The sequence below is a fragment of the Pedobacter nutrimenti genome, from assembly GCF_032678445.1.
Taxonomy (GTDB): domain Bacteria; phylum Bacteroidota; class Bacteroidia; order Sphingobacteriales; family Sphingobacteriaceae; genus Pedobacter; species Pedobacter nutrimenti_A.
Map to the genome: position 1 here is coordinate 173,015 of NZ_JAVTSQ010000013.1, position 44,815 is coordinate 217,829.

At 40.0% G+C, this 44,815-nt stretch carries 36 protein-coding genes (1 of these 36 only partly in view); 25 read left to right on the forward strand and 11 right to left on the reverse strand.

What is annotated here, in order from left to right; genetic code table 11:
* The 16 genes from R2S08_RS23145 to R2S08_RS23220 form a co-directional block, all read left to right on the forward strand.
* A protein-coding gene (locus R2S08_RS23145; RefSeq protein WP_316837379.1) for an efflux RND transporter periplasmic adaptor subunit crosses the window boundary here: on the forward strand, positions 1–1,154 show its 3' portion. Its footprint begins 94 nt before the window's first position; the window shows 1,154 of its 1,248 coding nt (coding positions 95–1,248); its start codon lies off the left edge, out of view; the stop codon is at positions 1,152–1,154.
* 23 nt (positions 1,155–1,177) lie between these two features.
* Entirely contained in the window at positions 1,178–2,638 is a 1,461-nt protein-coding gene (locus R2S08_RS23150; RefSeq protein ID WP_316837380.1) for a TolC family protein, read from the forward strand.
* 23 nt (positions 2,639–2,661) lie between these two features.
* Positions 2,662–3,327, forward strand: coding sequence for an ABC transporter ATP-binding protein (locus R2S08_RS23155; RefSeq protein ID WP_316837381.1), 666 nt, complete (start codon positions 2,662–2,664; stop codon positions 3,325–3,327).
* A gap of 8 nt (positions 3,328–3,335) precedes the next feature.
* Entirely contained in the window at positions 3,336–4,574 is a 1,239-nt protein-coding gene (locus R2S08_RS23160; protein ID WP_316837382.1) for an ABC transporter permease, read from the forward strand.
* An 18-nt stretch (positions 4,575–4,592) separates the two neighbouring features.
* Positions 4,593–5,777 carry an ABC transporter permease gene (locus R2S08_RS23165; RefSeq protein ID WP_316837383.1) on the forward strand — a complete coding sequence of 395 codons (1,185 nt, stop codon included), beginning with the start codon at positions 4,593–4,595 and terminating at the stop codon, positions 5,775–5,777.
* 55 nt (positions 5,778–5,832) lie between these two features.
* The gene (locus R2S08_RS23170) at positions 5,833–7,206 is read left to right on the forward strand and encodes a sigma-54 dependent transcriptional regulator (RefSeq protein ID WP_316837384.1); all 1,374 of its coding nucleotides are present in this window, start codon (positions 5,833–5,835) and stop codon (positions 7,204–7,206) included.
* On the forward strand, positions 7,190–8,449 hold the full coding sequence (locus R2S08_RS23175) for a sensor histidine kinase (protein ID WP_316837385.1): 1,260 nt from the start codon (positions 7,190–7,192) through the stop codon (positions 8,447–8,449). Before R2S08_RS23170 ends, R2S08_RS23175 begins: the two co-directional genes overlap by 17 nt.
* Before the next feature lie 117 nt (positions 8,450–8,566).
* The gene (locus R2S08_RS23180; protein ID WP_316837386.1) at positions 8,567–9,886 is read left to right on the forward strand and encodes a TolC family protein; all 1,320 of its coding nucleotides are present in this window, start codon (positions 8,567–8,569) and stop codon (positions 9,884–9,886) included.
* Between the two features lie 11 nt (positions 9,887–9,897).
* Positions 9,898–11,097, forward strand: coding sequence for an efflux RND transporter periplasmic adaptor subunit (locus R2S08_RS23185; protein ID WP_316837387.1), 1,200 nt, complete (start codon positions 9,898–9,900; stop codon positions 11,095–11,097).
* Positions 11,097–11,843 carry an ABC transporter ATP-binding protein gene (locus tag R2S08_RS23190; RefSeq protein ID WP_133778629.1) on the forward strand — a complete coding sequence of 249 codons (747 nt, stop codon included), beginning with the start codon at positions 11,097–11,099 and terminating at the stop codon, positions 11,841–11,843. The genes R2S08_RS23185 and R2S08_RS23190 overlap by 1 nt, the downstream gene beginning before the upstream one ends.
* Positions 11,844–11,852: 9 nt before the next feature.
* A complete protein-coding gene (locus tag R2S08_RS23195; RefSeq protein ID WP_316837388.1) occupies positions 11,853–13,076 on the forward strand; it encodes an ABC transporter permease in 1,224 nt (407 codons plus the stop codon).
* 33 nt (positions 13,077–13,109) lie between these two features.
* On the forward strand, positions 13,110–14,177 hold the full coding sequence (locus R2S08_RS23200; protein ID WP_316837406.1) for a sensor histidine kinase: 1,068 nt from the start codon (positions 13,110–13,112) through the stop codon (positions 14,175–14,177).
* A complete protein-coding gene (locus tag R2S08_RS23205; protein ID WP_316837389.1) occupies positions 14,174–14,884 on the forward strand; it encodes a LytTR family DNA-binding domain-containing protein in 711 nt (236 codons plus the stop codon). Before R2S08_RS23200 ends, R2S08_RS23205 begins: the two co-directional genes overlap by 4 nt.
* A 64-nt stretch (positions 14,885–14,948) precedes the next feature.
* Positions 14,949–15,896 carry a TIGR01212 family radical SAM protein gene (locus R2S08_RS23210; RefSeq protein ID WP_316837390.1) on the forward strand — a complete coding sequence of 316 codons (948 nt, stop codon included), beginning with the start codon at positions 14,949–14,951 and terminating at the stop codon, positions 15,894–15,896.
* A gap of 622 nt (positions 15,897–16,518) precedes the next feature.
* Positions 16,519–17,901, forward strand: coding sequence for an ammonium transporter (locus tag R2S08_RS23215; RefSeq protein ID WP_316837391.1), 1,383 nt, complete (start codon positions 16,519–16,521; stop codon positions 17,899–17,901).
* A 42-nt stretch (positions 17,902–17,943) separates the two neighbouring features.
* A complete protein-coding gene (locus R2S08_RS23220; RefSeq protein ID WP_316837392.1) occupies positions 17,944–18,984 on the forward strand; it encodes a porin in 1,041 nt (346 codons plus the stop codon).
* A gap of 63 nt (positions 18,985–19,047) precedes the next feature.
* On the opposite strand, the gene R2S08_RS23225 is transcribed toward R2S08_RS23220, so the two are convergent.
* Positions 19,048–19,521: a ribonuclease H-like YkuK family protein gene (locus tag R2S08_RS23225; protein ID WP_108554927.1), complete on the reverse strand. Its 474-nt coding sequence runs from the start codon at positions 19,519–19,521 to the stop codon at positions 19,048–19,050.
* 290 nt (positions 19,522–19,811) lie between these two features.
* Here R2S08_RS23225 and R2S08_RS23230 point away from each other — a divergent pair, with 290 nt between their 5' ends.
* The 8 genes from R2S08_RS23230 to R2S08_RS23265 all read left to right on the forward strand — a co-directional run bounded on the left by R2S08_RS23230 (position 19,812) and on the right by R2S08_RS23265 (position 29,854).
* Positions 19,812–20,030: a hypothetical protein gene (locus R2S08_RS23230; RefSeq protein ID WP_133778623.1), complete on the forward strand. Its 219-nt coding sequence runs from the start codon at positions 19,812–19,814 to the stop codon at positions 20,028–20,030.
* A gap of 49 nt (positions 20,031–20,079) precedes the next feature.
* The gene (locus R2S08_RS23235; protein ID WP_316837393.1) at positions 20,080–21,387 is read left to right on the forward strand and encodes a DEAD/DEAH box helicase; all 1,308 of its coding nucleotides are present in this window, start codon (positions 20,080–20,082) and stop codon (positions 21,385–21,387) included.
* Between the two features lies 1 nt (position 21,388).
* The gene (locus R2S08_RS23240) at positions 21,389–21,631 is read left to right on the forward strand and encodes a DUF1456 family protein (RefSeq protein WP_108555094.1); all 243 of its coding nucleotides are present in this window, start codon (positions 21,389–21,391) and stop codon (positions 21,629–21,631) included.
* Between the two features lie 83 nt (positions 21,632–21,714).
* Positions 21,715–22,320: an RNA polymerase sigma-70 factor gene (locus R2S08_RS23245; RefSeq protein WP_316837394.1), complete on the forward strand. Its 606-nt coding sequence runs from the start codon at positions 21,715–21,717 to the stop codon at positions 22,318–22,320.
* A gap of 69 nt (positions 22,321–22,389) precedes the next feature.
* On the forward strand, positions 22,390–23,382 hold the full coding sequence (locus R2S08_RS23250) for a FecR family protein (RefSeq protein WP_316837395.1): 993 nt from the start codon (positions 22,390–22,392) through the stop codon (positions 23,380–23,382).
* 104 nt (positions 23,383–23,486) lie between these two features.
* The gene (locus R2S08_RS23255; protein ID WP_316837396.1) at positions 23,487–26,123 is read left to right on the forward strand and encodes a TonB-dependent receptor; all 2,637 of its coding nucleotides are present in this window, start codon (positions 23,487–23,489) and stop codon (positions 26,121–26,123) included.
* Positions 26,124–26,149: 26 nt separating this feature from the next.
* Positions 26,150–26,953, forward strand: a complete 804-nt coding sequence (locus R2S08_RS23260) for a DUF4249 domain-containing protein (protein ID WP_316837397.1) — start codon at positions 26,150–26,152, stop codon at positions 26,951–26,953.
* A 225-nt stretch (positions 26,954–27,178) separates the two neighbouring features.
* Positions 27,179–29,854, forward strand: a complete 2,676-nt coding sequence (locus R2S08_RS23265) for an outer membrane beta-barrel protein (protein ID WP_316837398.1) — start codon at positions 27,179–27,181, stop codon at positions 29,852–29,854.
* Positions 29,855–29,868: 14 nt separating this feature from the next.
* Here the strand turns inward: R2S08_RS23265 and ettA are convergent, their stop codons facing one another.
* Entirely contained in the window at positions 29,869–31,545 is a 1,677-nt protein-coding gene (gene ettA / locus R2S08_RS23270; RefSeq protein WP_316837399.1) for an energy-dependent translational throttle protein EttA, read from the reverse strand.
* A 697-nt stretch (positions 31,546–32,242) separates the two neighbouring features.
* On the opposite strand from ettA, the gene R2S08_RS23275 reads away from it, so the two are divergent.
* Positions 32,243–34,777: an ATP-dependent Clp protease ATP-binding subunit gene (locus R2S08_RS23275; protein WP_133778615.1), complete on the forward strand. Its 2,535-nt coding sequence runs from the start codon at positions 32,243–32,245 to the stop codon at positions 34,775–34,777.
* 55 nt (positions 34,778–34,832) lie between these two features.
* Here R2S08_RS23275 and R2S08_RS23280 read toward each other — a convergent pair whose 3' ends face one another.
* The 9 genes from R2S08_RS23280 to R2S08_RS23320 form a co-directional block, all read right to left on the reverse strand.
* On the reverse strand, positions 34,833–35,906 hold the full coding sequence (locus R2S08_RS23280; protein ID WP_316837400.1) for a PA0069 family radical SAM protein: 1,074 nt from the start codon (positions 35,904–35,906) through the stop codon (positions 34,833–34,835).
* A gap of 35 nt (positions 35,907–35,941) precedes the next feature.
* Positions 35,942–37,168, reverse strand: coding sequence for a carboxypeptidase-like regulatory domain-containing protein (locus R2S08_RS23285; protein WP_316837401.1), 1,227 nt, complete (start codon positions 37,166–37,168; stop codon positions 35,942–35,944).
* Between the two features lie 40 nt (positions 37,169–37,208).
* Positions 37,209–38,873 (reverse strand): DNA repair protein RecN, encoded by a 1,665-nt coding sequence (gene recN, locus R2S08_RS23290; RefSeq protein ID WP_316837402.1) that lies wholly within the window; start codon positions 38,871–38,873, stop codon positions 37,209–37,211.
* A gap of 106 nt (positions 38,874–38,979) precedes the next feature.
* A complete protein-coding gene (locus R2S08_RS23295; protein ID WP_316837403.1) occupies positions 38,980–40,686 on the reverse strand; it encodes a M56 family metallopeptidase in 1,707 nt (568 codons plus the stop codon).
* 4 nt (positions 40,687–40,690) lie between these two features.
* Entirely contained in the window at positions 40,691–41,074 is a 384-nt protein-coding gene (locus R2S08_RS23300; RefSeq protein WP_166643990.1) for a BlaI/MecI/CopY family transcriptional regulator, read from the reverse strand.
* Positions 41,075–41,172: 98 nt separating this feature from the next.
* Positions 41,173–42,072, reverse strand: coding sequence for a DUF4835 family protein (locus R2S08_RS23305; RefSeq protein ID WP_133778609.1), 900 nt, complete (start codon positions 42,070–42,072; stop codon positions 41,173–41,175).
* A complete protein-coding gene (coaBC, locus tag R2S08_RS23310) occupies positions 42,069–43,268 on the reverse strand; it encodes a bifunctional phosphopantothenoylcysteine decarboxylase/phosphopantothenate--cysteine ligase CoaBC (protein ID WP_316837404.1) in 1,200 nt (399 codons plus the stop codon). Before coaBC ends, R2S08_RS23305 begins: the two co-directional genes overlap by 4 nt.
* A 47-nt stretch (positions 43,269–43,315) precedes the next feature.
* Complete coding sequence (locus R2S08_RS23315; RefSeq protein WP_133778607.1) at positions 43,316–43,642, reverse strand: DNA-directed RNA polymerase subunit omega; 327 nt, start codon at positions 43,640–43,642, stop codon at positions 43,316–43,318.
* Positions 43,642–44,568 carry an outer membrane protein assembly factor BamD gene (locus tag R2S08_RS23320; protein ID WP_316837405.1) on the reverse strand — a complete coding sequence of 309 codons (927 nt, stop codon included), beginning with the start codon at positions 44,566–44,568 and terminating at the stop codon, positions 43,642–43,644. Before R2S08_RS23320 ends, R2S08_RS23315 begins: the two co-directional genes overlap by 1 nt.
* Positions 44,569–44,815 lie beyond the last annotated feature (247 nt).

Sequence of the window (44,815 nt, forward strand, 5' to 3'; positions counted from 1 at the left end):
TCTGGCTGCTTCGTTTTTATTTTAAACCAGCTTTGTCGGCTTCTGATATAACAACTTCTGTTGCTGCAATTGGAAATATTGAAAATACGATCAATGCGACGGGTGAAGTGCTGCCGGAGTTTGAGGAAAGTTTGACGAGTCCAATCAATGCTTCGGTCATGAAAGTATTGCTGGATGCCGGAAACAAAGTTAAGGCAGGAGAATCTATTCTCATCCTGGATAAATCTGCCGCACAGTCTGAATATGATAAACTTAAATTTCAGATAGAATCTAAAGAGAATGAGATTCGAAAACTAAAACTGGATCTGGAGAAGAGTTTTTATGATATCAAATCGAACAACAGTATCAAACAATTGCGGATCGGGAACTTGGTGGATGCGGTATCCAGTGCCAAAAGATTATACAAGGCGGGTGGGGGAACAAAGGAAGGAATTGAGCAGGCTGAACTGAACCTGAAAGTTGCCGAGCTGGAGAAACAGCAGCTCGAAAATGAAATACGGAGTAAACAGCAAACCATGAAAATAGAGATCAGAGAAGCAGAAATTGCCCTGGAGATACAACGTAATGATCAGAATGCATTGAAGCGTAAACTTGATCTGGCGAACGTAGTGGCCACCAGAGCGGGAGTGATCACCTGGGTAAATAAAAACATCGGAGCGAGTATAAAGGAGGGTGAATCGCTGGCCAAGATTGCAGATCTGAGCAGTTTTAAAATTGCCGGTAGTGTGTCCGATAATCAGCTGGACCAGCTGCACAATCATATGCCGGTTATTGTCCGGATAAATGATGTGCAGTTAAGGGCGCATATTGTGAATATTTCTCCGGCAGTAAATAACGGTATTGTTTCCTTTGCTGCACAATTGGAGGAACGGAATAATAAATTATTGCGACCCAATATGAAGGTCGATATTTTCCTGGTCACGGCTACCCGGAACGGTGCGTTGAGGGTAGCCAACGGGCCAGCATTTAAGGGGTCAACCCTCCAGGAGATTTTTGTGCTGAATAAAGGGAAAGCGGAAAGACGAACCGTGAAAACCGGGCTGAGTAATTTTGACTATGTAGAAATCCTGACTGGTATCAAGCCTGGAGAAGTCGTCATTACATCTGATATGAAGGCTTATGAGAATACCGCAGAGGTGGCTGTAAACAATTGATCTGTTTTGAATTTTCAATCAACATGATGAAAACGATATTGTCTTTCTTTTTTTTGCTATCCGGTATGCGTGTAACTGCTGTTCCGGTTAACGATACGCTTAAGTTGAGTTTACCGGCACTGGTTGAAATGGCCAAATCTAACTCAATTGCGGCTAAACAGGCCATTACTGTTAGAGAAACCAAGTATTGGGAATGGAGAACATATAAGTCGAATTATCAGCCTCAGTTGGAATTAACTGGGGTATTGCCTGGTTATAATAAAACATATTCTCAGGTTTTGCAGCCCAATGGGGCTATTCTTTTCCAGCCTGTGCACAATGATAACTCTTCACTGACCATGAATTTTAGCCAAAGTATTGCGGCTACCGGAGGTACCATTTATGGAACCACGCAGTTGCAGCGCTTTGATGATTTTGATCGTAAAAATGTTCTTTATAATGCCATTCCTTATGGAATTGGCTACACACAGCCTTTATTGCAGTTCAATAGTTTAAAATGGGACAAGAAGATTGAACCTTTAAAATACACTGAAAGTAAACAGGCTTATATTGAATCACAAGAACAAATTGCAGTAACGGTAACGGGTTATTTCTTTGATCTGTTGCTTGGCCAGGTCAACTTAAATATTGCAACCACCAATTTAACCAATACGCTGAAGATCCTGGACATCGCCAATACTAAATTTGAGTTGGGAAAAATTTCCAAGAATGAAATTCTGCAGTTGCAGCTGGAGGAGCTCAATGCACAAAAGGCTGTGGGGACAGCGAAACGGGATATGGAAATAGCGACTTTAAACCTGCGGAGTTATGCGGGGATGGAAGGTGATGATAAGATTGTACTGGATATGCCTGCACAGGTAAATCAAATGAGTATTTCGGCAGATAGGGTATTGAAGGAAGCTTTTGAGAACCGTTCAGATGCCATTGCTTTTGTGCGTAAACTGGCTGAGGCGAAAAGGGATGTAGCAAAGGCAAAAGGTCAAAATGGTTTAACGGCAACACTGAATGCTAATCTTGGGTTTTCCAATGCAGCAGGTAATATTGCTGATGTATATCGTTCTCCAAAGAGCCAGCAGTCTATACAATTGCAGCTCAGTATTCCAGTGCTGGATTGGGGACGGTCAAAGTCGAGGACCAAGACAGCTGAAGCCAACGAGCAGTTCATTGCTTATGCTGTGGAACAGGATAAGCAGACCTTTAAACAGCAGATCGTTACCCAGGTAACCTTGTTTAATATGATGAAGGAACAGGTAGAGCTAACAGGCAAAGCGGATCGTATTGCTTCTGAAAAATATCAGATTGCCCGGGAAAGATATGTGCTGGGTGATTTGAGTATTACGGATCTGAGCATTGCTTTCCAGGAAAATGACAGGGCAAAGAGAGATTATATTGCTTCACTTAGAGATTTCTGGAGTGCCTATTATCAGCTGAGGTATCTGTCTTTGTATGATTTCGAAAAAAATGAAAAAATAATTTATAAATAAATCTTAATCTGTAACTATACGATATGATACGTTTACAAAACATTGAAAAAGTGTACCGTACCGATACGGTTGAAACCCTTGCCGTAAATGGAATTAGCCTGGATATTGCAAAAGGAGAATTTCTTTCCATTATGGGGCCCTCAGGTTGTGGCAAAAGCACTTTGCTGAACATCATGGGCTTGCTGGATGAGCCATCCAAAGGTAGTATCAGGATTGCCGGGCAGGATGTTTCCAATTTCTCTGACCAGCGGCTGGCAAAGTTTAGGAATGAACAGCTGGGTTTTATATTTCAAAGTTATCACTTGATCAATGATCTGCAGGTGCTGGACAATGTGGAATTGCCCTTATTGTATCGTTCTTCATCGGCCAGGGAAAGACGGGATCTGGCTGCGGAAGCCTTGGAGAAAGTAGGCCTGAGTAACCGATTGAAACACTTTCCTTCACAGTTGTCTGGCGGACAGCGGCAGCGGGTAGCGATAGCCCGGGCAATTGTTGGTAAACCTCAGATTATACTGGCAGATGAACCTACAGGGAACCTGGACAGTGCAATGGGCAACGAGATCATGGATATTCTGATCAATTTAAACCGAAATGATGGTACAACGGTAGTGATGGTAACACACGATGAAAATATGGCAAATAAAACGCATCGCCTGGTTCGTTTATTTGATGGTTCTCAGGTTCAATAATTAAGGTTATGCTTAAAAATTATTTTAAAATAGCCATTGCGGTACTCAAGAGAAGAAAGTTCTTCACTTTTGTTAGTTTGTTTGGGATCAGCTTTACACTGACCATATTGATGGTTGGCACTGCATTTTTGGATAAAGTGATCAGTCCTGATTATCCTGATTATAAAAGGGACAGGTCTTTATACGTGAGTTCTATGGAATTGCAGAATTCTAAAGAGGGTTGGATGAATAGGAGTGATGTTTCTTTTTATTTCTTTGATCACTATGTGTCCCGGCTTAAAAATGTGGAAAAGATAGGGATTTCTTCTTATTCTAAAGCTTCTAATGCCTATATTAACAATAAGAAGATCGTTATCAATTATAAGTATACGAATGCAGATTACTGGAGGATACTGGAATATCAGTTCCTGGAAGGAAAGCCTTATGCTGAGCAGCAGATCCTCCATGCAGAACATGTGGCAGTGATCTCTAAAGCTATAAAAAAAGCCTATTTTGGGGATGTGCCAAGTGTGGTTGGTCAATACATCTCTGCTGATGAGGTGAATTACAGGGTCATCGGTGTAGTAGATAATGTAGCTAAAACAAAGCGGAATTTTGCAGGAGATATGTTTTTGCCTTATACCGTATCTAAAGAAAATTATAAAAAACCAGATTTAATGGGGCCCTACAGCGCGGTACTGTTGGCCAGGTCAAAAGCTGATGTTCCAAAGATGAAACTGGAATTTGATCAGATGATGAAGAAAGTTCCCATAGGGAATAAGGAGTTCGACCGTCTTTACTGCAATGCAGATTATTTTTTTGCGAGCATAACCAGACGGATTGCCGGAGATGGAAAGGATTCGGGGATTACCACGGCGGTATCTGTTTTGGTTGCATTTGTTATTTTGTTTTTGCTGCTCCCTACCATTAATCTGGTGAATATTAATATTACGCGGATTATGGAAAGGTCGTCGGAAATTGGGGTGAGGAAAGCTTTTGGTGCATCTTCCAGGACCTTGGTCTATCAGTTCATCGTAGAAAATATGATCCTCACTTTTTTGGGTGGGTTATTGGGCTTGCTTTTTTCTGCACTGACGATCTATTTTTTCAATTCCTGGAACCTGATGGATGGTGTCAGGCTGTCTTTGAATTTTTCTGTCCTGATGTATAGTTTTTTAGCTTGTGTATTTTTCGGTTTGATTTCCGGAGTTTATCCGGCCTGGCGTATGTCCCGGCTAAATGTTGTAACGGCGTTAAAAGCGCAGTAAATTTTAAAAGGTATTATTATGGTTAAGCATTTATTTAAATTAATATGGAATAAAAGGAAGCATAACTTTCTGTTCCTTTCTGAAATACTGGTTTCTTTCCTGGTTATTTTTGCTGTTTTTTCTTTCCTGGTGTATTATTATCTGAATTATAGAAAACCGCTGGGCTTAGCGTACGACCGGGTATGGTCTATTAATTATAATCGGGATCAGCAAACAAAGAATATGGATTCACTGGTGATTTTTTATGAAGATCTGAAGAAGTCTTTAAAATCAATGCCAATGGTGGAGGCCGTGAGTTATACGAGTAATAATTTTCCATATTCCAGCGGTATCATGACTACAGGATTATCTCCGGCTGGTAAAAAGGTTTATAATGTCAATAATTATATGGTTGGAGATGATTATAATAAGGTATGGAAAATGACATTGCTGGAAGGCCGATGGTTTAATCCGGAAGATAAAGTGGCGAGGAATAAACCCATCATTATTAATGAATCTTTGAGGAAGGAGATTTTTGGAAACGGCCCGGCAATAGGCAAATCTGTTGGCGATTATGAAGATAAAGGTAAGTTGAAAATCATTGGGGTGGTGCAGGATTTTAAAGCTAATGGAGATTTCTGGCCTGCGGGCTATGCGCTGTTCAGTCCTTTGGATTCTGGTTATTTAAAGCATACCAATGTCCTTCTTGTTAAAGTGAGACCAGAGGCTGATGCGGGCTTCGAGAGTTCTTTGTATAAGTTTATGGCCAACAGACTGAAGAATTCCAGTATAGAAATTCAGCATCTTTCGGAAATGAGAGATGCTAAAAATGAGCAAACGATCATTCCTATGCTTATTTTCATAATTATCGCCAGTTTCCTGATCATTAATGTGGCGCTGGGACTATTTGGTGTGCTCTGGTACAATATCAATCAGCGAAGGGGTGAAATTGGTTTACGAAGGGCATTGGGGGCTTCCGGGAATTCGGTGTCCGGTCAGTTGATCAGTGAATCGTTGATCCTGGCCACCATGTCTTTAGCCGTGGGGTGTTTCTTTGCTTTACAGTTTCCGATCATGAATGTGTTTAACGTACCTTCAATAGTTTATGTCTTGGCTATCCTCCTGTCCATCGCATTTATTTATGTGTTGGTTTTTGTATGTGCACTTTACCCCGGAAAACAGGCGGCGGCAATACATCCTGCAGTTGCGTTGCACGAGGAATAGATTAGAGATAAACGAATTTACTTTATAAATTTATACCTCAATAGGTGATTTACCCATGATATTAATTGTTGATGATGATATAGCCGTAAGAACTTCTTTGCTGCTGCTGCTTAAAAGCGCTGGCTACGAGGTGGTGGCGGTTGATGAGGTTGATGAAGCACTCCATGTGATACACAAGCGCCCGCCCGAACTGGTTTTGCTGGATCTTAATTTTTCTATCGGTACTTCCGGTGAAGAAGGGATGGACTTACTCAGGCAGATCAGAAAAATCAGCAATAGTTTGCCGGTTATTTTAATTACAGGCTGGGGGAGTATAGAGCTTGCAGTGCAGGGAATGAAACTGGGAGCGAACGATTTTATCAATAAGCCCTGGAACAATGATCATCTTTTACAATCGGTGAAAACGCTAATGGAACTTCATGCCCAGGAACCTGTACATCGGGATCGCAGGCAGCTGGATAAGCAGTATGCCTTTCAGCAGATCATTGGGGAAGACCCAAAAATGCTGGAGATCATGGATACCATTGGAAGGGTAGCCCGTACGGATGCATCTATACTGATTACCGGAGAGAGTGGTACTGGAAAAGAACTGATTGCTGAAGCGATCCATGAAAACAGTTTGAGACGGAACCGGGCATTTGTTAAAGTAAACCTGGGCGGAATTTCATCTTCTTTGTTTGAAAGTGAAATGTTTGGGCATATGCGGGGTGCTTTTACAGATGCGCGTTACGATAGGATTGGCCGCTTTGAAATGGCGAATAAGGGAACTATATTTCTGGATGAAATTGGTGATCTGGAGGCTAGCAGCCAGGTGAAATTACTTAGAGTACTTCAGGACAGAACCTATGAGGTTCTGGGCAGCAGTAAAACCAAAGTAGTGGATACCAGGGTGGTTTGTGCAACCAATAAAAACCTGAATGATATGGTTGGACCGGGACTTTTCAGAGAGGATTTGTTATATCGAATTAATCTGATTACGATACATTTGCCCGCTCTTCGCGAACGTCCTGGCGATATACCTCTGCTGGTGAGGTTCTTTATCCATAATCTGAAAGAAATTTACAACAGACCTGCACTGTCTGTGACACCGGAGGCAATGAAGTGGTTGCAGAAACTGGAGTTGCCTGGTAATATCCGCCAGTTGAAGAATTTGGTGGAACGCTCTATTCTGGTCAGTAAAAAGGATGTATTGGAAATTGATGATTTTAAAAAGCAAATGGACCAGTCTCCTTCGCGGAAAGAAGTGGCACCGCTCCCGGATGTGGGGGTAATGACGCTGGAGCAAATGGAAGTAGAAATGGTTAAACGTGCAATGAGTTTTCATAAAAATCGTATAACAAAAGCCGCGGCATCTTTAGGCATCACCAGAAATGCCTTGTACCGCAGACTGGAGAAATATCAAATTCCATTTGATGAAACTGAGCACTAAGTATATTCTCTTTATTGCTGTTTTGCACCTGGTTTGCCTGGTGCTGACGTATTTGGTATTTGAGCAAAATAAGGTCTTATTTATCTTGTCGGAGGTGTTTATCCTTGGATCAGGGGCTCTTTCCTGGAGTTTATACAGGCAATTGATCAGTCCGCTGAACCATTTAAAAGAAGGTATAAATGCAATTAAGGACAGGGATTTTAATGTAAAGTTTCTGCCTACAGGCAAACGTGAAATGGATGAGTTGATTGAAGTATACAATCAAATGATGGATGAATTAAGGACGGAGCGTATTAAACAGGAGGAGCAACATTTTTTCCTGGAGAAACTCATCCTGACTTCTCCAACGGGAATTATTATTCTGGATTATGATCATCGGGTGAAACAGGTTAATCCTAAAGCATTATCGATGCTGGGAACACAAATAGAGGAAGTGACTGCTTTGGCACATGAACTAAAAGCTGGTGGAACTAAATTGATACGGCCTAATGGATTAAGGGCTTATAAGCTTCAAAAATCTCATTTCATAGACCGTGGATTTGCCCGTTTTTTCCTGATGATTGAAGAGGTGACTTCGGAGATCTTTGAAGCAGAGAAGGGGGTGTATGGAAAAGTGATACGGATGATGGCCCATGAGGTAAACAATACGATTGGACCAGTCAACTCAATTTTGAACTTATCCCTGCAAACCAAAAAGCTTTGGGAAAGTGGAGATCAGGAGGCGCTAAGGAATGCATTGGAAGTGGCTGTGCAAAGGAATCAAAACCTTAATCTGTTCATGAGGAATTTTGCAGACCTAGTGAAGCTTTCTCCAGTTAACCGGAGAAAAATGGATCTTGTAGCGCTGATTTACGCCGTAGCTGCTTTGATGAAAATAAAAGCGACAGAGGCAAATGTAACTTTTGAATTTATCTTGCCAGGGGATCCTTTTTTTATCCTTGCAGATTTGCAGCAGATGGAACAGGTTATCATCAATATTGTGAAAAATTCCTTAGAGGCCATTGAAAGGGAGGGGGTAATTCGCTTTGTGCTAAAGGGAGGACGTCTTGTTATTTCCGACAATGGAAAGGGAATTTCTGAAGCGCATAATGAACAGCTCTTTAGCCCCTTTTTTAGCACAAAGAAAGATGGACAGGGGATTGGGCTTACATTGGTCAGAGAAATTCTGGTCAATCATGGGTTTGATTTTTTTCTGAAGACCATCAAACAAGGTCAGACGGATTTTGTTATCGTCCTTAAATAGAGGATTTGTATTTGTCGCATTTATCGGGGGGTTGATCCCAGGGGTATTTCATTTCGTCTCATTTTAAAATCTGATTGGTGATTTATAAATAAATTTGAGGTAAACAGAAAGACCCCTATGAGCGTTTTGTTAAAAAATATCGTCCTGATCCTCTTTTTCGCATCAGTTTTCCACGGCGGAGATTTGTATGCACAGGATTCTTTATATCATGATCTGCCCAAGACATGGAATCTAAAAGACTGTATTGATTATGCTAAAAAAAATAACATCAGCATCAACAGTTTAAAACTCAGTTCGAAAACGGCTGAGCAGAGCTTAATCGCTGCTAAAGCTGCAAAATATCCAAACTTATCGGCTAATGTAACCCAGGACGTGTCGCATTACAATTCGGGCACCCAAAGTTCCAGTGGTTATGGAGTGAGTTCTGGAATAACGTTGTTTAATGGAGGGTATCTGAACAACGATGTAAAGTCGAAAACATTGAGTGAACAGGTGGCTAATCTCTCTGTGAATGCAGCGGAGAACGATATTACGCTACAGATTACCCAGGCTTACCTGAATATTCTGCTGAGTAAGGAAAATATCACCTATTTGAATGATCTGTTAAGTACCAGTAATGCCTTGGTGAAGCAAGGTGCTCAGCGCTTAACTGCGGGAACAATTGCTAAGAAAGACTTGTTACAGTTGCGGGCAACGATGGCCAATGACAATTATACACTGATCACTGCGCAAAATCAACTCCAGCAAAATGTATTGACTTTAAAACAATTGCTGCAGCTGCCTACGCGAATCGGGTTTGATGTAGTTGCGGCCGATACCACCAAAATAAATGAACATTTGATTGATCTTGCTTCTGCGCAGGACCAGGCGCTTCGGACCAGGCCGGAAGTGAAAGGTGCAGAGTTAAATGTACAATTGCAAAATACGGAACTGGAAAAAGCCAGGGCGACCATCAGGCCTGTGCTGAGTTTAAATGGCTCTTTGGGTAGCGGCTACAACAGTACCTCGTTTGGGAATTATCCAAACCAGCTGAACAATACCTTTAATCAGGCTTTGGGATTGACCCTTTCTATTCCCATTTTTGATAGAAAAGTCACTAAAACGAATGTTGCCAAAGCCAATCTAGAGATACAGCAAGCCAGGCTGTCGCTTTTAGATACCAAAACAACATTAACACAATCGGTTGAAAAAGCCTATTTGAATGTTCAAAATGCAAATAGTCAATACCAGGCAGCCAAAGAACAGTTCAATTATACCAGTGAAGCGCTGAGGATTTCGGAGGCTGAGCTGAAGCTGGGTTCAAGCAGCATCGTAGATTACCTCCAGCAGAAAAATTTATACGTACAGGCTTTGCAGGCTTTTGTTCAGGCAAAATATACAGCCAATCTGTATACTAAGATTTATGATTTTTATACAGGAGTTCCAATAACAGAATAAAAAAGTAACTAATGAAAACGAAGAAAAGCATATTCATTATTTTAGGTATTGTTGTCCTTGCAATTGCTGTATGGTACTTCGCTATCAGAAAGACCGAAACAGTTATCAAATTGGAAACAGAGAAGCCAAAAATAGGCTATATCTCCGAGAATGTAACAGCAACTGGCAAAGTGCAGCCGGTAGATACTGTAGCAGTAGGTTCCCAGGTATCTGGAAATATTGCAAAACTGTATGCCGATTTTAACTCGACAGTTAAAAAGGGTCAGCTGCTTGCCGAACTGGATAAAACTTTATTCCAGGCTTCTGTAAATCAATTTGCAGCCAATCTGGCCAGTGCCCAAAGCCAGTTGGTCTTTCAGCAAGGCAATTATGGACGTCAGAGCGAACTATATAAAGTAGGTGCAATCAGTAAAGCTGATTATGACAATGCACTTTATACCTATAATTCGGCAAAAGCTTCTGTAAACAGTATCAATGCGCAATTGATGTCTGCCAGGAAAAACCTTTCGCTGGCCAGTATCTATTCTCCGATTGATGGAACAGTGCTTTCCAGAAGTGTAAGCGAAGGCCAGACAGTTGCAGCAAGCTTTAGTACGCCAACTTTATTTAGTATTGCAAAAGATTTGACTAAAATGCAGGTGCAGGCCTCTGTGGATGAGGCTGATGTAGGTGATATTAAAACGGGCGAACGGGCAACTTTTACAGTAGACGCCTTTTTAGACGATACCTTTAAAGGAAGTATTCAGGAAATCAGGCTAAGTCCGAAAGTTACCTCAAATGTGGTGACTTATACCACCATTATCAATACAGACAACGAAGATAAGAGATTAAAACCTGGTATGACGGCAAACATCACCATCTTTGCTAAAGAGGTGAACAATGCCATGTTGGTGCCGGCAAAGGCGCTTAAGTTCTCTCCTGATACTACGCTTAAAAAATACCAGTTGGTCTGGATAAACAGGGAAAGGAAACCAACCTCTCCGAAGGAAGGATATGTATGGGTGAAAACCGGAGATCTTAAGCTTGAGCAAAGGAAAATAAAGGTAGGTATTAACAACAATACGCAGGTTGAAGTTTTAGGTGGTATAACTGGAAATGATGAAGTTGTGATAGGTAGTCAGGTCTCAGGTGGACCAGGTATGGCTACAACCGGTGCAGCAGCTTCCAGTCCATTTATGCCAAAACGTCCAGGCGGTAACAGGAAAAGATAATGGCAAGCAAGATATTAGAACTGCACGACCTGAAAAGGGAGTTTGTAATGGGCGACATGACTGTCAGGGCTTTAAAAGGTTTATCCTTTGAAATCAATGCGGGTGAGTTCGTGACCATCATGGGCAGCAGTGGATCGGGTAAAACTACGCTGCTGAATATTTTGGGCTGTCTGGATAAACCTTCGGAAGGGAGTTATCTTCTCGATGGGATCGATGTAAAGGGGTTGAACCGGGATGAACTGGCCGGATTGAGAAATAAGAAGATTGGGTTTGTGTTTCAGGCCTACAACTTGTTGCCCAGAACAAATGCACTGGAGAATGTGGAACTCCCTCTTTTTTATAATAAAGAAGTAACGGCCGAAGAACGCAAAGAAAGAGCCATCAAAGCCCTGGAGGCAGTAAAACTGAGCGATCGGTTTGATCATACCCCAAGTCAGCTCTCTGGCGGACAGCAACAGCGCGTGGCCATTGCCAGAGCGCTGGTAAATGAACCTGTGATGATCCTTGCTGATGAGGCCACCGGTAACCTGGATACCAGGACCTCTTATGAGATCATGGCCCTGATGCAAGAGTTAAATTCGCAGGGTAAAACCATTGTTTTCGTAACCCATGAGCCTGATATTGCTGCTTTTAGCAGCAGAACCATTATGCTTCGCGATGGTAAACTCCAGAAGGACAGTAAAAATGAAAACCCGCGTTCGGCGAAAGAGGCGCTGGCTTCATTACCAGAATCTGACGATTATTAAACGGATAAGATGAGCATTTTAAATTTATTAAGGATCGCTTTTCGGGCGCTAAGAAGAAATAAACTTCGTGCCTTTCTGACCATGTTGGGGATCATTATTGGAGTGGCGGCAGTAATTGCAATGATGGCCATCGGACAGGGATCTAAGCAGAGTATTCAATCTTCTTTATCCAGTATGGGATCTAACATGATTACTGTTATGCCCCAAAGTAATACACCAGGAAGTGTAAGATTGGCTGGAAGCAGTATTCAAACCTTAAAACTGGAAGATATTGCAGCTATAAAAAGACTGCAGTCGGATAATATCAATGGTTTATCTCCTGTTGTTTCTTCTAGTGGCCAGGCTATAAAAGGAGGTAATAACTGGCCTACAAGTATTACTGGCATCAGTCCGGATTATTTAAATATCCGACAATTGAAACTCCTTGACGGCATTATGTTTTCTGATAATGATGTCCGAAAATCAGCAAAAGTTTGTTTATTGGGGAAAACAGTTATAGATAACCTTTTTCCTGATGGAAGTAACCCTATAGGTCAGATCATTCGTTTTAAAAGTATTCCTTTCCAGGTCATTGGTACCCTGGTGCCTAAAGGGCAGAGTAATTTCGGCCAGGATCAGGATGATATTATACTTGCGCCTTATACCACTGTACAGAATAGGATCACTGCAACAAATTATCTGCAGTCTATTTACGCTTCGGCGGTCTCTGAAGCAGCGAGTGATGCAGCTACACAGGAGATCACGAATGCGGTAAGGGAGAGCCACAAATTATTGCCATCCCAGGATAATGACTTTCAGGTACGTACGCAGGCAGAACTCATCACTACAATTACTTCTACGAGCAGTATGCTAACCGTGTTGCTAACGGCTATTGCTGGAATATCTTTACTGATTGGAGGTATTGGGATCATGAATATTATGTATGTCTCCGTAACGGAAAGAACAAGGGAAATTGGTTTAAGAATGTCCATCGGTGCACGTGGTAAGGACATTTTAATGCAGTTTTTGATAGAGGCCATTCTAATCAGTATTACCGGGGGGGTACTTGGCGTTTTGCTGGGTGTCAGTTCCGCTTATCTGATCTCTTATTTTCTAAGCTGGCCAATCCTGATCTCCCAGTCGTCTATTGTAATCTCGTTTATCGTTTGCGGGATTACCGGTATCTTCTTTGGTTACTACCCTGCCCAGAAAGCCAGCAGGCTGGATCCAATTGAAGCGTTACGGTACGAGTAAGTTTCAAAGCCCAATTTAAATAATAACTTAGTGATGTTAAAAACAGGCAAAAGAGAAATGGTATTGAACTTTTCCAATAAACGTGTTAAGGTGGCTTTGCATATTTTGGTTTGGCTGGTTCTGTTGGCTTTACCCTATATTATCAACTCCAACCGCGGTGCACCGCCACATCGGTTAAGTCCCGAGGAAATCAACCAGTTTTTAAAACTCAACTTCATCAGTTATTTTTATCTGATTGTCATCTTTTACCTCAACAGTTTCGTCCTGATCCAAAAGTTGTTCTATAAAGGGAAGTATCTGTCTTACGCAGGATGTATTGTGTTGTTATATTTGTCGGTATTGTTTGTCCACTTCATCCTGTTTCATTTTTTAATGCCAAAAGCTGATTTTAGCTGGACGAGGGTGGGCTGGTTTAATTTGCCTGCATTTTTACTGACCATTGCGGGGAGTACTACCTTTATTATGATCTCCGACAGGATCAAGATGGAAAAAAAGGACCTGGAAAGGGACAAGGAAACCATGAAAACCGAGTTGTCTTTTCTGCGGTCGCAGATCAGTCCGCATTTTATCTTTAATATCCTGAACAATATTGTTGCCCTTGTGCGGCTAAAAAGTGCTGATCTGGAGCCTACGGTAATGAAGCTTTCAGGATTGATGCAGTACATGCTGTATGAAACAGATGAGGAGAAAGTCGCCCTTAGAACGGAAAAAGAATATCTGAATTCCTATATTGATCTCCAGAAACAAAGATTTGGGCAGAAAGTTAAGGTGGAAACCGATATTGTATTGCTCAATGATTACCAGGAAATAGAACCCATGCTCCTGATCCCATTTGTGGAAAATGCATTTAAGCATGGTGTAGGGTTAATTAAAGATCCTCAGATCACCATTAAACTAACAACCGATGAGCAGAACTTGAATTTTTCGGTAGTGAATAAATACAGTGCTTCAGAAGGAGAGGCAAAAGACCGGTCTTCAGGTATCGGGCTGGCAAATGTGAGCAGGAGGCTGAACCTGTTGTATGGACGTGACCATCGGCTCGACATACAAAAAGAAGGCGACTGGTTTAAGGTGAATTTATGGCTAAAACTGAATGTATGATGAATTGTATTGCTGTTGATGATGAGCCGCTGGCCCTGAACCTCCTTGCTGATAATATCAGCAAAATACCATTTTTAAATCTTCTCGCCACATGTGATGATGCTTTTTCGGCCAATAAGGTCCTTCAGGAAAATCAGGTAGACCTGGTTTTTATTGATATCCAGATGCCAGGTATTACGGGTCTTCAGTTTATTGAAAGCCTGGTGAAAAAGCCCATGGTGATTTTGGTAACTGCCTATAAGCAATATGCCCTGGATGGTTTTGCGCTTGATGTGGTAGATTATTTAATGAAACCTGTTTCAATAGACAGGTTTATGAAAGCCTGTAATAAAGCTAAAGACCTTTTCGAATTGCGGCACCAGCAGCAGGTGCCCGGAGAGAAGCCTGTTGGATATATTTTTCTCAACGCAGGTTATAGTCTGCTGAAAATTATTTTTGATGATGTTCAGTATATCGAAGGATTGAAAGATTATGTTCAGATTCATTTGATGAGCACACCGAAACCGGCAGTGGTCCGAATCAGCTTTAAAAGCCTGGAGGACCAGTTGCCGGTTAATTTTATCCGGATACATAAATCATTTATCGTAAACAGTACCGAAATTACTTCCATTAAAAAGAATGCGGTGTTTATTGGCGACAAAGAGTTGCCCCTTGGGGATACGTATCGGCCGGCAATAGAAGCCCTCATTTCATCGAACCGTTTTTAGGCTTACAGCAGCTATTCATGAGGTTGTTGTTTTTTTGTGTATTTTTGCAGAAAAAAAGAAGCAATTGGGAACTCCACTGGATTTAGGGATAAAAGGATATAACAACTACGGCACGCATCTTAAAGAGAAGTATGCCGGTCAGCGTGTATTTAAAGTGATTGTTGACGGTGGTTTTACTTGCCCTAACCGTGATGGGAGCAAAGGGTATGGCGGCTGTACCTATTGCAATGTAGATTCCTTCACTCCTGAACTTTCTCGTAAACTTCCAACTGTGCGTGAGCAGCTGGAACAGGGAATGGTACGTGGAAAAAGCTTTTATAAAGCAGATAAGTTCATTGTTTATTTTCAACCCAATACCAATACCTATGCGCCCGTACATTATTTAAAAATGATGTATGATGAAGCGCTTTCTATTAATCCGGAAGATGTAGTGGGTTTTTCAGTTGGTACCCGGCCGGATTGTATTGATGCCGAGAAAGTGGCCCTACTGGAAAGTTATACAGATCGTTTTGATGTAGACCTGGAAATGGGGATGGAGTCTATTTACGATGAAACCCTGGAACAGATCAATAGGGGCTGTGGTCATGGTGAGTTTGTGGAGGCGGTTAAACTGCTGGAAGGCAGTAAGCTTGATCTTTGCGTGCACACGATCTTTGGTTTTCCTTGGGAGACAGAAGAAATGATGCTGGGTTATATCCACGAAATCAATCGTTTTCCTCAAATCAAATTCGTGAAATTTCATCATCTTCATATTGTTGAAGGCTCAATTATGGGTGTGAAATATAAAAAACAACCCTTTAAGCTTTTTTCTTTGGAGGAGTATACAGATCTGTTGTGTAAGCTTATTCCGCTTCTGCGGCCTGATATTGTGATTCAGCGTTTGTTTGGAATCTCAGACTGGGATCTTCTTATTGCGCCCAACTGGGGGCTAAACAAATCTGCGATTCAAACCTATATAGATAAGGAAATTGAGCGTAGGGGTGTGGTACAGGGATCGGCATATATTCTTTAGCGCTGTTTAGAGTGCACCGAATCATTCTTTTATTTTTCTCTTTTCTATAGCTGAAGATCTGCTGCTTTTGTTTGCAACAAATACGGAATTTGCCATTCGGCCTAAAATGCCGGATGGTAAGCTATATGGGTGATTTTGCCGATTTCTTTAACTGAAGAGGTTGCCTTAAACCTCATATCGGTGGGCGTAATCTTTTGCAAATTCAGGGGAGAGGAGAAAAACTCCCAGACTTCTTAAAGTTTACTGGTAAGTTTTAATAAAAATCAATGTGATACGATTTCATGGCACATAATATGCAAATTGTTGGTCAGTATTGCTTTTTTTGAGGTTTTTGTTCGTATTTTTTATTAAAACCTGTGTTTTTTGTCTTTTTTCATCTTGTTTTTGTGTTATTTTTATTTTTTTAATAAAAAATGGTCCATTTTTTTGTAATGAATACTGTGTTTGCTAAAAAATAGGTGTATTAATTAATAATATTGTATGAAAATGGCTGTTTAATTTTGTCTTTTTTACTTTTGTTGGTACTTTTATTTGGATAATGATTTATTTTATTGGCATTAATTGCTATTTTTATAAAAAATTTAAATCAAACAAATAATTATAACTATTAAATCTAAAATGTATGGCGAAAGTTTTGTTTAAACAGTGGGGACCATTTGCAGTTTTATTAATAATTGCAATTCTTGCCCTCTTTATTCCCCTTCTTCCCAATTTTGATGAGGGAAAATACAGTGCTCCTGATATTGCATTTGTATTAATTGCTGCCGCTTTGGTATTTTTAATGACTCCTGGTCTGGCTTTCTTCTACGGAGGAATGGTTCATCGCAAGAATGTGCTTTCTACCATGATTAAAAGTGTGGTTGCTGCCGGAGTAATTTCTGTACTTTGGGTGGTTGTGAGCTTTAGTCTTGCCTTTGGGGATACCATTGGAGGATTTATTGGAAATCCTAAAACATTCTTCTTCTTTCAGGGTGTTAATTCAGGACATCCGTGGAGTCTTGCTCCGACCATTCCGTTATCTTTGTTTGCAGTATTCCAGCTCATGTTTGCGATCATTACACCGGGTCTGGTTGTTGGTGCGGTTGCGGAACGCATTCGTTTCACTTCTTATATTTTATTTATCGTATTGTTTTCGTTGCTTGTGTATTCACCGCTGGCACATTGGACCTGGCATCCAGATGGTATTCTGTTTAAAATGGGTGTTCTTGACTTTGCGGGAGGAACTGTAGTGCATATTTCTGCGGGTATGGCAGCTCTTGCCGGTGCCTTGGTACTTAAAAGAAGAAGAAGTCATGCTGAACATCAGGAAGTACCACCTGCCAATATTCCATATGTATTAATCGGTACGGGCTTACTATGGTTTGGCTGGTTTGGTTTTAATGCTGGTTCTGCATTAGGCGCTAATAGTCTTGCTGTTTCTGCATTTTTAACTACAAATATTGCCGCTGGTGCTGCAGGATTGTCATGGATGTTTTTTGATGTGTCCAGAGGAAAAAAACCTTCTGTACTTGGTTTTTGTATCGGTGCTGTTGTTGGACTTGTAGCTATTACTCCGGGTGCTGGATTTGTAAGTATTCCATCTAGTATCTTTATCGGTGTTATTGCTGCAGTGGTTTCTAATCTTGCTGTATCCTGGAAATCAAAAACTTCACTAGATGATACTTTAGACGTGTTTCCATGTCATGGTGTAGGTGGTATCGTTGGAATGCTTCTGACTGGTGTGTTTGCTACCAAAACAGTAAACAGCGCAGGAGTTGACGGTTTATTGTATGGAAACCCGGCGTTCTTCTTTACTCAATTAAAAGGTGTAGTCATTGTTGCTGTTTTCAGCTTTGTAATGTCTTTTGTAATCTTCAAACTGGTGAACGTGATTCAACCTATCCGCGTAACTTCTGAAGAAGAAGAAGAAGGACTTGATGCCAGTCAGCATAATGAGAAATACTTTCAGGGTACGCTGATCGTAGCGGCCACCGGTATGGAAATGGACCACGAACCTACCACCTGAATGATTTAATTCGTCTAGATTATCAACCTCAAACCAACTAACATGAAATTAAAATCTACTCTGCTATCGTTATCAGCCCTTGCGTTTTCTTCGGTGAGTTATGCCCAGGAAACAGAGAAAAACCCTTTGCAGTTCTCCGGATCTGTGGATACGTATTTTAAGTATGACTTTCAAAAACAGCCAAATATCGGAACCAGCTTTGCCAATGATCAGAATTCGATTTCATTGGGAATGATCGATCTGGCTTTAAAGAAATCTACTGGAAAAGCATCTTTTGTTGGTGAGGTTTCTTTTGGCCCGAGGGGCCAGTATCAGTCTCTGTCAAACGGAGACGGTACAGAAGCTAATGAAAAGAATTCCTTTCATATTCAGAATCTGTATGTAAACTATGCTGTTGATGATAAGTTGTCTTTAACAGCAGGTTTTATGGGAACTTTTATCGGTTATGAAGTGATCTCTCCGGTGGGTAATTTCAATTACTCTACTTCTTATTTGTTTACCAATGGCCCTTTTCAAAATGCAGGGATCAAAGGAACTTATGCTTTTTCTCCCAAAGTAAGTTTGATGCTAGGCTTGTTTAATGACTGGAATACTTATAAAGACGTTAATGGAGTATCTCATTTTGGTGCACAATTGTCTCTTGCTCCTGTAGAGGGGTGGAATGCTTACCTGAATGTGCTGACCGGCCGAAATGCAGGTGCTCCAGGAGATGGTTCTTTATTTGATTTAACCACTTCTTATCAAGCTACTGAAAAAGTTAAACTGGGCTTGAACGCTGCTGATTATACCATTTCGGGTAATAACGGTGGTTATAGCGGTGCAGCTTTATACCTTCAGAATGCTTTTACAAAAGCCTTCTCCCTGGGTTTAAGGGGTGAATATTTTAAAACCAAAGATGTTCAGGAAGTGAAAGGAGAAAGTTTTAAATCAGTAACGCTGTCAGGTAATTTTAAAACGGGCGGGCTTACTTTTATTCCGGAGGTCAGGTTTGATAACCGTTCTGATAAATTGTTTGCCAAATCTGATTTAACACCAACTAAAAATGCTTCTCAGTTTTCTTTAGCTGCTGTATACGCATTCTAAACTCATTGTACTCGACTCAACCAAACCAAAGCGACCGTCGGATCTTCCTGATCCGGCGGTTTTTTAATGGACCATTTTATCTGCGCAGGTAGAACTGGCAAAGGCTTCAGGTTTTGCTTTAAAGATAAATCCCATACTTAGAATATAGCCCATGGCTTCATTAAGCGCTTTGTTGGATTTAAACATCGGATTGGTGTTGATGTCGGCATGTACCTCCAGGTCAACATCGTATACGTCCAGCAGATCGCAGATTGAATAGGCCGTTTCAATAGATTTTTGAACCTCAATCAGCATTCTTTCTTTAATGCTCATTCGCTGAGGCGTTTTTTCCTGGTGGATGTACATAAAACCGCCATGATGCTCGCGAAGCAAGACAATTACAGTGGCAAAATCGGTCAGTGCTCCTTTTACTTGTGAGTCTGTACCGATACAAACTTTAAGATGATAGCCATTTTCTGTTTCGCGGATGATGGCTTTTTCAACTTCTTCTAAAATGGACGAATGGATCACTTCGCCGCTGAACTTTTTCCAGATCATACTTATTGCGCTTTAAGATGAATAACCCACAATCAGGTTTCTTAAATTTAACTGGATAATATTAAAAACAGGTTAATTGTTTGTAGTTTATTTGCTAACAATCAGGTGTTTGTCAACAAATTGTCGCTTGATCTGAAATAAAATAGATTTTAAGGAGTTAATATAATAAGCTCCTTAAATTCATTTTTGGCTTTAAGGAGAGAAGAGGACTTGTTTTTGATTTAAATATTTGAAAATCAGGAGAAGTTTAGTAGATTAGATCAACTGTCGTAACAAAACAAAAAATGCAGATGAATACGGAATTATTAAATGAATTTTATTTGCTGCAGCAAAGCAGGTCTAACGCAAAATATCTTGAAGTGTTGGATGAAAAGGTATATATGCCTGTTAGAAAGGTTAATAAAAAGGTCTCTACGTGGATGAACAGGAGAGGGCTCATGCTGATGAACCTGGAAAGTACAGTGAACCGCTCTGTAAAAAGACTCAGAAAAAAATATTTTAGATTTTAGTCCTTTTTTTTCTGAAACTCAACTGGGTTAATAACCTTATCTTTGCTGCATGATGGTAGATAAGATATTGGGGAATCTGAAGATTTCTGCATTGAACAAAATGCAGGAAGCAACACTTGGTGATGCAAAAAAAGGGAATGATGTCTTGTTGCTTGCGCCTACAGGTTCAGGAAAAACATTAGCTTTTTTATTGCCCCTGTTTCTTAAACTCGATGCTTCAAAAAAAGGTGTACAGGCTTTAATCATGGTACCCTCGAGAGAGCTTTCTTTACAGATTGAGCAGGTTTTCAGGCAGATGGGTACTGGTTTTAAAGTGAACTGCTGTTATGGCGGGCACCCGGTAAAAACGGAGCGCAACAACTTTGAAGAACCTCCCGCCTTACTTATCGGTACTCCTGGAAGAATTGCTTACCACCTAAGACACGAGAATTTTGATGAATCAGGTATTGCTACCCTGGTTCTTGATGAATTTGATAAAGCACTGGAGTTTGGTTTTCAGGAAGATATGTCTTATATCATTGGGAAATTATTGTCGCTGAATCAAAGGTTTTTAACTTCTGCAACGGCAATGGAAGAGATTCCCGAGTTTACGGGGGTAAAAAATCCGATAGAGATCAATTATTTGAAAGATCAGAAGTCTGCTCCGGATCTGAAGTTGATGAAGGTCTATGCACAGGCAGAGGATAAGTTGAATACCTTGTTTGATTTGATCTGCAAGGTTGGGGATAAAACTACCCTGATATTCTGTAACCATAGAGAAACCGTAGACCGGATCAGCGATTTGCTGATTGACAAAGACCTTGCTCATGATATTTTTCATGGAGGGATGGAGCAGGATGAGCGCGAAAGAGCCTTACTGAAGTTCAGGAATGGCAGTATCAAAATTTTAATCACAACGGATCTTGCTTCCAGAGGCTTAGATATCCCGGAGGTGGAATGCATTATTCATTACCAGCTTCCTTATACCGCAGATGCATTTGTACATCGCAATGGACGTACGGCGAGAATGAATGCTAAAGGAACGGCCTACCTTATGCTGACCGATGAAGAGAAGTATCCCTTTTTAAGTGACGACCTTGAAACGGAAGAACTGGATGGCGACTACAAGCTTCCTTCCGACAGCCAATGGCAAACCTTATATATCGCTGCGGGGAAAAAAGATAAAGTAAATAAAATTGACATAGTAGGCTTACTGCTTAAAAAAGGTGGACTGCAAAAGGAAGATGTCGGACTGATTGAAGTAAAAGATCAGAGTTCTTATGTTGCAGTAAAACGCAGTATGGTAGGGAGGGTACTTTCTGCACTCGCCCAGGAAAGAATTAAAAATAAAAAAGTTAAAATAGAAGTAGCGCTGTAATATGAGTAATAACGATATTTTTAAGAAATTGCGCGTTGCGCTCCAGTTGACCAATGATGATATCATTAAAATCATGGAACTGGTTAATTTTAAGATTACAAAAAGTGAATTGGGATCTTTTTTCAGAAGTGATGATCATCCAAATTTTAAGCCATGTGGGGATCAGATCTTAAGAAATTTTCTGAACGGACTGGTCATATATAAAAGAGGGCCTAAGCCTGAACAGCAAGATAAAATCGTCTGATTTTAGTATTCTTGTAATGATAATTTTACTTTTTCTGTAATAATCCCGGAAGGCAGGTGTCTAAGACTTGTTTTCAAAAAGACATGAATACAGATCATTTGCATAATTCTGAATATCGACTGCTTGGTCTGCTCCGGGACGGAAATCAGCAGGCGTTCAGGGAGGTTTACAATCTTTATAGGAAGAAGGTAAATCGTTATGCACTTAAGATCGCTAAATCTGAAGATGTTGCAGAAGAGATTACTCAGGAGGTTTTTATCCGGATCTGGCAAAAGAGAGCGCAGATCAATCCGGATATGAATTTTGATGCTTATATGAAAAAGGTAACGCTTAATCATGTTCTGAATCATTTAAAAAAAGTTGCCAGGGAAAAATCTCTTCAAGAACAGATTTTTGCCTATATCGATCAGATCAGGAATCATACAGAAGAGGGCATTTACGAAAAAGAGTTGATGCAGGTTTATCATGATGCTATTGACCGGTTGCCTGCACAAAAGAAAATCATTTATAAAATGAGTCGTAATGAAGAACTCTCCCACGATGAAATTGCAGCCAAGCTCAATATTTCTAAGAATACTGTGAAAAACCATATGGTCGAAGCCACAAAATTTATACGAATAGCAGTCAACAAGCATGGGAGTATTGTATGTTTTTTTATCGCTTGTTCAAATTATTTTAATTCTAACTAGTCCTAAGGCACCCGGGTGTTGTATTATAGATAAGGATGCACCGAAAGGTTGCCTGTTTATGATAACATCATGGAAGAAAAAGAACAGTTTAAGTATTTATATCATCTGTACATTGGCAATCTGTGTACTGAAGAAGAGCTGAAAAGATTTTTCGAGTTGTTAAGGCAACAAAAAGAAGATAGTGAGGTACTTTCACTGCTCGCTTCTACCTGGGATAAAGTAGAACTGCAAGGAGAGCACGGTCTTAACCCTAGATTTCTAAACGATCATTTCGATACTACATCAATTCATACGCTCAAACCTGAAAGGAAGCGGGGATTTATACTTTGGAAAGCTGCTGCTGCAATTTTTCTTATTGTAGGTATAGGTTATTTGTACAGAGCAGAAGTAAGCAACTGGATAAACCCTGTTCATGAACAGCAATTGTTAAGCGCAGCCGGGGAGCGTAAACAGTTGCTGCTTCCTGACGGGACAAAAGTATGGTTAGGTCCGGGTTCTAAATTTAATTATCCCGATCGGTTTTTTGGTGTAAAAAGAACAGTTAAACTGGAAGGGGAAGCTTTTTTTGAGGTTAAACATGATTCCAGGCATCCTTTTGTTATACAAAGTGGTTCTGTAAGCACAACTGTTCTGGGAACCAGTTTTAACGTAAAAGCCTACAAATTGAAGCATGATGTGGAAGTGACCCTGGTTACCGGTAAAGTTGCTGTGGCTCTGAAAAATAATGATAGGGTAATCCAGAATACCATTGTTGCCAACCAGCAGATTCTGGTGGATAGAAAAGGTTTCAGGATGACCAAGAGAGATTTTCCTGCAGCAGCGTCATTTCTCAGTAAGCGATTGGGCTTGTTTGATTATAATGGAGAAACCCTGGGTGTGGTGATCTCTGATCTGCAGATACAGTACGGAATCGAAATAAAACTGGAAGGAAATCTGGAGGAAAGGGCTTTTTATGGCCATTTAAAGATGACAGACCCAGTAGACCGTACATTGAATAAACTATGCCTGGTTATGGATGCAATGTGGCAGAAAAAAGGAGGAATGTATGTAATTTCAAAATAAAATTGCCCGGTTATGTACAGGACATAAACGGGCATCATTAATTTCTAAACTGTCAAAGCCTGAAGAACTGATGACAGCTATTAATCAACATTAATTATAAAGTTATGAATAAATCTGGACCTAAATGGTTCTTTTGCTTAATTCTATTGATTGGTCTCGTTATTCAGATCAAGTCCTATGCTCAAAGTCCGCTTGAAAAGCGCATTAGTATCCACCTTGTTAACGAAAACCTGAAGGCTGCACTGGATAAAATTTCCAAGGTCAGCGATGTTAAATTTACCTATAATGAACAGATTGCGCAGAGCGATCTGAAAGTAAATCTGAAGGTGCAGAACAAAACGATAAAGGAGGTATTGAACGACATTTTTTCTGGAAAGCCCTATTCTTTTACGCTATTGGATAAGGAAATTTTTATACGTGCTGACGATTCGAAATCAAAAAAGCCAGAAGCCGGTTCAGCGGCTACTCAGGGTTTAGGTTCTGGGACCTTTACCTTAAGTGGATCTATTAAAGCTCAAAAAACGGGAGAAACACTGATTGCTGCAACCATAAAAGTGGCGGGCTCCCAAAAATCAACCTTGAGTAACGAATATGGATTCTATTCTTTGTCCTTACCATCGGGAAGCTATTATGTGGAAGTAAGGGCCGTGGGGTTTAAAAAATACAGTGCGCAGATTGACCTGACGGCCAATCGTATTTTTAATATAGATATGGAAGAGGATGTGAATGAACTATCTACCGTTGAAATTACCTCGTCCGGATCGAAAAGGGATTTGGACAATCCGCAAATGGGAATGGAGCGTTTAAGCATTGCCGAGACGAATAACATCCCTGTCTTGCTTGGTGAGCGCGATGTAATTAAAGCCATTCAGTTATTACCTGGTGTAAAATCATCCAGCGAAGGGGGCGGTGGCTTTTTTGTCCGTGGAGGATCAGCAGATCAGAATATGATCCTTTTGGACGAAGCTCCGGTATACAATGCGACACATTTGGTTGGTTTCTTTTCTACATTTAATTCTGATGCGATTAAGAATATTACCCTATATAAAAGTGGTATGCCTGCGCAGTACGGGGGTAGATTATCTTCTGTACTTGATATCAAAATGAATGATGGAAACAATCAAAAGTTTGGAGTAAGTGGGGGTGTTGGTATGATATCCGCAAGAGTGAATGTAGAGGGGCCGATTCAAAAGGACAAATCTTCTTTTCTTATTTCTGCCAGAAGAACCTATTTGGATATGTTTCTGAAATTGTCGGGTGATACCAATCTTAAAAATTCCTCGCTTTATTTTTATGATGTGAATATGAAGGCCAATTATTTCCTTGGTGAAAAAGACAGGCTCTTTGTTTCCGGATATCTTGGTAAAGATGTCCTGGAGTCTAAAGGGGTTAACGGAATAAGATGGGGAAACAGTACTGCAACATTGAGATGGAACCATATCTTTAATAGTAAATTGTTCTCGAATACTTCCCTAATCTATAGTAATTACGATTATACTATAAAATCTGACGGTAAAGGCAGTACCCTTTCTCTGTTTTCACAGATCAGGGACTTCAACATTAAAGAAGACCTGCAATGGTATGCGAATGAGAGAAATACCATTAGTATGGGTGTTAATGCTATATATCACACCATTAAACCTGGTGAGGTACGTGCGTCGGGAGATAATGGATATGTTTCCCAGGATCTTCAGAACCGCTATTCTATAGAAAGTGCAGCTTATATGAGTAATACCTGGAAGGCAAGTGACGCAATAAGTATAACCTATGGTTTACGTGCTTCGGCATTTAGTATTTTGGGAAAAGGAGATTACTATCAGATCAATAGTGATGGTCTTGTGACCGGGACCACCAGTTATAAAAGAGGTGAAGTGGTAAAAACTTATCTAAATCTGGAGCCAAGAGCTTCTGCAGCTTTACAATTGAACGAATCCTCTTCTTTGAAAGCTTCTTATGTAAGAAATGTTCAGAACCTGCACCTGATCTCTAACTCTACTTCAGCATCTCCAACAGATCGTTGGGTGGCCAGTACCAATATTATTAAACCGGAAACCAGTGATCAGTTTTCAATGGGCTATTATAAAAATATATTAGATAATGTTTTTGATTTTACAGCGGAGACTTATTACAAGAGTTTGAAAAACCAGGTAGATTATAAGAATGGTGCTGAGATTTTTACAAACCGACCAATTGAAACCCAACTTCTTTTTGGTATTGGAAGAGCTTATGGTATAGAATTTTCTCTAAAAAAGAAAACCGGTCGGTTAACGGGCTGGCTGGCTTATACCCTGTCGAAGTCTGAAAGAAAAATTGACGGAATTAACAACAACAACTGGTATAATGCCCGCCAGGATAGAACCCATGATATTTCAGTGGTTATGATGTACCAGTTGAATCCAAAGTGGTCACTTTCTGCTAACTGGGTATTTTCTACGGGAAGTGCGGTTACCTTTCCAATCGGAAAATATAAGGTTCTGGATCAGAATTATTTCTATTATTCAGATCGTAATGGAGATCGCATGCCCAATTACCACCGTTTGGACCTGGGCGCAACCCGCTTGTTAAAGCAGACCAAAAAGTTCTCTTCTGAGTTGAATTTTAGTTTATACAATGCCTATGGCAGGCAAAATGCCTATGAGATCAGGTTCAAAGACAATGAAAATGATCCTAGCCAGACCGTTGCTGAACAAACCTCTCTTTTTAGGTTTATACCATCAGTTTCTTACAATTTTAAATTTTAATGAGAAGAAAAGTAAATCTTACACAGATGAAACAAGTTATAAAATTTAGTCTTTTAGGTATGTTTTCGATATTAATCTGGTCTTGCCGGAAAATCATAGATATTGGTCCCAAAGAAAATAAGCCAACTTATGTTGTTGAGGGCAAGATTACAAACGAACCAGGTGTGTGCAAAGTGCTTGTTAGTAAAACAAAAAACTTAACCGACAACAATCAGTTTGAAGGGATTAGCGGAGCCGTTGTGAAAATAGAAAATAATGGAACCAGTACAGTACTTTCTGAAACAAGCAAGGGGGTTTATGAAGTAAGTACCATTCAGGGAACGCCAGGCCAAACCTATCATTTAAATGTGCAGGTGGATGGGCAGACTTTTACGGCCTCGAGTACAATGCCTGCACTGGTGCCTTTAATTGATGCTTATATTAAGTCAGGAGACTTCGACCCTCAAAATACGATTGTTACGGTCAGATATAAGGATATCCCTAATGTTAAGAACTATTATTGGTTCAGGAAATATGTTAATGACAAAAATCAGAAAGGATACGATTTGCTTAATGATGATTTTACGCCGGGTACAGAAGTAAGCGAAAGACTTTCATTTGGCAATGAAACAAATGACAAAATTAATGACTTAAAAAGTGGAGATCGTCTAAAAGTTGAAATGTCATGCATTGATGCATCAGTTTACACCTATTTGAACAGTCTCTATGGGGCATATGGTGGTGGCAATACTGGTGCAGCTCCGGCAAATCCGATTACTAATCTGAGTGGTGGGGCTCAGGGATTTTTCAGTGCGCATACCTTGCAGGCTAAAACGGTTACTATTCCATAAAATATTACTTCTAATTTCCTTTTAATTGAGCATGGTTTTGTTGGGATCAACATCATCATGCTTTTTTGTTTAACTTTATAGGAGTACAGAGGTAAGAAATAGTGTCGTTACGGGATGCTGAAAATTTTAAAGTTTTTTATTATGTTCGCATAGTATGAATTGCCTGAAACATCGTCAGACTCTAAAACTATTGTAACTTTATATTCATAAATTGTGCTGATGCCGATGAACAGGTTTTTAAACTCATATGTAAATCTATATCGTTACAAAGGCCTCATCTTTATAACTGCAATTCATCTGTTTTGCATTTCCAATCTAATTGCCCAGTCTAATTATAAGCTAACAGGAGTTGTAAGGGATTCGTTGAATCATCCTGTTCCGGCCGCAGGTATAGAAATTGTAACTGGTACTGATACACTTAAGGGGACTGCCGATTATAGAGGTAAATTTACAGTAATCGGGATTGTGACATCCGAAATATACTTAACCATAAATGCAATGGGGTATTTGCCTTTTAGCCGAAAATATACCTTTAGTCCGGAGCAAAGGAATATTGCCATACAGGCGGTAATGGAAAAGGATGTCAATACACTTAAAGAAGTAGTTATCAAAGCAAAGGTTATTCCTATACGGCTGATGAAAGATACTGTGGAATACAATACAGCAGCTTATATGGTTAGAGAGACTGACCGGGTAGAAGACCTGTTGCGTCAGCTTCCGGGCATTAACGTTGATAATGATGGTAAAGTGACAGCGATGGGTAGATCAATGACCAAGTTAAGAGTAAACGGAGAAGACTTTTTTACCAATAATGTAAAGGATTTTATTGCTCAGCTTCCGGCAGATATGGTAGCAAAGGTGCAGGTAATCAATGATTATGGGGATGAAGCGAATTTCACTGGCGTAAAGACAGGGGCTTCAGAGAAAATGCTGAACCTGGTCACTAAACCAGGACGTAATAAAGGGAATTTTGGGAATACTGCAGTCAACGGAGGAACGAATGACAGGTATGGTTTGCAAACTAATGCTAACCTGTGGCGGGAGAAAAAACAAATCGGCATAAAAGGAAATATCATCAGTACGAATAATTCTGCCGGCGTGAACAGAACGATCAGTACAGGGGCCAATTACAGGGATAAATTGAACCCGGATTTGACAGCGAGTATAAGTTATTCCTTTGATAATGTTAGAAACCAAACGCATCAGCTGGATTTCATACAGACCCTGAATTCTTTAGGTACCATATTTACAACTAATGATAACGAAAGAAATGTAAAAAGTAGCAAGCATAATTTAAACTGGAACATTCAATCTGTTAAAGAGAAAAGCTATCTGCAGGCCGGTATCATCGGCACTTTTTTGAATACAAATAATCAATATATGGGTGGTTCAAATCAAACGGGTATTATCCGGCAGGATCAGTTTAACAATACTTCAACCAAGGAATATACACCCGATTTTAACGCGAATATCGCCTGGGCTTACCGTTTTGATAAGCCTGGAAGAAACCTTTCTTTAGGAATAACAGCAAAAAACGGGACGAGCGATTTATCAGAGAATCTGGATAGCCGTACAGGTTACTATGAAGCGGGGCAGCAAACAGTAGCAAAAGATTCTGTTTTGAACCGACTGGTGGATACCAGGAACCTATCTCAGAATATAGGCGGCAGCTTTAGGTTTAGCGAGCCTATCGGAGGCAGTCAAAATGCTTCTTCCAGCCGTAACGTGGATATTTATTATAATTTTCAAATGGAAACAAATGATAATAATTTATTGACACGTATTAACAATCATACTGTAAATGGCAGGATCGTAGACTCTCTTAGTACAAAATACACTTCGAAATTTATCTCGCATCTGATTGGTGTGAGCTATAGATTTGGTTCAGATGATCTGACCTATAGTTTAGGGATGACAGCACAACCTAATCTTCTTATTGTTGATAACGAGCAGCCGGTCAGTCAGATCCATCATACAGGATTTAACCTTGCTCCAGTGGTCAATTTGAGTCTGATCCTTTCCCAGAAAACGAGTATCACATTTTTATACAATGGAAGTAGTGTCGCTCCGAATCTTGCTCAGCTGCAGCCAGTACCTAATACCAGAAATTTACAAAATATAGTGATTGGAAATCCAAATCTCCGTTCAACTTTCAATCACAATTCCAGCTTAACCTATCAGAACAGCAATCCGATTAATGGAAGGGCATTAATGTTAGGGATTAATTCTAATTTTGTACAGGATCAGGTGGTGAGTAATGTCATCCTGAAGCCAGACACACTAAACAGTCTGAAACAGGAAACCCATTTTGAGAACGCCAATGGAACTTATGGAATTGATGCCTTGTATTCCTGGTCAAAACCTTTTGTAGAGAATAAATTTAATGTAGAGTTTCGGGGAAGTGTGGGTTTTGCCAATAATGTGTCCTATACAGATAATATCCTGAACAACAACAGGGGCTTTAATTTATCGCAGACAGCTATGTTGAGGATGAACCAGAAAGGGATTACGCTAAGCACAGATGCAAATTACACGTATAGCAGCAATAGATATTCCCTGCCTACGGGTGTATTAAAGGACATCCAGATCTATGAATTTAATGTCAATTTAAAAATGTTTATTACACCTACCATATCTATTGGACTGGATGGTTCCAAGCGAATTAATATTGGTTATGCTGTAGATGCTAAAAATCCATTGATCATTAACACCAGCATTCAAAAAACCTTCTTTAAAAAACAACAGGCTACCTTAAAACTCCAGGCTTACGACCTATTTAATCAAGGAAATTCTTTGATCCGAAGTGTGGTGGATAATTCCATTACAGATAGTAGAAATACCCAGATCACCAGGTATTTGCAGTTGAGTTTTAGCATTAACCTCCAACAATTTGGAGGTTAATGCCAATAACTTAATTAAACGAGTTTTTTATATTTAATACGATGTGGAGTAATATCTCCCAATCGTTTTTTGCGGTTTTCTTCGTACTCGCTGTAGTTACCTTCAAAGAAGTAAACCTGCGAGTCGCCCTCGAAAGCTAAAATATGTGTACAAATGCGGTCAAGGAACCATCTGTCGTGACTGATCACTACTGCGCAACCACCAAAATTTTCCAAAGCTTCTTCCAGCGCTCGTAGCGTATTGACGTCTATATCATTGGTTGGCTCATCGAGTAAGAGCACATTAGCCCCTTTTTTCAGGGTAATGGCCAAGTGCACCCGGTTTCTTTCTCCTCCGGAAAGGATACCTACTTTCTTTTGCTGGTCTCCGCCATTGAAATTGAATTTAGAGACATAGGCACGTCCGTTCACTGCTTTGTTACCAAGTTGGATATTGTCTAAACCATCGGTGATGTTTTCGTATACTGTTTTGTTTGGGTCCAGGTCGTTGTGCATCTGGTCCACATAACCTAAAGCTACGGTTTCACCAACACGGAAGGTACCGGTATCCGGGGTTTCCTGTTCTGTAATTAAGCGAAATAAAGTTGTCTTTCCAGCTCCATTTGGTCCGATAATTCCAACAATTCCAGCGGGAGGAAGGGAGAAACTCAGGTTTTCGAAAAGTATTTTATCACCATATGCTTTGGTGACATTATTGGCTTCAATTACAACATTCCCCAATCTTGGACCAGCCGGGATAAACAGCTCCAATTTGTCTTCTCTTTCTTTTCCATCTTCCGAGGCCAGTTTATCATAGTTCGACAAACGTGCTTTAGATTTTGCATGTCTGGCTTTTGGTGCCATACGTACCCATTCCAGCTCACGTTCCAGGGTTTTCTGGCGTTTGCTTTCTGTTTTTTCTTCCTGTGCAAGGCGTTTGGCCTTCTGATCTAACCACGAAGAATAGTTCCCTTTCCATGGAATACCTTCACCACGGTCTAATTCCAGGATCCAGCCGGCAACATTGTCCAGAAAATACCTATCGTGGGTTACGGCAATTACAGTTCCTTTATAGTCTTTTAAGAATTGCTCCAGCCAATCAATACTTTCTGCATCCAGGTGATTGGTTGGCTCATCCAGTAATAAAACGTCTGGTTCCTGTAAAAGCAATCTGCACATGGCGACACGTCTGCGTTCACCTCCTGATAAAACGCCTATTTTTGTCTCAGGATCTGGGCAACGAAGCGCATCCATTGCACGTTCCAGTTTAGAATCTAATTCCCAGGCATTAACGGCATCAATTTTATCTTGAAGTTCGCCCTGGCGGGCCATCAATTTATCCATCTTATCCGCATCAGAATAATTCTCTTCTAAACCGAATGCTTCATTAACTTCTTCGTATTCTTTTAAAATGGCGGTAATTTCAGCTACGCCTTCCTCCACAACTTCCCGTACAGTTTTATTCTCATCCAGCTCAGGTTCCTGTGCAAGATAACCTACAGAATAACCGGGAGAGAATACGACCTCACCCTGGAAAGATTTATCAAGGCCGGCTATAATTTTTAATAAAGATGATTTCCCTGAACCGTTCAGACCAATAACGCCTATTTTTGCGCCATAGAAAAAGGAAAGGTATATGTTTTTTAGTACTTGCTTCTGAGGGGGATAAATCTTATTTACACCCGCCATTGAAAATATTATCTTTTCGTCCATGCTTGTTATTTCGTTGTATTAGATAAGTTTTAAAAAAAGGCGAAGTTTTCGCTTGTTAAAACGAACAACATGTCAAGCTTTCTGTTGACTGCGCCCTGTATTTATGGCAAAGATAAGAAAGGAAAGTCAGTAAAAATTTGTGTATTTGATATTCCATATCATTACCTGTGTTAATCAATTGGATGCAGGTGGACTTGTTTTACTCGTCAAAAATGTGGTTTGACTAATGATCAAGCTATATTTTGAATAAGGAAACTTTGGTTTCAGTCAGTAGTGAAGATCATTTAATCATGTTATTGCGCCATTATTGAAAATATATACGCAACTTTGTCTGGTAAATCTGTAAGGTTATGACAATTTTGCGTATGTACGCCAAGGCAAACTAAGAATAAAAAGCTACGGTTTTTGTTTTTCAAAAAACAAAAAAAACAAAAACCGTCTTTAATGTATAATCAAAGGCTAGCGTTTACAAATAAGACAGTACAAAAAAGAACATTTTTTCGTCTGACATAATTACTTCTAGTTCTTACAGCCAGACTGAATAAAGTCAGAACATAGTAAGTTTTGTGAAATAACGGCAGTTCAGAGATCTTTTTCCACGGATATGGCGTAATTGTTGATAAAATAATAAAACTGGTCGCGCTTATTTATAAAACATTTTTATAGTTTAGAGCATTCCGGTTTAGAAAGGTTATATATGGAAGCTAAATTTTCACCACAAGTTAAAGACGTGATTTCGTTTAGCAGGGAAGAAGCCCTGAGATTAGGTCACGATTATATCGGCGCAGAACATCTTTTATTAGGCTTGATTCGCGAAGGCGATGGTATGGCTATTAAGATATTAAAATCATTAGGGGTCGATACATCTAAATTGCGTCGTTCAATTGAAGACGCTGTTAGAGGCACTTCCAGTGTTACGGTTAACCTTGGGAACATCCCGTTAACTAAACAGGCTGAAAAAGTACTGAAGATTACTTATCTGGAAGCTAAAATATTCAAAAGCGACCTGATTGGTACAGAACATTTATTGTTGTCTATTTTACGCGATGACGATAATATTGCTTCACAGATCTTATTACAATACAGCATCAACTACGAAATTTTCAAACAGGAAGTTGAAGTGAATAAGAACGGTTTCAGAGATGATCCTCAAGGTAGTGCTTCTACTGGCGGTGATGATGATTACCGTGAAGAAGAAAGCTTCAGCAGCCCTAAGAAAGTTTCTGATATCAAATCTAAAACTCCGGTACTGGATAATTTCGGAAGAGATTTAACTAAAGCTGCTGAAGAGGGGCGCCTGGATCCGATTGTTGGCCGGGAGAAAGAAATTGAGCGTGTGTCGCAGATCTTGTCCCGTCGTAAAAAGAATAATCCTATACTGATTGGTGAACCCGGAGTTGGTAAATCTGCTATTGCAGAAGGATTGGCTTTGAGGATTGTACAACGTAAAGTATCCAGAGTGTTATTCAACAAACGTGTGGTTACTTTGGACCTTGCTTCTTTGGTTGCAGGAACAAAATATCGCGGACAGTTTGAGGAACGCATGAAAGCCGTGATGAATGAACTGGAAAAATCTACAGACGTGATTCTGTTTATCGACGAGATTCATACCATTGTTGGAGCGGGCGGTGCCTCCGGATCTTTAGATGCATCCAATATGTTTAAACCGGCATTGGCCAGGGGAGAAATACAATGCATCGGTGCAACAACATTAGATGAATATCGTCAGTATATTGAAAAGGATGGTGCTTTGGACCGTCGTTTCCAAAAAGTAATGATTGAACCGGCTACACCTGATGAGACCATTGAGATCCTGAACCGTATCAAAGAAAAATACGAAGATCACCATGGTGTTACCTATACAGATGAGGCTATTAATGCCTGTGTAGCCTTGACTTCACGTTATATTACAGACAGGTTCCTGCCGGATAAAGCTATTGATGCTTTAGATGAGGCAGGTTCAAGGGTGCACCTGACCAATATTCATGTTCCTGAAAATATTATTGATATCGAAACCAAGATCGAAGACATCAAGGTAGAGAAAAATAAAGTGGTTAAAAGCCAGAAATATGAAGAGGCAGCCAAGCTTAGAGATACAGAAAAAAATCTTTTGGAAGAGCTGGATCGTGCTAAGGCAGAGTGGGAAGCAGAAACAAAAACAAAACGTTATGTAGTTTCTGAAGAAAACGTTGCAGAAGTGGTTTCTATGATGACTGGTATTCCATTGCAAAGGGTAGGACAGACAGACAGTCAAAAGCTGTTGAATATGTACGATACTGTTGCGCAGAAGATCATTGGTCAGGACGATGCGATTAAGAAATTAACTAAAGCCATTCAGCGCACCAGGGCAGGATTGAAAGATCCTAAAAAGCCTATCGGGTCCTTTATTTTCCTGGGACCAACAGGAGTAGGTAAAACAGAGTTGGCCAAAGAACTGGCAAGGTTCATGTTTGACAGCGATGATGCCTTGATCCAAATCGACATGAGTGAGTATATGGAGAAATTTGCTGTATCCCGTTTAGTGGGTGCGCCTCCAGGATATGTAGGTTATGAAGAAGGTGGTCAGCTGACTGAAAAAGTTCGTCGTAAGCCATATGCCGTGATCTTATTGGATGAGATTGAAAAAGCCCATCCGGATGTATTCAATATTCTGTTGCAGGTGCTGGACGAAGGACAATTGACAGATAGCCTGGGCCGTAAGGTCGATTTCAGAAATACGATCATCATTATGACCTCTAACATTGGTGCACGTCAGTTGAAAGATTTCGGTCAGGGTGTTGGCTTCTCTACTTCGGCAAAAACCAATCAGGTGGATGCACATTCCAGAGGCGTTATTGAAAATGCGTTGAAACGTGCTTTTGCACCAGAATTCCTCAACAGGGTAGATGATGTAGTGGTATTTAATACCCTGGGTAAAGAAGAGATTTTCAAAATCATTGATATTGAATTAAAGTCATTATTTGGCAGGGTTCACAATCTGGGTTATGAGATCAAATTAACTGAAGGTGCTAAAGACTTCATCGCTGGTAAAGGATTTGATCCGAATTTTGGAGCAAGACCACTTAAACGTGCGATACAAAAGTACCTGGAAGATCCTATTGCAGAAGAAATTCTGAAAGGAGAAATTCATGATGGTGACGTGCTGGAAATTGATTACGATAAAGAGACTGATCAGATCGTAGTAGTCAACAAGAACTCAGGTAAGAAAAAAAGGAAAGAAGAAGGAGCCTAAATTAAAAAGGCAAATAAATGAAAAGTCCTGCAGGGTTATCCTGCAGGACTTTTTTTTAAAAGAAACTTAGCTGTGAGCCGGGTATCTGGAAAAGGCTGGAATCTAAACGAATTCTGTCGACGTTGAGTTTATTTAATCGACAATGAAGATTAAAAGTATCCTTGATCATTTTGGAGATATTTCCTCCTCCAAGCATTCTCTGGCCAAAACGACTATCATTAACCTGTCCTCCGTGGCAGGACTGGATCATGTGCCAGACTTTATCAAATCGATCCGGATAATTCTTCTTCAGCCAGTCTTCAAATATAGACCCTATGGCTCCGTTTAATCTTACTACAGTATAACCTGCGTTTTTTGCGCCATAATCTGCAATCGTTTTTAAAATTAAAGGTACTTCATGATCACTCAAACCTGGTACCAATGGCGCAACCATAACGCCCATGGGAATACCTGCTGAACTCAATTGCTCAACAATTTTTAACCGTTGACGTGCAGTTGTGGTTCTGGGTTCCATTCTGGAACGTAAGTCTTCATTCAGGCTGTTAATCGATACATAGACCATACATAGATTTAATTTTGCCAATTCCTGCAAGATGTCCTTATCTCTTAAAATCAGTGCATTTTTTGTAATTAAACCAACTGGCTGTTTATAGGCAAGTGCAATTTCCAGCAATTGCCTTGTGATTCTGAACTTCCTTTCGGCTGGCTGATAGCAATCGGTATTTCCGGAAAGTGAAATGATCTCCGCATTCCAGCTCTTTTTTTCAAGGAACTTCCGGAACAATTCAGGCGCATCTTTTTTTACTATAATTTTTCGTTCAAAATCAAGCCCTGCACTAAAGCCCCAGTATTCATGTGCATTTCTGGCATAACAATAAGTGCAACCATGCTCGCAACCCTGGTAAGGATTCAAAGAATAAGCCATTCCTACGTCCGGACTTTCTACTTTGTTGACTATAGATTTCGATTGGCCAAAAATAAATGTGGTTTTGCTGTTCTCGGTTTCCCAGTCGTCAATTCCCTCCACATGTTCTTTAACATAATCATTTTTTAGAAAATGGTTGTGCGGATTAAACTGAGAACCGCGACCTTTTAAATAATTATCTTCTTTTTCCTGTTCTGCTGCCATAAATCAAAAATACTAAAAATATTAGTATTTTTGATTTATTTTGAAGGAATTATATAATCCATAGGAACCATATCTGCAATCTTTTCATATGCCCAAAAACCCTCAAAGAGCAGAGCTTTGGGCTCATGGATACCTCCGGATGCATAAAAATGTACCGGAGCCTGTAATAAATGAACTACAGATATTTCGTAATTGGGTACATCCAGTGGTCTGCCTACAGAGTGTCCGGAGTTATTGGTATAATCAACGGTTTCCAGTTCCTTGGTGTACATTACATATAAATCGTCTTTATAGTTCATAGTTTTGAGGTTGGGTTGATATTGCCTCACCAGTGTATCTGTTAATACCTGTGCCCGATTTAAAGTACTGATCTCTCTCGGTAGTTTTTTTAGGGTCATCCAGTAGTTGAGAGAATCATTAACAGCCGAGCCAAAACGGATTACCCCATGCTGGGCCTTGGTTAATCTTTTAATATTGGCATTAATCAGACTATCCGGCGGTCTGCTGGTATTGTTGATTTTAATGAGTTTGTTGATAATGAAACCTTCCTCTTCGCTTCGGCCCTGGTAAAGAGATTTAAAAAAGTGTTGAGAAGAACCATAATAGGCAATTTCTCTGTTCTTTGCCCAGAGCCTTTTCTTGGAGCCGGAACCCTTTAACTCCTCAAAGTTTGGTAAGCCTGCATAATAAACAATATGCGTGTTGTAGTTGTACTCAAAGAATTGAAGCATGTATTTTAGCCTGTACCCCAATGCTTTGTTTTCAATCACCAGGAAATCATTAGATTTAACGGTCAGTACCCTCATGTTATCATCGTAATCGGTATAGAGGACTTGAGGATTCAGGATTTTGCATTTTGTTGCATTGGGTGTCTTACCGATAAAGAATTCTTTAAAAAGATTAATATAGCGTTCGCGGTTTGGATCCGTACGAATCACAACTTCATTCAGTTGGATGGTGTTTTCCTGCAAAGTGATCTCGATAACCGCCGATTTGTCGGATAGGATTACATTTTTGGTATAGGGTAAAAATCCCATCATTTGTACCAGCACATCGTAATTCCCTGGTTTGAGATTGCCCAGTATAAACTTCCCATCATTGGTGGTCACTGTCGCGGTCTTATAGCCGCTCAGATAGATCCCGGCTCCTGGAATAACCTCACCGTTTTTATCCTTAACCTTTCCGGATATGGAAAGGTTCTGCGTGAAGCCAGAAACAGAGAAGATTAAAAGGAAAGCCAGGAGGTATAGTGATCTGATCATGAAAGCTAATGTAGCTAAATATTAGATACTTAAAAAAGGTCTATCTGGCTTTATATTTCAGTAATTCTTTTGCATTTTCAAGAGCCGATTTTCCAGGTGGTTTTCCACTGAGCATTTCAGCAATAACATAAATACGGTCTTCTTTATTTAATCTTCTGATTCCGGTGGTTGTTTTCTCAGAACTTTCATTTTTATAGACAAAGAAATGCGAATTGCCCTTTGCGGCAATCTGAGGAAGATGGGTAATACAAACAACCTGCATATTCTGTTCCAGTTCTCCAATAACCTGGCCTACCCGAAGAGCGACCTCACCGGAAATACCAGTATCTATTTCATCGAAAATCAGGGTCGGTAAATCGGAATGTTTAGCCAGAATAGATTTAATGGCCAGCATGATCCTGGATAATTCTCCGCCGGAAGCGACCTTAGATACCGGCGCAGGCGCCTGTCCATTATTGGCAGAAAACAATAGAGAAATGCTATCCTTACCATCTTTATTGATCTCTTTGAGCAAAGTTTGTTCAATTTTAATCTTTGCATTAGGCATTCCTGTCTGGGCCAGAATCTGGTCAACCTGACTTTCTGCAGCCTTAATGGATTTGCTGCGGTTAAGAGACAAAACTGCTGCTGCCTTTTCCAGACTGGCCTTTAGTTTCTCTGTTTCTACTGTTAAACGTTCAATTTCCTCATCGCCACTGATGATGAGGAGCAGATTATCTGAAAGCTGATCTTTCAGTGCAATTAGTTCAGCAATACTGTTTACTTTATGCTTTTGCTGTAAGGTATAGATTACATCCAGACGATGGTTGATGTCTTCTATCCTGGCCGGACTAAAAACTACGTTTTCTTCCAGTATGGAGAGCTCGTCACTAATGTCTTTCAGTTCTATAAAAGCAGATCTTAAGCGCTCGTTGAGCTCTGTATAGGAGGTATTAAACTGTTCCACCGATTGCAGTTGATTGATGGCTTCTTTCAGGACTGGCACAACAGAAACCTCCTGTTCACTCAGCAACTGGTAACTGTTTAACAGGCTGCGTTTAATCGACTCTGCATTGTTTAAGGCTTCCAGTTCGTTTTCCAATGCCTCTTGTTCTGCTTCCTGCAGATTGGCCAGTTCCAGTTCATTAAACAGGAACTGTTCATAATCCTGTTTGTTTCTGGCCTCATCCGCTTTTAGCTGTAGTTCCTGCAATTGTTGCTGGTTCTTTTTGTATTGCCTAAAATCTTGTCTGTAGCTGTTCAGCTGAGCTTCGTGATTGGCCAGACCATCCACTACAGCCAGTTGAAAACCGGGATCGTTCAGTTCCAGAGTGGCATGCTGAGAGTGAATGTCAATCAGCCGTTCGCCCAATTGTTTCATGACAGACAGGGTAACCGGTGTATCATTGATAAATGCCCTGGATTTTCCATCTATAGAAATTTCTCTCCTTAATATACTTTCTTCATGAAAATCAAGATCATGTTCTTCGAAAAGAGGAACCAGTTTATTGTTTTTCAGTTTAAAGGTGCCCTCTATAATACACTTTTTCTCCTGGTTGAAAAAGTACTTTGTCTCTGCACGCTGTCCCAGTATCAGGGAAAGGGCCCCAAGCATAATAGATTTTCCGGCTCCTGTTTCACCAGTGATAATGTTCAGGCCTTTGTCCAGCTCCATTTCAACATTATCAATCAAAGCATAGTTGCGTATAGAAAGTTTTTGTAGCATATCCTTCGCTAAATTAGGAAAACTCTTACTCAATATACTTATTCTTTATAAAGAAAAAACGGCAGGAGAAATACGCCTGCCGTTGGTTTTTAATGATGTGTGTAGGTTAATTTTTTGCTGCTGCCTCTTCTTCCTTTTTCTTTCTGAGCTGCTCAACATCTTTATTGAATTTAGATTGCAGTTCTTTGTATTCCGGAGAGCCATAAACCGCGTTTAGGTCTTCCATTTTTTTCTTCCATTCGGGAGAATCAAAATGTATCTGTATGTTTTGGGCGGTTTTGATCATTTTTTCCTGCTGTTTTTTCCATTCAGGAGAATTGAAATGTATCTGTATGTTTTGAACAGTTTTGATCATTTTCTCCTGCTGCTTCTTCCATTCTGGTGAATTGAATCGTTTTTCAATTTCTTCTGCATTCTTCTGTATGGTGATCTGCTGTTTTTTCCAATCCTCAGAATTAAACTGCTTCACCAGGTTTGCACTTTGGATCTGAATATTCTCCATCTGTTTTTTCCACTCCGGAGAGGCGATCATGATTTGTATATTGTTTGCAACATCATTGGTCAGTGGGGAAAGAACCAGCTGTAAACTATCGGAATTGAGGGATAACGCACCATTTGATGTAATTGCACGGAGGCTGTCGGGAAGTTCCTGGATGGAATTATATTCTTTTTTTACACCATTCTTATCGGTGGTGATGATCTTTATTTTTTTCTTTTTTGTCGTATCAGATGGAAGCAGAGTCCTCTGAAAGCTTCTTTGAGATGAAGCAGCAAATGCGGTTTCATGGATTGCTTTTTTGAATACCTTCTTAGAGGATTCCAGAGCGGCCTTAGAAGGGTTGATCCAAGCCAGGGAAGCAATAGTTGCTACGGTAAGGAAAATCACAAAGATCTGTTGTTTGATGTTAATGTAATTCGTTTTCATATCAGTAATTCTTTTAATGCGTTGATAAAGGTGCTGCTGATTACCACTTGCAGCCATAGATAGGGCAGGCGTGTGTTTTTGTTTGATCAACTCAAGCTGCAGCAAAGCATGAGCATATGTCAATGGAGTACCTGTGCGTTTTACAACCAGATCATCACAAGCATGCTCACGCTCTATATCAATGAGTTTGCTGCACATCCAAACAAAGGGATTGAAAAACAATATCGTTTCAATGGCAGTTTTAACCAGATTTAACAAGTAATCATTCCTTCTGATGTGTGAAAGCTCATGGATGAGTATAGATTCCACGTGGCTCATTTCCAGCTGCGCAACGAAGGCTACCGGAAACAAGACAATGGGTTTAAAATAACCCAGTACCAGAGGAACATTTACATGTTCAGATAGGTAAAACCCGATATTCTTTTTAATCTGGAGATCGTTTTTTACCGTGTTGAAAAGCTGTCTCCAGTTTTCGGGAACAGCGGAAGTTGCCGCATTTTTTAACTGCAAAAGTTTTAAATATCCGGAAGTAACTATGCCCATTTGTAAAACAATGCCAATAAAGTAAAGAACAACCAATATAGGAAAGAAACTTTCGGCCCTGGTGCTTAAGGAAGTTGGAAAAGTATAATTGTTAATGGAAAGAAGTGTTTCCTGCCGAACTGACGTTGGCGCAGGAATCTGGAATACAGAACAAAATGTGATACAAAAGGCAATGAATATCCCGCAAACAGAAGCATAAGCCAGGTTGTGCTTAATCCTGGCACTGATCCGTGGAAATCCCTGGAACAGAATAAACAGTAGGATATATACTGCTGCCCCTTGCCATAATGAATGAAATATACTCCAGCCTGTTGCTTTGATGAAATTGTTTACCAGTGCTTCCATTTTTTTATTTTTTACTTAGTTCATCTAAATACTTTTTTATAGAATTGATCTCGTCTTCACTTGCCGTGTGGTTCCCGAGCGCCTGCATGACCAGTCTTGCGGCAGAGCCATTAAAAACATTATCGATCATTTTATTGACCAGTTGCTGTTGTGTTTTTTGCTGATTGACTAGCGCGCGATAGATATGGGTTTTAGAAGAAGTATCTCTGGATACCAAACCCTTTTCATGCATGATTTGCATTAGTTTCAAGGTAGTTGTGTAACCCGCTTCTTTATTCTTTTCCAGGATTTCATGCACTTCTCTAACCGTGCAGTCTCCTTTCTCCCAGAGGATCTGAAGAATCTCTAGTTCGCTTTCGGTTGGTTTGGGAGAAATATTAGTGTTCATTATTTGTGTACGAATTGTTTCGTAATCAAATGTACGAATATATTCGTATAAACAAAATATTTTTAAAAAATAAGGGTATAGTGGTGTTTAAGGCTAAACTATAGTGTTTTTTTGATTTGATCGTATTTGCTGATGTTGGCTGGATCAATATCAATAAGCAAATTGTAGGCACTCATCTTATCCTGAGGATTGGCTAAGGAGAATACCCCAACAATTTCCTCTGCTTTAGCAGCAAAGTAAACATTAGGAAATATAGACCCTAATTTTTGCTTGTCCATTTGTTGTAGTTCAGGAAGAAATGATAGAATATTTTTTGTTGCTTTAAGGCTATTGTCCTGAAGCAGATCCAGTCCATTGATGTGGTAGTTGTAAATGAAAGATCGTAGCTGTTCAAAACTGTTGTTCAATAAGTTTTCATTTAACCAATACCTGTTACGTAAGCCGTCGTAAGCTTTCCATCCGGAGTTTCCTCCGTTCTGTGCCAGGTTCATAATGTTCTGAGCTTTGATAAACATTTGGGTGCCCCCCATTTTGCTGAAGGTGTCTTTATCCAGTCCAATCATGGTATATGCATAGTAGGAGAGGAGAGAGCCCAGGTTGGAAAGAAAATTTTGGTCTGAAAAGTCCAGGGGCTGACCATCGTTATAATTGAAATCGAAATCCTTATCGCTCATGTTCAGCAGTGTGCTGCTATAGGAGGAGCCAAATACAGGTCTTCTGGATTGTATCTGTGCTTCTGCTTTATAGGCCGAACTTCCGTCCCAGCTGTTGATCGTAATTATGAAATTGCATTCTATTCTTTCCTGGGGAAGATAAGTCTCATTCGTCCATTTATTGTTGTTTAAAAAATCCCTTATGGTGGTTTGCAGGGCTTCTAAATTCTTCTTGTCTATATTTTGTACCTGTGGTGCCAGTAGCTGTACTCTGGCATTAATTTCCTGGGCCTTTAGACCTGAAATAAATATAGAAAGGAAAATAAACAGAAGGAGTTTCTTCATTCTTTTAAGAGCGTTAATATTTCGGTGCTGATGTCTTTTGCCACATCAGCTTTAGACTTTACTTCAAAAGTCTTTTTTTCAAAGTTCTTATTAAAGATAGTAATTTTATTGGTATTGGTTTGAAAGCCTGCTCCCTTATCATTGAGGGAATTTAAAATGATCAGGTCCAGGTTTTTCTTCAGTAGTTTGGCCTTGGCATTGTCTTCTTCATTTTCGGTTTCCAATGCAAATCCAACCAGAATCTGCCCAGGGCTTTTCTGCGCGCCCAGTGTAGCAAGAATATCTGTTGTTTTTTTGAGTTCAATAGAAAGATCATTGTCCTTCTTTTTTATCTTCTGGCTGGCAACGTGAAGTGGTGTATAGTCTGCCACTGCCGCACTCATGATGATGATGTCCATCTCCTCAAAGCAAGCTTGGCTGGCTTTGAGCATTTCTGCTGCACTGACCACATCAATCCTTTTCATGGGATGAATGCTGACTTCTGCAGTTGGGCCGCTAATGAGTGTGACTTCTGCGCCCAGTTCCACGAAGCGGTCTGCTATGGCAAATCCCATTTTTCCCGAAGAATGATTACCAATGAAACGTACCGGGTCTATGGCTTCAAATGTAGGGCCAGCAGTAACCAGTACTTTTTTACCTGCTAAAGGAAGTTTTTTTTTAAAGGTGCCTGCTAAAAATTCCGTGATTTCCTCCGGTTCTGCCATTCTTCCCTCTCCGTAAAGTCCACTGGCCAATTCTCCGTTATTTGGAGAAATAATGGTGTTTCCAAAGCTTTTAAGCCTTTCTATGTTGGATTGGGTACTTTTATGTTTCCACATGTCGAGATCCATTGCAGGAGCAAGGAAAACTGGACATTTGGCTGATAAATAAACTGCAGAAAGAAGGTTGTCACAGAGGCCATTCGCCATTTTTGCAAGTGTATTGGCGCTGGCAGGGGCAATGATGAGCATGTCGGCCCAAAGACCCAATTCTACGTGATTGCTCCAAACACCAGTTTCTTTTTCAAAATACTGGGTATATACTGGATTTTTAGAAAGTGTAGCGAGGGTAAGCGGTGTAATGAAATTTGCCGCATCAGAGGTTAAAATAACCTTGACGTTTGCGCCAGCTTTGATCAGTAATCTTACGAGTACTGCTGCTTTATAGGCAGCTATACTGCCACAAACGCCAAGGATGATGTTTTTATTTTTTAGCATGGTATATTAATGCAATTGAGTATGCAAGTTAATCCCTATGCAGCTATTTATTGTTGTTCTTTAGCTGGATTTCTATGGTATACTTTTCCATTCAGAAACTCATCAATAGAGATCAAAGTTGGTTTAGGCAAACGCTCATAGTGTTTACTGATCTCAATTTGCTCTCTGTTTTCAAAGATCTCTTCCAGATTGTCGTTAGATGAAGCGAATTCAGCAAGTTTGCCATGTAATTCTTCTTTCATGTTATTGGAAATCTGATTTGCCCTTTTAGCAATAATTACTAAAGACTCATATATATTTCCGGTACTTCTATCTAAATCATTTACATTTCTAGTAACCGTAGTATTCGGTACAGCTGGTTTATTAGTATTCATTATTTGTTGGGGGTTTTAATCGTGTTCGTACTATCTCTCTTTGCCTCTTTTTCCATTGTGGCTTTATATTTTGCATTTTGCTCTGCCAAGGTAGTCATATAGCTTTTTGCTCTTACGATGCCAGCTTCACTGTCGCTTTTTAAATCTTTAACTTGTTTTACCAGTTTGCTTTCCGGATGGGCTTCAAGGAACTCGTTGGCATAAGAGATGGCCTCGTTATACCTGTCTTCCTGGCGGTACTCCAAACTGTTTTTTGCATATAGATATTGTGATTTTACAATCAGCATATCCATTTCTTCTACGTATTTAATATCGGGGAAATCGATCTGTGCATTTTTTAAAGCAACTACAGCAGCTTTATAATTACTCAGGTCATAACCGCCCAGTTCATAATACATCTTTGCATTTTCAAATGCTTTTCTTTCCAGTTTGCCTCTAAGGTCGCTGATGTATTCACTTGCTTTGGCTACACGGTCACTTTTTGGATATAAGTTGATGAACAGCTGCATGGCATCAATGGCTTTATAGGTGTTTTCCTGATCAAGCGTGTATTCTGGTGAATCCAGGTAATAGCAATAGGCGCCCATGTACCTGCATTCTTCTGCGTGTTTACTTGTTGGATAGGTATCTGCGAAGTATTTAAACTGAAACCTTGCGGTTGTATAGTCCTTAAGATTAAACAGCGTAAATGCATAATGATAGTTGAGTTCTTCTGCTTCAGATCTTCCTCTGTATTTTTGAGAAAGGTCTTCAAAAAGGATCAGGGCTTTTGAATAGTCCTTTTTGTTATAGAGCCTCATTGCTTCCTGATACTTTTTAGCTACGTCATTACTGAGTCTGATTTTCTCAAAACGACTTTTACAACCAGCTATGCTTAGCGCTATAACAGTGAAACTTAATATAAATACGTGTTTAATTTTAAACATTCTGCAAAGATAAGTTAATAATACGATACCGTCAATTAAAAATAATAGCCGCTAAGCTAGATAAAGGGAGCGAACCTTTCAAGACCTTAACATTATTTAACAAATAGAGGATATGTAAAGGAATTTGTTGACGTTGTTCTGTTTGCGAATTTAAATTGTTTTTAGAGATTGTGTTCCTTATATATATGTCAAATATATATAATAGAACAATTATTTAGGTTGATTAAAAAGGATTTAATTTTATAAT

Bases quoted from the DNA above. Each gene is read 5' to 3' on its own strand.
- R2S08_RS23150 (WP_316837380.1), top strand. From the start codon at position 1,178: ATGATGAAAACGATATTGTCTTTCTTTTTTTTGCTATCCGGTATGCGT.
- R2S08_RS23155 (WP_316837381.1), top strand. From the start codon at position 2,662: ATGATACGTTTACAAAACATTGAAAAAGTGTACCGTACCGATACGGTT.
- R2S08_RS23160 (WP_316837382.1), top strand. From the start codon at position 3,336: ATGCTTAAAAATTATTTTAAAATAGCCATTGCGGTACTCAAGAGAAGA.
- R2S08_RS23165 (WP_316837383.1), top strand. From the start codon at position 4,593: ATGGTTAAGCATTTATTTAAATTAATATGGAATAAAAGGAAGCATAAC.
- R2S08_RS23170 (WP_316837384.1), top strand. From the start codon at position 5,833: ATGATATTAATTGTTGATGATGATATAGCCGTAAGAACTTCTTTGCTG.
- R2S08_RS23175 (WP_316837385.1), top strand. From the start codon at position 7,190: ATGAAACTGAGCACTAAGTATATTCTCTTTATTGCTGTTTTGCACCTG.
- R2S08_RS23180 (WP_316837386.1), top strand. From the start codon at position 8,567: ATGAGCGTTTTGTTAAAAAATATCGTCCTGATCCTCTTTTTCGCATCA.
- R2S08_RS23185 (WP_316837387.1), top strand. From the start codon at position 9,898: ATGAAAACGAAGAAAAGCATATTCATTATTTTAGGTATTGTTGTCCTT.
- R2S08_RS23190 (WP_133778629.1), top strand. From the start codon at position 11,097: ATGGCAAGCAAGATATTAGAACTGCACGACCTGAAAAGGGAGTTTGTA.
- R2S08_RS23195 (WP_316837388.1), top strand. From the start codon at position 11,853: ATGAGCATTTTAAATTTATTAAGGATCGCTTTTCGGGCGCTAAGAAGA.
- R2S08_RS23200 (WP_316837406.1), top strand. From the start codon at position 13,110: ATGTTAAAAACAGGCAAAAGAGAAATGGTATTGAACTTTTCCAATAAA.
- R2S08_RS23205 (WP_316837389.1), top strand. From the start codon at position 14,174: ATGATGAATTGTATTGCTGTTGATGATGAGCCGCTGGCCCTGAACCTC.
- R2S08_RS23215 (WP_316837391.1), top strand. From the start codon at position 16,519: ATGGCGAAAGTTTTGTTTAAACAGTGGGGACCATTTGCAGTTTTATTA.
- R2S08_RS23220 (WP_316837392.1), top strand. From the start codon at position 17,944: ATGAAATTAAAATCTACTCTGCTATCGTTATCAGCCCTTGCGTTTTCT.
- R2S08_RS23225 (WP_108554927.1), bottom strand. From the start codon at position 19,521: ATGATCTGGAAAAAGTTCAGCGGCGAAGTGATCCATTCGTCCATTTTA.
- R2S08_RS23230 (WP_133778623.1), top strand. From the start codon at position 19,812: ATGAATACGGAATTATTAAATGAATTTTATTTGCTGCAGCAAAGCAGG.
- R2S08_RS23235 (WP_316837393.1), top strand. From the start codon at position 20,080: ATGATGGTAGATAAGATATTGGGGAATCTGAAGATTTCTGCATTGAAC.
- R2S08_RS23240 (WP_108555094.1), top strand. From the start codon at position 21,389: ATGAGTAATAACGATATTTTTAAGAAATTGCGCGTTGCGCTCCAGTTG.
- R2S08_RS23245 (WP_316837394.1), top strand. From the start codon at position 21,715: ATGAATACAGATCATTTGCATAATTCTGAATATCGACTGCTTGGTCTG.
- R2S08_RS23250 (WP_316837395.1), top strand. From the start codon at position 22,390: ATGGAAGAAAAAGAACAGTTTAAGTATTTATATCATCTGTACATTGGC.
- R2S08_RS23255 (WP_316837396.1), top strand. From the start codon at position 23,487: ATGAATAAATCTGGACCTAAATGGTTCTTTTGCTTAATTCTATTGATT.
- R2S08_RS23260 (WP_316837397.1), top strand. From the start codon at position 26,150: ATGAAACAAGTTATAAAATTTAGTCTTTTAGGTATGTTTTCGATATTA.
- R2S08_RS23265 (WP_316837398.1), top strand. From the start codon at position 27,179: ATGAACAGGTTTTTAAACTCATATGTAAATCTATATCGTTACAAAGGC.
- ettA (WP_316837399.1), bottom strand. From the start codon at position 31,545: ATGGACGAAAAGATAATATTTTCAATGGCGGGTGTAAATAAGATTTAT.
- R2S08_RS23275 (WP_133778615.1), top strand. From the start codon at position 32,243: ATGGAAGCTAAATTTTCACCACAAGTTAAAGACGTGATTTCGTTTAGC.
- R2S08_RS23280 (WP_316837400.1), bottom strand. From the start codon at position 35,906: ATGGCAGCAGAACAGGAAAAAGAAGATAATTATTTAAAAGGTCGCGGT.
- R2S08_RS23285 (WP_316837401.1), bottom strand. From the start codon at position 37,168: ATGATCAGATCACTATACCTCCTGGCTTTCCTTTTAATCTTCTCTGTT.
- recN (WP_316837402.1), bottom strand. From the start codon at position 38,873: ATGCTACAAAAACTTTCTATACGCAACTATGCTTTGATTGATAATGTT.
- R2S08_RS23295 (WP_316837403.1), bottom strand. From the start codon at position 40,686: ATGGAAGCACTGGTAAACAATTTCATCAAAGCAACAGGCTGGAGTATA.
- R2S08_RS23300 (WP_166643990.1), bottom strand. From the start codon at position 41,074: ATGAACACTAATATTTCTCCCAAACCAACCGAAAGCGAACTAGAGATT.
- R2S08_RS23305 (WP_133778609.1), bottom strand. From the start codon at position 42,072: ATGAAGAAACTCCTTCTGTTTATTTTCCTTTCTATATTTATTTCAGGT.
- coaBC (WP_316837404.1), bottom strand. From the start codon at position 43,268: ATGCTAAAAAATAAAAACATCATCCTTGGCGTTTGTGGCAGTATAGCT.
- R2S08_RS23315 (WP_133778607.1), bottom strand. From the start codon at position 43,642: ATGAATACTAATAAACCAGCTGTACCGAATACTACGGTTACTAGAAAT.
- R2S08_RS23320 (WP_316837405.1), bottom strand. From the start codon at position 44,568: ATGTTTAAAATTAAACACGTATTTATATTAAGTTTCACTGTTATAGCG.